The 56109-nt window shown below is 58.3% G+C and carries 55 protein-coding genes and 2 other annotated features (2 of these 57 cut by a window edge); of the genes, 32 read left to right on the forward strand and 23 right to left on the reverse strand.

The window, feature by feature from the left end; translation table 11 throughout:
• Positions 1–333: the 3' portion of a TetR family transcriptional regulator gene (locus ACKXF9_RS13020; RefSeq protein WP_097776457.1), read on the forward strand. Its footprint begins 219 nt before the window's first position; only the last 333 of its 552 coding nucleotides appear in the window; its start codon lies off the left edge, out of view; the stop codon is at positions 331–333.
• 492 nt (positions 334–825) lie between these two features.
• Here the strand turns inward: ACKXF9_RS13020 and asnB are convergent, their stop codons facing one another.
• Entirely contained in the window at positions 826–2400 is a 1575-nt protein-coding gene (asnB, locus tag ACKXF9_RS13025) for an asparagine synthase B (protein ID WP_418266483.1), read from the reverse strand.
• A gap of 66 nt (positions 2401–2466) precedes the next feature.
• Positions 2467–2729, reverse strand: a binding site (T-box leader).
• Between the two features lie 14 nt (positions 2730–2743).
• On the reverse strand, positions 2744–3229 hold the full coding sequence (locus ACKXF9_RS13030) for a Fur family transcriptional regulator (protein WP_249237186.1): 486 nt from the start codon (positions 3227–3229) through the stop codon (positions 2744–2746).
• Positions 3230–3580: 351 nt separating this feature from the next.
• Between ACKXF9_RS13030 and ACKXF9_RS13035 the strand changes: the two genes are divergently transcribed.
• Positions 3581–4240, forward strand: coding sequence for a GntR family transcriptional regulator (locus ACKXF9_RS13035; RefSeq protein ID WP_249237185.1), 660 nt, complete (start codon positions 3581–3583; stop codon positions 4238–4240).
• A 157-nt stretch (positions 4241–4397) separates the two neighbouring features.
• On the opposite strand, the gene ACKXF9_RS13040 is transcribed toward ACKXF9_RS13035, so the two are convergent.
• From ACKXF9_RS13040 to rpmG, 8 genes are all read right to left on the reverse strand, one after another.
• Entirely contained in the window at positions 4398–5534 is a 1137-nt protein-coding gene (locus tag ACKXF9_RS13040) for an aldo/keto reductase (protein WP_418266484.1), read from the reverse strand.
• Between the two features lie 455 nt (positions 5535–5989).
• Entirely contained in the window at positions 5990–6364 is a 375-nt protein-coding gene (gene rplL, locus ACKXF9_RS13045; protein ID WP_005944525.1) for a 50S ribosomal protein L7/L12, read from the reverse strand.
• Positions 6365–6436: 72 nt separating this feature from the next.
• The gene (gene rplJ / locus ACKXF9_RS13050) at positions 6437–6952 is read right to left on the reverse strand and encodes a 50S ribosomal protein L10 (protein ID WP_249237183.1); all 516 of its coding nucleotides are present in this window, start codon (positions 6950–6952) and stop codon (positions 6437–6439) included.
• 277 nt (positions 6953–7229) lie between these two features.
• Positions 7230–7922 (reverse strand): 50S ribosomal protein L1, encoded by a 693-nt coding sequence (gene rplA, locus ACKXF9_RS13055; protein ID WP_005944523.1) that lies wholly within the window; start codon positions 7920–7922, stop codon positions 7230–7232.
• Positions 7923–7979: 57 nt separating this feature from the next.
• Entirely contained in the window at positions 7980–8405 is a 426-nt protein-coding gene (gene rplK / locus ACKXF9_RS13060) for a 50S ribosomal protein L11 (protein WP_118551709.1), read from the reverse strand.
• 136 nt (positions 8406–8541) lie between these two features.
• Positions 8542–9075: a transcription termination/antitermination protein NusG gene (gene nusG / locus ACKXF9_RS13065; RefSeq protein ID WP_249237182.1), complete on the reverse strand. Its 534-nt coding sequence runs from the start codon at positions 9073–9075 to the stop codon at positions 8542–8544.
• 30 nt (positions 9076–9105) lie between these two features.
• Positions 9106–9357: a preprotein translocase subunit SecE gene (gene secE, locus ACKXF9_RS13070; RefSeq protein WP_339396134.1), complete on the reverse strand. Its 252-nt coding sequence runs from the start codon at positions 9355–9357 to the stop codon at positions 9106–9108.
• 16 nt (positions 9358–9373) lie between these two features.
• A complete protein-coding gene (rpmG, locus tag ACKXF9_RS13075) occupies positions 9374–9523 on the reverse strand; it encodes a 50S ribosomal protein L33 (RefSeq protein WP_005920501.1) in 150 nt (49 codons plus the stop codon).
• Positions 9524–9831: 308 nt separating this feature from the next.
• Here rpmG and ACKXF9_RS13080 point away from each other — a divergent pair, with 308 nt between their 5' ends.
• From ACKXF9_RS13080 to dusB, 5 genes are all read left to right on the forward strand, one after another.
• Positions 9832–10923, forward strand: coding sequence for a D-alanine--D-alanine ligase family protein (locus tag ACKXF9_RS13080; protein WP_339396135.1), 1092 nt, complete (start codon positions 9832–9834; stop codon positions 10921–10923).
• On the forward strand, positions 10916–11743 hold the full coding sequence (murI, locus tag ACKXF9_RS13085) for a glutamate racemase (protein WP_418266485.1): 828 nt from the start codon (positions 10916–10918) through the stop codon (positions 11741–11743). The genes ACKXF9_RS13080 and murI overlap by 8 nt, the downstream gene beginning before the upstream one ends.
• Before the next feature lie 14 nt (positions 11744–11757).
• Positions 11758–12234, forward strand: coding sequence for a DUF1934 domain-containing protein (locus tag ACKXF9_RS13090; RefSeq protein ID WP_418266486.1), 477 nt, complete (start codon positions 11758–11760; stop codon positions 12232–12234).
• Between the two features lie 33 nt (positions 12235–12267).
• Positions 12268–14082, forward strand: coding sequence for an arginine--tRNA ligase (gene argS, locus ACKXF9_RS13095; protein WP_418266487.1), 1815 nt, complete (start codon positions 12268–12270; stop codon positions 14080–14082).
• A 232-nt stretch (positions 14083–14314) separates the two neighbouring features.
• On the forward strand, positions 14315–15334 hold the full coding sequence (dusB, locus tag ACKXF9_RS13100; RefSeq protein WP_223389101.1) for a tRNA dihydrouridine synthase DusB: 1020 nt from the start codon (positions 14315–14317) through the stop codon (positions 15332–15334).
• 8 nt (positions 15335–15342) lie between these two features.
• Here dusB and yfbR read toward each other — a convergent pair whose 3' ends face one another.
• A complete protein-coding gene (gene yfbR / locus ACKXF9_RS13105) occupies positions 15343–15933 on the reverse strand; it encodes a 5'-deoxynucleotidase (protein WP_005944511.1) in 591 nt (196 codons plus the stop codon).
• 131 nt (positions 15934–16064) lie between these two features.
• On the opposite strand from yfbR, the gene ACKXF9_RS13110 reads away from it, so the two are divergent.
• From ACKXF9_RS13110 to ACKXF9_RS13125, 4 genes are all read left to right on the forward strand, one after another.
• Entirely contained in the window at positions 16065–18452 is a 2388-nt protein-coding gene (locus tag ACKXF9_RS13110) for a YfhO family protein (RefSeq protein WP_418266488.1), read from the forward strand.
• A gap of 446 nt (positions 18453–18898) precedes the next feature.
• The gene (locus tag ACKXF9_RS13115) at positions 18899–19984 is read left to right on the forward strand and encodes an ABC transporter substrate-binding protein (protein ID WP_418266489.1); all 1086 of its coding nucleotides are present in this window, start codon (positions 18899–18901) and stop codon (positions 19982–19984) included.
• A 177-nt stretch (positions 19985–20161) separates the two neighbouring features.
• The gene (locus tag ACKXF9_RS13120; RefSeq protein ID WP_339396142.1) at positions 20162–21106 is read left to right on the forward strand and encodes an ABC transporter permease; all 945 of its coding nucleotides are present in this window, start codon (positions 20162–20164) and stop codon (positions 21104–21106) included.
• Positions 21107–21113: 7 nt separating this feature from the next.
• A complete protein-coding gene (locus ACKXF9_RS13125; protein ID WP_165852891.1) occupies positions 21114–21926 on the forward strand; it encodes an ATP-binding cassette domain-containing protein in 813 nt (270 codons plus the stop codon).
• A gap of 148 nt (positions 21927–22074) precedes the next feature.
• Here the strand turns inward: ACKXF9_RS13125 and ACKXF9_RS13130 are convergent, their stop codons facing one another.
• From ACKXF9_RS13130 to ACKXF9_RS13165, 8 genes are all read right to left on the reverse strand, one after another.
• Entirely contained in the window at positions 22075–22308 is a 234-nt protein-coding gene (locus tag ACKXF9_RS13130; protein WP_005944505.1) for a hypothetical protein, read from the reverse strand.
• An 88-nt stretch (positions 22309–22396) separates the two neighbouring features.
• Positions 22397–23212, reverse strand: a complete 816-nt coding sequence (locus ACKXF9_RS13135) for a TatD family hydrolase (protein ID WP_418266490.1) — start codon at positions 23210–23212, stop codon at positions 22397–22399.
• A complete protein-coding gene (locus ACKXF9_RS13140) occupies positions 23209–24171 on the reverse strand; it encodes a DMT family transporter (RefSeq protein ID WP_418266491.1) in 963 nt (320 codons plus the stop codon). The genes ACKXF9_RS13135 and ACKXF9_RS13140 overlap by 4 nt, the downstream gene beginning before the upstream one ends.
• A 6-nt stretch (positions 24172–24177) precedes the next feature.
• Positions 24178–26175, reverse strand: a complete 1998-nt coding sequence (gene metG / locus ACKXF9_RS13145) for a methionine--tRNA ligase (protein WP_418266492.1) — start codon at positions 26173–26175, stop codon at positions 24178–24180.
• A gap of 69 nt (positions 26176–26244) precedes the next feature.
• Positions 26245–26486 (reverse strand) — a binding site (T-box leader).
• Between the two features lie 45 nt (positions 26487–26531).
• Entirely contained in the window at positions 26532–26834 is a 303-nt protein-coding gene (locus ACKXF9_RS13150; protein ID WP_291014973.1) for a Dabb family protein, read from the reverse strand.
• A gap of 74 nt (positions 26835–26908) precedes the next feature.
• Positions 26909–27130, reverse strand: coding sequence for a hypothetical protein (locus ACKXF9_RS13155; protein ID WP_418266493.1), 222 nt, complete (start codon positions 27128–27130; stop codon positions 26909–26911).
• A 9-nt stretch (positions 27131–27139) separates the two neighbouring features.
• A complete protein-coding gene (locus tag ACKXF9_RS13160; protein WP_418266494.1) occupies positions 27140–27451 on the reverse strand; it encodes a hypothetical protein in 312 nt (103 codons plus the stop codon).
• A 19-nt stretch (positions 27452–27470) separates the two neighbouring features.
• Entirely contained in the window at positions 27471–27788 is a 318-nt protein-coding gene (locus ACKXF9_RS13165; RefSeq protein ID WP_418266495.1) for a hypothetical protein, read from the reverse strand.
• A gap of 1144 nt (positions 27789–28932) precedes the next feature.
• Between ACKXF9_RS13165 and ACKXF9_RS13170 the strand changes: the two genes are divergently transcribed.
• From ACKXF9_RS13170 to ACKXF9_RS13210, 9 genes are all read left to right on the forward strand, one after another.
• Positions 28933–29397, forward strand: a complete 465-nt coding sequence (locus tag ACKXF9_RS13170) for a DUF2798 domain-containing protein (protein WP_418266496.1) — start codon at positions 28933–28935, stop codon at positions 29395–29397.
• Positions 29398–29901: 504 nt separating this feature from the next.
• Positions 29902–30585: a F0F1 ATP synthase subunit A gene (locus ACKXF9_RS13175; RefSeq protein WP_154259084.1), complete on the forward strand. Its 684-nt coding sequence runs from the start codon at positions 29902–29904 to the stop codon at positions 30583–30585.
• Between the two features lie 39 nt (positions 30586–30624).
• Positions 30625–30852: an ATP synthase F0 subunit C gene (gene atpE / locus ACKXF9_RS13180; protein ID WP_005944490.1), complete on the forward strand. Its 228-nt coding sequence runs from the start codon at positions 30625–30627 to the stop codon at positions 30850–30852.
• Positions 30853–30867: 15 nt separating this feature from the next.
• Entirely contained in the window at positions 30868–31359 is a 492-nt protein-coding gene (locus tag ACKXF9_RS13185) for an ATP synthase F0 subunit B (RefSeq protein WP_005944489.1), read from the forward strand.
• A complete protein-coding gene (atpA, locus tag ACKXF9_RS13190) occupies positions 31349–33103 on the forward strand; it encodes a F0F1 ATP synthase subunit alpha (RefSeq protein WP_418266497.1) in 1755 nt (584 codons plus the stop codon). The genes ACKXF9_RS13185 and atpA overlap by 11 nt, the downstream gene beginning before the upstream one ends.
• A complete protein-coding gene (gene atpG / locus ACKXF9_RS13195; RefSeq protein ID WP_339396150.1) occupies positions 33090–33968 on the forward strand; it encodes an ATP synthase F1 subunit gamma in 879 nt (292 codons plus the stop codon). The genes atpA and atpG overlap by 14 nt, the downstream gene beginning before the upstream one ends.
• Positions 33969–34193: 225 nt before the next feature.
• The gene (gene atpD / locus ACKXF9_RS13200) at positions 34194–35606 is read left to right on the forward strand and encodes a F0F1 ATP synthase subunit beta (RefSeq protein ID WP_348582981.1); all 1413 of its coding nucleotides are present in this window, start codon (positions 34194–34196) and stop codon (positions 35604–35606) included.
• Positions 35606–36013, forward strand: a complete 408-nt coding sequence (atpC, locus tag ACKXF9_RS13205; protein WP_249237160.1) for an ATP synthase F1 subunit epsilon — start codon at positions 35606–35608, stop codon at positions 36011–36013. Before atpD ends, atpC begins: the two co-directional genes overlap by 1 nt.
• 172 nt (positions 36014–36185) lie before the next feature.
• The gene (locus ACKXF9_RS13210; RefSeq protein ID WP_097776480.1) at positions 36186–37034 is read left to right on the forward strand and encodes a sugar phosphate isomerase/epimerase family protein; all 849 of its coding nucleotides are present in this window, start codon (positions 36186–36188) and stop codon (positions 37032–37034) included.
• A 162-nt stretch (positions 37035–37196) separates the two neighbouring features.
• Here ACKXF9_RS13210 and ACKXF9_RS13215 read toward each other — a convergent pair whose 3' ends face one another.
• Genes ACKXF9_RS13215 through ACKXF9_RS13225 form a run of 3 tightly spaced genes read right to left on the reverse strand, consistent with a single transcriptional unit; the run spans position 37197 to position 39074 of the window.
• Positions 37197–38009 (reverse strand): hypothetical protein, encoded by an 813-nt coding sequence (locus ACKXF9_RS13215; protein ID WP_418266498.1) that lies wholly within the window; start codon positions 38007–38009, stop codon positions 37197–37199.
• The gene (locus ACKXF9_RS13220; RefSeq protein ID WP_120120290.1) at positions 38003–38704 is read right to left on the reverse strand and encodes an ABC transporter ATP-binding protein; all 702 of its coding nucleotides are present in this window, start codon (positions 38702–38704) and stop codon (positions 38003–38005) included. Before ACKXF9_RS13220 ends, ACKXF9_RS13215 begins: the two co-directional genes overlap by 7 nt.
• Positions 38697–39074: a GntR family transcriptional regulator gene (locus ACKXF9_RS13225; protein WP_120020920.1), complete on the reverse strand. Its 378-nt coding sequence runs from the start codon at positions 39072–39074 to the stop codon at positions 38697–38699. Before ACKXF9_RS13225 ends, ACKXF9_RS13220 begins: the two co-directional genes overlap by 8 nt.
• Positions 39075–39334: 260 nt before the next feature.
• Between ACKXF9_RS13225 and fucO the strand changes: the two genes are divergently transcribed.
• From fucO to ACKXF9_RS13240, 3 genes are all read left to right on the forward strand, one after another.
• Positions 39335–40483, forward strand: a complete 1149-nt coding sequence (fucO, locus tag ACKXF9_RS13230; protein WP_097781577.1) for a lactaldehyde reductase — start codon at positions 39335–39337, stop codon at positions 40481–40483.
• A gap of 237 nt (positions 40484–40720) precedes the next feature.
• Positions 40721–42028: a putative ABC transporter permease gene (locus tag ACKXF9_RS13235; protein WP_418266499.1), complete on the forward strand. Its 1308-nt coding sequence runs from the start codon at positions 40721–40723 to the stop codon at positions 42026–42028.
• 239 nt (positions 42029–42267) lie between these two features.
• Positions 42268–43230: a calcium/sodium antiporter gene (locus tag ACKXF9_RS13240; RefSeq protein ID WP_418266500.1), complete on the forward strand. Its 963-nt coding sequence runs from the start codon at positions 42268–42270 to the stop codon at positions 43228–43230.
• Between the two features lie 83 nt (positions 43231–43313).
• On the opposite strand, the gene hisS is transcribed toward ACKXF9_RS13240, so the two are convergent.
• Positions 43314–44555 carry a histidine--tRNA ligase gene (gene hisS, locus ACKXF9_RS13245; RefSeq protein ID WP_249237154.1) on the reverse strand — a complete coding sequence of 414 codons (1242 nt, stop codon included), beginning with the start codon at positions 44553–44555 and terminating at the stop codon, positions 43314–43316.
• A 308-nt stretch (positions 44556–44863) separates the two neighbouring features.
• Between hisS and ACKXF9_RS13250 the strand changes: the two genes are divergently transcribed.
• The 9 genes from ACKXF9_RS13250 to ACKXF9_RS13290 form a co-directional block, all read left to right on the forward strand.
• A complete protein-coding gene (locus ACKXF9_RS13250) occupies positions 44864–46081 on the forward strand; it encodes an MFS transporter (RefSeq protein WP_418266501.1) in 1218 nt (405 codons plus the stop codon).
• A 296-nt stretch (positions 46082–46377) separates the two neighbouring features.
• Complete coding sequence (locus ACKXF9_RS13255) at positions 46378–47079, forward strand: iron-sulfur cluster assembly scaffold protein (protein ID WP_339395882.1); 702 nt, start codon at positions 46378–46380, stop codon at positions 47077–47079.
• A gap of 17 nt (positions 47080–47096) precedes the next feature.
• Positions 47097–48095 (forward strand): GGGtGRT protein, encoded by a 999-nt coding sequence (locus ACKXF9_RS13260; RefSeq protein ID WP_005935035.1) that lies wholly within the window; start codon positions 47097–47099, stop codon positions 48093–48095.
• Positions 48096–48205: 110 nt separating this feature from the next.
• Positions 48206–50122, forward strand: coding sequence for a flavocytochrome c (locus ACKXF9_RS13265; RefSeq protein WP_418266502.1), 1917 nt, complete (start codon positions 48206–48208; stop codon positions 50120–50122).
• Positions 50119–50517: a NusG domain II-containing protein gene (locus tag ACKXF9_RS13270; protein WP_418266503.1), complete on the forward strand. Its 399-nt coding sequence runs from the start codon at positions 50119–50121 to the stop codon at positions 50515–50517. Before ACKXF9_RS13265 ends, ACKXF9_RS13270 begins: the two co-directional genes overlap by 4 nt.
• A 280-nt stretch (positions 50518–50797) precedes the next feature.
• A complete protein-coding gene (locus ACKXF9_RS13275; RefSeq protein WP_339395885.1) occupies positions 50798–52573 on the forward strand; it encodes an HlyD family efflux transporter periplasmic adaptor subunit in 1776 nt (591 codons plus the stop codon).
• A gap of 14 nt (positions 52574–52587) precedes the next feature.
• On the forward strand, positions 52588–53337 hold the full coding sequence (locus ACKXF9_RS13280; protein ID WP_418266504.1) for an ABC transporter ATP-binding protein: 750 nt from the start codon (positions 52588–52590) through the stop codon (positions 53335–53337).
• Positions 53334–54539 (forward strand): ABC transporter permease, encoded by a 1206-nt coding sequence (locus ACKXF9_RS13285; RefSeq protein ID WP_418266505.1) that lies wholly within the window; start codon positions 53334–53336, stop codon positions 54537–54539. Before ACKXF9_RS13280 ends, ACKXF9_RS13285 begins: the two co-directional genes overlap by 4 nt.
• A gap of 158 nt (positions 54540–54697) precedes the next feature.
• Positions 54698–56109 carry the 5' portion of an S-layer homology domain-containing protein gene (locus tag ACKXF9_RS13290; RefSeq protein ID WP_418266506.1) on the forward strand. Its footprint extends 691 nt past the window's final position, so 1412 of the gene's 2103 nt are visible here — the first part of the coding sequence; the start codon lies at positions 54698–54700; the stop codon falls past the right edge of the window.

A 56109-nucleotide genomic window follows, 5' to 3' on the forward strand; every position in this document is an offset into this window, starting at 1 on the left:
CCGCAGCTGACCGCCCGTGATGTAAGCGAGCGCACCGAGTGGCTGACCCGGGAAATGTTCCGGGCGTTTACCCGGAATCAGACCGAGATCGGCATTCTGTTTTCCGGCTCCCGTCAGGGGCTGTTCATCAACCGCGTGGAAGCTGCAATGAGCAAATGCATCTCGGAGAGCGACCCCTCATTTGATGCCGATGTGGTACGTAAGATCGTGCTTTCCTTCTGCGTGCAGGGCTGCTACTACACCTTCACCAGCTACTGCGGCCAGATGGACGAAAAGCGGCTGGTGGCTCTGCTTGCGTCCATTGCCCGGGCGGCGCAAAAAATCAGGATGTAACAAATCAGAATGCCCGCCGCGTGCGCTTTGGGCATGAATAGCGGAAAATAATTTTAATAGAGCAATGCCGGGCGGTCTGCGGACCGCCCGGCATTGCATTTTCACAGATGGAGCTTTGACGGCAAGAGGCGGATGCCGCGCCTGCTTCCTATGGAAGCGGCGGCGCGGCGGATAGCGGGCTCGCCCTCTCAGTCAATGCCGATCGGCCTTGACAGCTCTCCCAGAGGGAGAGCTTTTGGCAGTCCACGCAAACTTCATCTCTTTGCCAAGGCCTCTCCCTTTGAGGAAAGACTTCCCCCGCGCCGGGGGAAGATGTCACCGCAGGGGACAAAAGGGGGAGTGTGGCATCGCGCAGCGGTGACGGAGAGGGTTCCCTCTCGTGAAAAAGTAGATCGGGAAAATCCGCAGATTTTCCCGATCTACAAATTATAGAATATTCTTTCCGCTATTCATGCGCAAAGCAAAGCGGAGCGCATTCAAAATGGTCTGGCGTTACACACCGGAAGCACCGTAGTTTGCCAGCACGCGGGCAGAGGGGTCGTTGACGTTGCAGTTGGGCCATGCCTTGTTGGGCATCCAGAAGCCTACGATGGTGCGGCTCTGGTCGTGGTAGTACTTCTCAAAAATTTCGCGGTAGAACAGGCTTTCCTTGGTGAACGGCATGCAGTGGGCCGAATAGTTCGCCCGGCGCAGCTGGAACTCCTCGTCGGTGTAAAGGCTCTCGGCATACTCCTTGATATCATCCACCATGCTGTGACCCACGGCATCCGAGAAGGCGGCCTTCTCGCGCCACAGGATCTCCGGCGGCAGCCAGTCGCCCTCAAAGGCCTTGCGCAGCAGGTACTTGCCCTTGCCGTAGCTGTTCAGTTTCTTTTCCGGGTCGATGGCCATGACGTAGCGCACAAAATCCAGATCCCCAAAGGGCACGCGGGCCTCGATGCTGTTGGAGGAGATGCAGCGGTCGGCCCGCAGCACGTCGTACATGTACAGCTCCCGGATGCGCTTCTGGCTTTCCTGCTGGAAGGCGTCGGCGGTGGGGGCGTAGTCGGTGTACTTGTAGCCGAACAGCTCATCGGAGATCTCACCGGTCAGCAGCACCCGGACGTCGGTCTGCTCGTGGATGGCCTTGCACAGCAGGTACATGCCCATGCTGGCGCGGATGGTGGTGATGTCCCAGGTGCCCAGCAGGCGGATGACCTCTTCCAGACTGTTGATGACCATGTCCCGGTTGATGATGATCTCGTGGTGCTCGCTGCCCAGATATTCAGCGGTCTGGCGCGCATACTTCAGGTCAATGGCGTCGGTGTCCATGCCGATGGCAAAGGTGCGGATGGGCTTGTTCAGCTTCTTGGCGGCAATGGAGCACACCAGCGAGGAATCCAGACCGCCGGAAAGCAGGAAGCCCACCGGGGCATCTGCGTCCAGACGCTTCTCCACGCCTGCGATCAGCTTTTCGCGGATGTTCCGCAGCACGGTGTCCATATCGTCCTGCATGGGGGCGGGGACATCGGCGATGTCCTCATAGCGGACGAAGCGGCCATCGCAGTAGTAGCTGCCGATGGGGAAGGGACGGATGTCGTCGCACCAGCCAATGAGGTTCTGCATTTCGGAGGCGAAGGCGATCTGATGGCTGGACTTGGAGTAGCCGTAGAACAGCGGACGGATGCCGATGGGGTCGCGGGCGGCGATGAGCCGGTCCTTGCGGGAATCGTACATGATGAGCGCGAACTCGGAATCCATGTGGCGGAACATATCCAGACCATACTCATAGTACAGCGGCAGCAGGATCTCGCAGTCGCAGTCCGACTGGAACTTGTAGCCCCGGCGCTTCAGGACTTCTTTTTCAAAGCGGAAGCCGTACAGCTCGCCGTTGCACACCACGCAGTCGGCACCGCGGTAGAACGGCTGCATGCCTTCCGGCGTCAGGCCCATGATGGCAAGGCGGCCAAAGCCCATCAGACCGAAAGGTCCTTCCACCACACGCTGGTCGTCCGGGCCGCGCATGACCGTGCGCAGCAGGTATTCCTTGAATTTGGCGGCACTCAGATCGTGCCCGGTATAGCCCATAACACAACACATATTTCTTACCCCTCTTTTTTCAATAAAAAAATACGGCAGCTCATTCATCCCAATTGCTAGGACGAATATGCTGCCGTATCCGTGGTGCCACCTAAATTACCGGCATAAAACCATGCCAGTCACTTTTGTGCGCTCTCCCCGTTGAAAGCACTGCCGCGATAACGAGCGGCGCACGTCTGCCCCTACTGCTGCACAAACAGGTTCAGGGGGAAGCTCACGGGTGTTCGTTCGGGCTTCGTCCTCTGCGCGGCTCCCAGCTGCCCGCACTCTCTGAAAGAGGACATTGAAACCTTACTTTTCCCGGTCAACGCTTTTTCTTGCCTGCATTGTATCACGGCTTTTTGTCCGTGTCAACACAGCAGGCGCATTTTTGTGCGGTTTGATCAGCAGAGTCGGACTGTTCTGCTTTTTGGGCACAGTGACGGCACAAACCATACAAAACGCTGCCCTCGCACTGCAGGGTAAAGCCGTGCTCTGCCATCAGATGGGCGCGCACCTCGTCCATGAAGTGGCAGTCCAGATGATAGATGCGTCCGCACTGCACGCATTTGAGGTGCAGATGCTCCCGGCAGTGGCGGCCCTCGTCCACGTATTGGAACACGGCTTTTTCGCCCTTGTCGGCTACATACTTCATGATGCGCTGCTCCCCGGCCAGCTTGTCCAGATAGCGATACACCGTGGTGGGGTTGGGGCTTGCGCCCTGCGCTTCCAGATGCTCCAGAATGTTGGAAGCACTCACCGCGTGCTGCCGGTTGTTGATGAGATAATCTAAAATCAGTTGACGGGTCTTGGTATTGTAGCCGTCGCTTCGTGCCATAAGAGAGATCCACACCCTTTTCGATATTTTATTCATTGTAGCATATTTTTGTGTTGGATGCAAAAGAACCGGGCCAAAAGAAGCAGCATTGGCTACAAGCACAAAAACCGTTGTTGATTTTAGCAAAAAATAAGACATAAAAATTAGCAAAAACGGAAAACGCACCAAAGTTCGAAAAAAAGTATTGTAATAATTGCCCTGTTATGAAATAATAGGACTGGAATACTACTTGGATTGCAGCAAGAATACAAGAGTGCTTTTAAAGAAGAAAAAAGCATGCGCTCCAAAGTATTATAGGAGAAGAAACCTTTTTCATTGCAAAGGAAAAAGGGAATAGGAGTTGTGCAAAATATGAAAGAAACGGAGTCGCAGACCAAACTGAGCCTGAAGCTGCAGGCGTACCAGTACCTCAAGACCAGGATCCTGAACTGCGAGTACCGGCCCAATGAATTCCTGAACGAGCAGAAGCTTTGTGCGGAAATGGGCAACATCAGCCGCACCCCCATGCGGGATGCTCTGGGCCGCTTGGAGCAGGAGGGGCTCATCACCATCCTGCCCAAAAAGGGCCTGATGGTATCCGGCATCACCGAAGAGGACGTGCACAGCATGTTTGAAATGCGTTTGCTGGTGGAGCCGTATGCCCTGCGTACTTATGGCAGCAGCATCCCGCGGGAGCAGCTGGAGGCGTTTGCTGAGCTGATGCATCACCCGGACCGCATCACCGACTTCTGCGAGTCGGACGATGCGTTCCATGAACTGCTCATGAGCACCCTGCCCAATAAGTACCTGCGCTCGGCTTACGACCGCATCACCGGCCTGAACACCCGGTTCCGTATCATGACCGGCAAGGTGAGCATGATCAATCAGGAGCAGACCTGTGACGAGCATCTGGAAATTCTGGATGCTGCGCTGGCGGACAACTGGGATCTGGCTGCGGATTCTCTGCAGCATCACCTGGAGCTGGCCCGCGATAAGGCGGAGGGCGTCATCAAGGTCATCCGGCTGTGGTAAAAACTGCATAAAAAAAGACCGTTGCACGAAAAAACGTGTGACGGTCTTTTTGTTATGAGACTCCCCCAGTCGCCTGCGGCGACAGCCCCCTCAGAGATGGGGCCTTAAAGCCTCCCTCTTTGAGGGAGGTGGCATCGCGCAGCGATGACGGAAGGAGTTACAGTGCATCCAGCTCCTTTTGCAGCTGTGCCAGCGAATCGCGGATGGGCAGCTTTTGCGGGCAGACTGACTCACATTTGCCGCAGCGCACGCAATGCAGGGCCTTTTCGCTGTCCGGAAAGTGCTCGGCCCACTGGGTCCTGACGGCATCCTTCTGCCCGAACATGCCCAGCTTGTTCCAGATGCTGAAATTGTCCGGGATGTCCACCCCCATGGGGCAGGGCATACAGTACCGGCAGCCGGTGCAGCCGACCCTGATGCGGCGGTGCAGCTCGTCGGCAACGCTTTCCACAGCGGCATTTTCGGCAGGGGAGAGCGGCTGGAAAGAGCCAAAGGTAGCCAGATTGTCGGTCAGCTGCTCCTCGGCGCTCATGCCGGACAGGATAACATGCACATTGTTGTGGCTGCCCACCCAGCGCAGCGCCCAGGAGGCATCGGAGGCATCCGGACGCAGGGCGTGCAGCGGTGCGGCGGCGTCTGCAGGCAGAGACGCCAGCGTGCCGCCCTTGACGGGCTCCATGATGATAAGAGGCACGCCGCATTCTTCGGTCAGCTGATAGCCCCGGTCACCGGAGATCTCCTCGGCACGGTCGTCCCGGTCCAGATAGTTGTACTGCAGCTGGCAGAAATCCCACGGCTGGTCGCGCAGAATGTACTCAAACCCGGCAGAGTTGTCATGACAGGAAAATCCAAAGTTCCGGATGCGTCCTGCAGCCTTCTGCTGCCACAGCCAGTCCACAAGGCCCATGGCTTTTGCCTTTTCGTACCGTGCTCTGTGCAGGGAGTGCAGCAGATAGAAGTCGATGTATTCAACGCCAAGCCGCTGGAACTGCTCTTCAAAAATTCGCTTGGCATCGTCCAGATTTTTGCAGCTCCACAGCGGCATTTTGGTGGCAAGATAAAAGCTGCTGCGGTCCCACTTGGCAATGACCCGGCCCACGAAGGGCTCACTCTGGCCGTTGTGATAGGGATAGGCGGTATCGAAGTAGTTGACACCGGCGGCCTTGGCGGTGTTCAGCAGCGCTTCGGCGCGCTCTTCATCAATGGCGCCGTCGGCCTTGGTGGGAAAGCGCATACAGCCGTAGCCCAAAAGGGAAGTGCGGATATCGTTTTTGCTCCAGTTGCGGTATTCCATAGCTCTCTTTTGCGGCAGAGGGGGTAAAGGCTCTGCCGCTCCTCCTGTTGAGGATAGTATAACATAGTTTTTGAATGCAGAAAAGATACGACGATGACGATTTAGAATGCCCTCCGCTTCGCTCTGGGCATAAATAGCGGAAATCATATTTTTAGATATTTGCAGCTCCGAAACGACTGCGGTCGTTTCGGAGCTGCTTTTTCACCATAGAGTCGTAGCGTCAAATGCATTTTCCTACCGCACAGATGCCGCTTGCCTTTACCGCCCCTCCTGTGAAAAAGTGTTCAGAAAATGTCCGCAGACATTTTCTGAACACAAATTAAAAATAATAATTCATCTAAACATGCCTAGAGCGCAGCGGAGGGCATTCCAATCATCAAACAAAAAAGGTGCCCGCACCTTTCGGTACGGGCACCTCATTGTTCAAGAATGAACGACTCTCAGAAGAGGTTCAATTACTTGACCTCGACCTTAGCGCCAGCCTCGGTCAGCTTCTTCTGGATGTCCTCAGCCTCAGCCTTGGAGACCTTCTCCTTGACAGCCTTGGGAGCGCCATCGACGATAGCCTTAGCTTCCTTCAGGCCCAGACCGGTGATCTCCTTCACCAGCTTGATGACCTGCATCTTGGTAGCGCCAGCCTCAGCCAGGATGACGTCGAACTCGGTCTTCTCTTCCTCAGCGGCAGCAGCAGCGCCAGCAGCAGCGGGAGCAGCAGCAGCAACAGCGGAAACACCGAACTCTTCGCAGTAAGCGTCGATCAGTTCCTTCAGCTCCAGAACGGACAGCTCCTTAACGGAGTCGATGATGGCAGTAATCTTCTCAGAAGCCATAGTAGTAACCCTCCAATATCAATGGTTTTGTTTGTTGATTTCAGAATTGTTTAAGCAGCGGTCACGCGGCCATCAGGCAGCGGGCTCCTCCTGCTTGTCGGCATAAGCCTGCATTGCAACGGCCAGACCAGACAGAGTGCTGGTGAGGGCGCCTGCGAACATGGACAGCATGCCTTCGCGGTTGGGCAGCTTTGCGATTGCGTTGGTCTCAGCTGCATTCATGACCTTGCCTTCCATGAAGCCAGCCTTCACGACGAACTTCTTGGACTTATCGCCATCCTGATACTTGCACAGGATGCGGGCAGCGGACATGGGATCCTCTTCGTGAGCAAAAGCGATAGCGGTATCGCCCTTGAACTGCTCAGCCAGGCCCTCCAGAGAGGTACCCTTGACAGCCAGACGCAGCATGGTGTTCTTCACGACCATGTAATCGACGCCTGCCTCACGCAGCTCCTTACGGAGCTTGGTGTCGTTCTCGACGTTAATGCCGCCGTAAGCGACGACGCAGCCGGAAACCGCACTCTCAAACTTTGCCTTCAGATCAGCGACATAAGCCTGCTTTTCAGAAAGAATTTTTGCACTGGGCATTCGGTTTCACCTCGTTTCAAAAACTTGTATCGAAAACCGGAGCAAGTATGAAAAAAGCCTCTTTCCCGCACTTGGTCGAGAAAGAGGCATAAAACAACTTTACGCACGTTTCTCGGCAGGCGGCATAGCCTTACACTGGACTCCAGTACCTGCTGTCTCAAAAACAGCATGATTATTTTACCGCAAACGTGCGGAGTTGTCAAGTCTTTTTTGAAATTTCCTGACAAAATTTTTCTGCCGTCCATACAAACGGCAGAAAAACGATCAGAACTTCAAATCAGACACCGTACTTCAGGGTGTTCAGACGGATGCCAGGGCCCATGGTGGTGGCGATGGTAGCGCTCTTGAAGTAGGTACCCTTTGCTGCAGCGGGCTTTGCCTTGGCAATAGCCTCCATCACAGTGTCCAGGTTGGCGTACAGCTTCTCTGCACCGAAAGAAGCCTTGCCCACGGGCACATGGATGATGTTCTGCTTGTCCAGACGGTACTCGATCTTACCAGCCTTGGCCTCGGAAACAGCCTTGCCCAGGTCAGGAGCAACGGTGCCGGCCTTGGGGTTCGGCATCAGGCCGCGGGGGCCCAGGACCTTACCGAGACGGCCAACGCGGCCCATCATATCGGGAGTGGTCACGACGACGTCGAAATCCATGAAGCCGCCGGCGATCTTTGCGATCAGCTCGTCATCACCGACGATATCAGCGCCAGCAGCCTCAGCAGCAGCAGCAGCGGGGCCCTTGGCGATTGCGCAGACGCGGACGGTCTTGCCGGTGCCGTTGGGCAGAACGACAGCGCCGCGGACCTGCTGGTCAGCGTGACGGCCGTCAACGCCCAGACGGACGTGCAGCTCAACAGTCTCGTCGAACTTGGCAGAAGCGGTCTTGCAAGCCAGCTCCAGAGCCTCGTTCACATCATATGCCTTAGTAGAATCGACCAGCTTTGCAGCGTCGACATAGTGCTTGCCATGTTTCATTGTATATCCTCCTGTGTGGTCATGCGGGCAGTGTTATGCCCTCCCACTGTTTATGTCTCAGCCCTCGACGGTGATGCCCATGGAACGGCAGGTGCCGCGGACCATGCTGCATGCAGCTTCCAGAGAAGCAGCGTTCAGGTCGGGCATCTTGGTCTTTGCGATCTCTTCCACCTGAGCGGCGGTCAGAGAAGCGACCTTCTCCTTGTTGGGCTTGCCGGAAGCGGTGTTGATGCCAGCGGCCTTCTTGATCAGAACGGCTGCCGGAGGAGTCTTGGTGATGAAGCTGAAGGAGCGGTCAGCGTAAACAGTGATGACGACGGGGATCACATAACCCATCTGGTTCTTGGTACGCTCGTTGAACTCCTTGGTGAAGGCCATGATGTTGACGCCCTTCTGACCCAGAGCAGGGCCAACAGGGGGAGCCGGAGTTGCCTTGCCGGCCTCGATCTGCAGCTTAATGTAGCCAGTAACTTTCTGTGCCATGATAAATGCACCTCCAAAAATCTGTGGTGAGTTGCGGTACGGTGTCTCCGTACCTCCCACGAGCATGTGCCCAGTGCACACGCTCTATAAGAACCGCACTGCGGTCTTACCTTGGTAAACGTTCCTTGCCGGTTGATTACGGCAGCTCGACCTGACCAAGCTCCACTTCTGCGGGAGTTTCGCGGCCGAACATGTTGACCTTGAGCTTCACTTTGAAGTTCTCGGTATCGATGGCCTCCACAAGGCCCATAAAGCCTTCCAGAGGACCGGCGGTGATCTGCACGGTGTCGCCGACAGCAAAGTCGACAGCCAGAGGTGCAGCCTTTTCTACGCCCATCTTCTCCACTTCTTCAGGGGAGAGGGGAACGGGCTTGGATGCGGGACCGACAAAACCGGTGCAGCCGCGCGTATTGCGCACCACATACCAGGTATCGTCGTTCATCACCATCTTGACCAGAACGTAGCCGGGGAACAGCTTGTGCTCCACCATCTTCTGCTTGCCGTTCTTGTCAATTTCGGGAACCATCTCGACGGGAACCTTGATATCGCAGATCAGATCCTGCAGATGGCGGTTCTCCACCATGGTCTGCAGGTCGTTTGCGACCTTGTTCTCATAGCCGGAATAGGTATGCACGACATACCAAAGTGCCTCATTGGATTGTTCTTCCATTTTGGTTGACCCTCCGTTTCAAGATGATTCTCAGGCGCCGATGATCAGGCCCAGGATGCCGCCGAAGATGGCATCCAGCAGGATCATCACGACCGCTGCGACGGCGACAGTGATGAGCACGACGATGGTGTTGGTCTTGACGTCCGCCTTGGACGGCCACACCACCTTCTTCAGCTCGCTCTTGGTGTCGCGGAAGAATTTGGAGACGCGTGCGCCAAAATTCTTCACAGCGGCCTTTGCTCTGGCCACAAAGCCCGGCTTGTTCTCGGTTTTGTCTGCCATGATGCGTCCGCCTTTCTTACTTGGTTTCGCGATGAACGGTGTGCTTCTTGCAGAAACGGCAATACTTCTTCATCTCGAGACGATCGGGGTTGTTCTTCTTGTTCTTCGTGGTGTTGTAGTTGCGCTGCTTGCACTCGGTGCAGGCCAGAGTGATTTTAACGGTCATTTGTTGACACCTCCATTATAACGGTCGTTTTGAACCTCCCTCGGGTTGCGGGTGGCATCTGTAAAACAGGCGCACTTAATAACCCCGCAAAAGAGGTGATATCATTGTATCACGCCGTTTTCCATCCGTCAAGCGGAAATTTGCGATTTTCAGAAAGTTTTCCTTAAAAAATCTCTCCAGACAGCGGCAGGCCTTTTGGCATTGTGCTTGCATCACGCGCATAGATATTGTATAATAAGCCAGAACGGCATTTTACCGGTTAGAACGCGCCCTGCTTCATGGGGCTTTATAAATAGGAGAGAGATATCATGCAGTCTGAAAAAATGTGCGTCGTCCTGCTGTTTGGCGGTATGTCCAGCGAGCACGAGGTCAGCCGCGTTTCGGTGGGCAACTTCGTCAACAACATCGATCGCGAAAAATATGAGACGCTTGCCGTGGGCATCACCAAGGAGGGCCGCTGGCTGTACACCGAGGCCACTGCAGCCCAGATGGCCGATGGCAGCTGGGAAGAGCTGGCAGGCAATATGCCCTGCGTCATCAGCCCGGACCGCGCCGACCATGGCATGATCCTGTTCACCCCGGAAGGCCATGTGGAAAAGGTGCATGTGGATGTGGTCATCCCGGTGCTCCATGGCCTGTGGGGCGAGGACGGCACGGTGCAGGGCCTGCTGGAGCTGGCCGGCATCCCTTACGTGGGCTGCGGCGTGCTGGCAAGCGCAGTGTGCATGGACAAAGCCGTGGCCAACGCTCTGTTTGAAGCCAACGGCGTGCCCCACACCAAGTGGGTGGCCGCGAACCGCTGGGAGATCGAATCCGATCTGGAAGGTGTGTGCGACGGTGTGGAGCAGAAGCTGGGCTGGCCGGTGTTCGTCAAGCCCGCCAATGCCGGTTCCAGTGTGGGCATCTCCAAGGTGTCCAGCCGCGAGGAGCTGAAGAAGGCCATCGACCTTGCACTGGAAAACGACCGCAAGGTGGTGTTTGAAGCCTTTGTGGACGGTCAGGAAGTGGAGTGCGCCGTCATCGGTTCCGACCCTGCCGTGGCGACCCGTCCCGGCGAGATCCTTGCCGGTGCCGAGTTCTACACCTATGATGACAAGTACAAGAACGGCGTGAGCCAGACCGTCATCCCGGCCCACCTGCCGGAGGCAAAGCTGGACGAGGTAAAGACCTACGCCGCCATGGCCTACACCGCCCTGAACTGCGAGGGGCTGGCCCGCTGCGACTTCTTTGTGGAGCACGGCACCGGACGGGTGCTCATCAACGAGATCAACACCTTCCCCGGCTTCACGTCCATCAGCATGTATCCCAAGCTGATGGAGCACGAGGGCCTGCCGGTGCCGCAGCTCATCGACCGGCTGATCGCACTGGCTCTGGAAAGAAAGGAAAAGCAGCATGGATAATCGCCCCATCGGCGTGTTCGACAGCGGTCTGGGCGGGCTGACCGGCGTGCGGGAGCTGCGCAAGCGTCTGCCCCACGAGGAGATCATCTATTTTGGTGATACCGGCCGCGTGCCCTACGGCAGCCGCAGCCCGGAGACAATCCTGCAGTACACCCGTCAGGACGTTGCGTTCCTGCTTTCGAAAGATGTAAAATGCATCATGGCGGCCTGCGGCACGGTGTCCAGCACCTACCCGGCTGCAGAGGCGGCCCGGCTGCCGGTGCCGTATCTGGGCGTGGTGGATGCCGCTGCCCGGGAAGCGGCCTTTTCTACCCGCAACCGCCGCATCGGCGTCATTGGCACGGCGGCGACCATCCGCTCCCGCAGCTATGAAAAGCTGCTGCGACAGCTGGTGCCCGGTGTGGAGATCACCGCCCGGGCCTGTCCGCTGTTCGTTCCGCTGGTGGAAGCCGGTTATGTGGACCACAGCGAGGAGAGCCGGCAGCAGGTGACGAAGCTGGTCATTGCGCAGTACCTGACCGAGGTGCGGGATGCCGGGGTGGACACCCTCATTCTGGGCTGCACCCATTATCCGCTGCTCAAGACCATGATCGGTGAGTTCATGGGACAGAAGGTGACGCTGGTGGACCCCGCCAAGACTGCCGCCCATCATCTGGAACGGATGCTCTCGGAACGCGGCCTGAAAGCGGCGCAGGAGCATGAGGGACAGGCACATTTCTATGTCAGCGATGTGCCGGACAGCTTTGTGCAGACGGCAGACCTGTTTCTGGGCGAGTACAAGGGCGGCCCGGTGGAACAGATCGCCATTGACAAATATTGATAAGGGAAAGCAATGTGAGCAAACCGTTAAAGGAAGATTATATCATCCGCATCAAGAGCCGCATCGAGCAGCATGTGGAAGAACCTGCGGAGGAAGAAGAAAAGGAAGAGTTTGTGGAGCTGATGACCCGGGGCCAGTTTGTGCAGAAGGGTAGCAGCTACTACATTACCTATAAAGAAACGGAGACCACCGGCTACGAGGGCTGCACCACCACCCTGAAGATCGCCGCCGACGGAAGCCGGGTGGCCATGCTGCGCTTTGGCAAGGGCGGCGGAGCCGGTACCCAGCTGCTCATCGAAAAGGGCAAGCGCAACCTCTGCCATTACGAGACCGGCTACGGCTCCATGACGCTGGGCGTGACCGCCGACGAGATCGAGTGCGGCCTGACCGAGAAGGGCGGCACCGCAAAGTTCGGCTACCTGCTGGATGCCAACAGCGCCGAGCTTGTGAGCCGCAACCGCCTTGAAGTGACCGTGACCCACGTAAACTGAGATATTTCCCAGACTGTGAAAGGAACCAGACCGATGACTGAATTTGAAAAGATCTACCAGAACTATAACCCCCGTCAGGCTGCGCTGGACGAGGCACGCACTCTGCTGACCGCTGCCGCCAAGGCCGCCATGGCCGATGGTGCTCTGCCGGAAGCTGAGCTGCCCGCCTTCATCGTGGAGACCCCCGCCGATACCAAGAACGGCGATATCGCCTCCAACATCGCCATGGCCGGTGCACGCAGCTGGCGCAAGGCTCCCAAGATGATCGCGGATGCGCTGCTGGCACATCTGCCCTCCATCGAGAACAGTGTGTTTGCCAAGGTGGAAGTGGCTGGCCCCGGCTTCATCAACCTGTTTTTGGCTCCGTCCTTCTGGGCCAGTGTGGTGCTGGGTGCCTGCTCCAACAAGGAGTATGGCCGCACCGATCACGGAAAGGGCGCCAAGTACAATGTGGAATTCGTTTCCGCCAACCCCACCGGCCCCATGCACATGGGCAACGCCCGCGGCGGCGCTCTGGGCGACTGTCTGTCCGCTGTGCTGGACTGGTCCGGCTATGATGTGACCCGTGAGTTCTATATCAACGATGCCGGCAACCAGATCCAGAAGTTCGGCAAGAGCCTTGCCGTGCGCTACCTGCAGAAGTACTGCGGCGAGGAAGCCTATCCGCTGCCCGCCGAGTGCTATCAGGGCGGCGACATCAAGGTGCTGGCCGGTGAGTTTGCCGAGCTGAACGGCGACAAGTACGTTGCCGCTTGCAAGGGGATGGACGAGGAGACTCTGTTCGAGAGCGAGGCTTTTGCCGCCCTGAAGGACGCACTGGTGGCCTACGCTCTGCCCAAGAACATTGCTGCCCTCAAGCGCGATCTGGGCAAGTACCGCATCGACTACGATGTGTGGTTCCATGAGAGCACCCTGCACGAGTCCGGCGCGGTGAAGGCCGTGGTGGATAAGCTGCTGGAGCTGGGCGCATGCTATAAGGCAGAGGACGGTGCCATCATGTACCGCAGCGCCCAGTACGCTGCCAAGTACGGCACGGTGAACAAGAAAAAGACCGAGGACGGAACCGAGGAGGAAGCCAAGGACGAAGTGCTCGTCCGTGCCAACGGCATCCCCACCTACTTTGCCGCCGATATCGCCTACCACTACAACAAGCTGGCCACCCGTGGCTTTGCCAAGGCTATCGATGTCTGGGGTGCAGACCATCACGGCCATGTGGCCCGCATGAAGGGTGCCATGGATGCCATCGGCTTGAACGGCGAAGATCTGGACGTTGTGCTGATGCAGATGGTCAACCTGATGCGCGACGGCCAGCCTGTGCGGATGTCCAAGCGCACCGGCAATGCCATCACCCTGACCGACCTGCTGGAAGAGGTGCCCATCGACAGCGCACGCTTCCTGTTCAATATGCACGACGCAGGCAGCGGCATCGATTTTGACCTCGATCAGGCTGTCAAGACCGACAACGATAACCCCGTGTACTATGTGCAGTATGCCCATGCCCGCATCTGCTCCATCCTGAAAAAGATGGAGAGCGAGGGCGTGCAGTTTGCCGGTGCCGAGAAGGTGGATGCCACCCTGCTCACCGAGCCTTCCGAGATGGATCTGATCCGGATGCTGGCAGCCTTCCCGCAGGAGATCGTCATGGCGGCCGAGAAGTACGATCCCAGCCGCATCAACCGCTTTGTCATTGATCTGGCCAGCGCCTTCCACCGCTTCTACGGCAGCTGCCGCATTCAGGGCGCAGACCCCGCTGTGCAGCAGGCACGTCTGGCCCTGTGCATCGGCGTCAAGAATGTCATCTTCAATGTGCTGACCATGTTCAAGATCAACGTGCCCGAGAAGATGTAACATAAAACCATGGGGGCTGTTGCACAGCATTTGGCGCAACAGCCCCTTTTTACGGTGTATGGATGGAAAGCAACTGCCTCTTTCCGTCACGCCCCTCCCGTGAAAATGCGTTTGGAGCGCTCCGCAGAGCGCGACAAACGCGAAATAAAAATAATCTTTCCTCTGAACATGCGCAGAGCAACGCGGAGCGCATTCAAAATCGTTTACCCCAAAACAGATACAAGGAGATCCCATGGAACCTTTGAAGATCGGCAATATCATCCTGCCCCACCGGGCGGTGTTCGGCCCGATGGCGGGCTTTACGGATGCACCCTGCCGCCGCCTGATGGCCCAGCACGGTGCAGGCTTTACTGTGAGCGAAATGGTGTCCAGCCGGGCGCTGGTGTACGGCGACCACAAGACGGTGAGCCTGCTCAAGGCCGAACCCAACGGTGCACCCTATGGCGTGCAGATCTTTGGCGAAGTGCCCGAGATCATGGGCGAAGCCACCGCCGCCATCGAACAGTACGAGTTCGACTTTGTGGATATCAACATGGGCTGCCCGGCCCCCAAGATCGTGTCCGGCGGCGCAGGCAGCAAGCTGATGCTGGACCCGGACCGCTGTGGGCGCATCGTGGAGCAGGTTGTGGCAAATACAAAACGGCCTGTCACCGTGAAAATGCGCAAGGGCTGGGATGCCGACCACATCACTGCAGTGGAGTGCGCCAAGGCCTGTGAGCAGGCCGGCGCAGCCCTCATTGCGGTGCACGCCCGTACCCGGGAGCAGATGTACACCCCCGGCATCGACCCGGAGATCATTGCCCGGGTGAAGGATGCCGTCAGAGTGCCGGTGCTGGGCAACGGCGACATCCACTCGGCAGAGGATGCGGTGGAGATGATGCAGGCCACCGGCTGTGACGGCGTGATGATCGCCCGGGGCGCGCTGGGCGACCCGTGGCTCTTTGAGCGGGTGAACGCCGCCATTGAAGGCCTGCCCGCACCCAAGGCACCCAACCTGCAGGCCCGCATGAATGCGCTGCGCCGTCAGGTGGAGGAAATGGTGGAGCAGAAGGGCGAGTTCGTCGCCATGCCGCAGGCCCGCTCTCAGACCATGCACTATATGAAGGGGCTGAAAGGTGCGGCCAATCTGCGCCGCTGCTGCTGCACTCTGACCCATCTGGAAGATCTGGACGAGCTGATCGATGCTGTTTTTGAAGAGCAGCGCAAAGCGGGCATCGACCCGGACGACGTGCGCGAGGTGCCGTTTCCGTAAGGAAAATATTACTGCTGCCGGGTCAGCTCATCCAGATTCTGGGTGTAACAGGGCAGACAGTGCTCTATGAACCAGTCGGCTTCCGGGCAGTGCATGGCCTGCAGGGCCGCTTTCTGCTGGGCCAGCGCCGCGTCAAACTCGTGGTTGCCGCTGCGCTGCTCCTCCGTGCATTTGATGAGGGCGCTCAGCCGGTCGGCGGCCTTCAGCAGGCGCTTTTCCTCGGCGGTGAGCAGTTCCCCGGAGATGAACGGGGACAGCTCTTCGCTCAACTCGTCCGGCAGAAGGCCGGTCATGCAGCGCACGCTCTCGGTTTCCAACGCCTTGTAGGCATCCCGCAGGGTGGGGCTGCTGTACTTGACCGGTGTGGGCATGTCGCCGGTAATGATCTCCGGCGCGTCGTGGTACAGCGCCGCCACTGCTACCGTTTTGGGGCGGCAGGGCGTGCCGGTGTACCGCCGTGCGATCAGGCAAAGCATGTGGGCCAGCAGAGCGGTATCGCAGGTGTGCTCGCTGAGAGATTCGGCCCGGGTGGAGTGCATCAGGCTCCAGCGGGTAATGTATTTCATGCGCGCCAGCAGGGCGCTGAACGGGTACAGCATGGCAGCTTCCTCCTTTTTTCTCCAACATACCTGTCCGGCAGAGCGTTGTCAAGCCCTTTTTTCTGCGCAGTGTTCGTGCTATACTAGAACAAACCAACTTTCTGCCGCTTTGGCAGAGAAAAGAGGAAACCATGGAGCGGTCTGGTACTGCCCGGCAGCCGCAGCTGCTGGGACAAAAAAAGGATAAATTCTGGCTGACGGTGGGCCTGTGTGCCCTCACGGCGGCCCTGTTCTTTCTGCCGTTTTATATCATCGACGGCGGCTTTTTCCACTATGCAGGCGATTTCAACAGCCAGCAGATCAGCTTCTACCGCTATATGAACGGCTTTATCAAGGGCGCAGGCTACCCGGACAGTGCGTTCACCTCGGTGCACAATACCTTCTCATGGGCTACCGACCTTGGCAGCGGCGTGATGAACGCCTATTCGTTCTACCTGTACGGTTCGCCGTTCTTCTGGTTCTCGCTGCTCTTCCCGCAGGGGTGGCTGCCCTACCTCATAGTGCCGCTGCTGGTGTTCAAGTTTGCCGTGGCGGGCGGCGGTGCGTACCTGTATCTGCGCCGCTACGTCAAAAATATCGACTACGCCGTGCTGGGAGCCTGCCTGTATACCTTCTCCGGCTTTACGGTATACAATGTGTTCTTCAACCACTTTGTAGATGTGGTGGCGCTGTTCCCGTATCTGCTGTGGTCGCTGGACGAGGCCCTTTACAACGACCGCCGCAGCTGGTTTGCGTTCTGGGTGGCGGTGAACCTTGTCAACAACTACTTCTTCTTCATCGGTCAGGTGGTATTTCTGGCCATCTACTTCATCTGCAAGCTCAGCACAAGGGACTTCCGTCTCACTGCAAAAAAGTTTGGCCTGCTTGCATTTGAAAGCCTGCTGGGCGTTGCCATGGGCAGCATCCTGCTGGTGCCTGCGGTGCTCTCCATTTTGCAGAACCCGCGCACCATCGACCTTTCCTCCGGCTGGGGCTTTCTGACCTACAGCAAGGTGCAGCAGTACCTTGCAATTCTCGTCAGCTGGATCATGCCGCCGGATTCTCCCTACCTCACCTCCATCTGGTCGGAGGGCGTGATCAAGTGGACCAGCATGTCGGCCTATCTGCCGCTGTGCAGTCTGGCCGGTGCCGTGGCCTACTGGAAAGCAAAGTGCGGCGACAGTAAAAAGCGCATCGTGGGCACCTGCGCTGTGTTCGCACTGGTGCCCATCCTGAACAGTGCGTTCTACGCCCTCAATTCCAGCTACTATGCGCGCTGGTACTATATGCCGGTGCTGGTGCTGGCCGCAATGACCGTGAACGCGCTGGAAGACCACAACACCGATCTGGACAGCCCGGCCCGCGGCATCAGCTGGCTGATGATCGCCACGGTGGCCTTTGCGGTGGTGCCGGTGCAGGACAGCGACACCGGCAGCTGGTCGTTCGGCGTGCTCAAGAACCCCGGTCAGTACTGTGCGGTGCTGGGCTTTGGCCTGCTGGGCCTGCTGTTGTACCGCTATCTCTGCCAGAAGTGGCGGGGCGACAGCCGCTTTGCCCAGCGCCTGACGGCGGCAGTGCTGGCGTTTGCCTTCCTGTTCAGCGTGGTGCACATCGGCATTGGCAAGTTCGGCCAGTGGTATACCGACAGCGACCTTGTGAAGCAGGACACCAACGCCCTGCTGTTGAAAAACGACCTGCCCGAAGGCGATTACCGCGTGGATACGTACAAGATCCACGACAACATCGGCATGTGGCTGGATAAGAGCTGCCTGCAGTATTTTGGCAGCACGGCGGCCCCCAGCATCCTCAGCTTCTACCCGGCGCTGGGGGTCAAGCGGGATGTGCGCAGTGAGCCGGAGCTTTCCAATTATGCACTGCGGGGCCTTTTGAGTGTGGAGTACCTTATCACCACGCCGGAAAAGCAGACCGACTTTGAAAACGAAGCCGACGACGGTTGGGAATATGCCTTTGCAAAGGACGGCTATGCGGTCTACCGCAACACGAACTACGTGCCCATGGGCTTTGCCTATGACTATTACCTCACCCAGACCGAGTACGAAGAAACAGCCAAGGCCACCCGCGCAAACCTCCTGATGCGTGCACTGGTGCTTACCGACGAGGATGCTGCAGTCTACGGCAAGTACCTCACCCATCTGCCGGAAGGCAGACGGGAGGAGCTGTACTATGAGTCCTACGTGCAGGACTGCCGCGAGCGCCGTGCCACGGCTGCCAGTGTGTTCCAGATGAACAATTCGGGCTTCCACGCCGAGATCACGCTGGAAAAAGAGAACCTCGTGTTCTTCTCCGTGCCTTACGATGACGGCTTTACGGCCTATGTCAACGGGCAGGAGGCCGACATTGTGGAGGTGGACGAGGGATTGATGGCTGTGCTGTGCCCGGCAGGTGAAAACAGCATCGATTTTGTCTACCAGCCCGACGGCATCCGGCTGAGCCGTGCGCTGACTTTGGGCGGCATTGTGGTATGGCTGGCGTACACGGCGTACTTCGTCTGGCGCAAGCGCCGCACAAAGCGGGCCTGATGCACGGAAGAATGACTTTGTGCTGTAGAAAAAAGAAATTTTTGAAATTTCCTCTTGACTTTATGCCAATAAAGTGTATAATGCAATCAAACCGATGAGGCGGAAGAGAACCTGCACAGCGCATCTTCAGTGAGCCCGGACAGTGAAAACGGGCGAGAGCGGGGCAGAGCTTCGTGGGCCGCCGAGGGCCGGGCAAATGGGCAGCAAGCCTTAGTAGCTTTGGACGGAAGTCTCCGTTACAGGACAGGGGAGTGTTGGCTCTCCGTGAGAGGCTCTGCAGTTTGCAAAGCAGGGCAAGCAAGGTGGCACCGCAGAATCGAACTTTACCGATCCTGTCCTTGTGGATAACACACAGGGACAGGGTCGTTTTTATTTGTAAGACCCGTCCCGCAAGGGGAGCGGGTCTTTTACTTTTGCCGCCCGCTCCGGGAAAGGAGTTTACTGTTATGAAAAACGTTACCATGATCTCCCGCCGCAGCTTCCTCAAGGCCGCTATGGCTGCTTCCGCCGTTTCTGCACTGGCATTCACCGGCTGCGGCGACTCCGCTTCCAGCACCGTGGCTGCATCTTCCACCGCTTCTTCCGCAGCAGCCGAGGGCGGCCAGACCTTCAAGGTGGGCATCGTCAACTATGTGGATCATGCTTCCCTCAACCAGATCGTGGAATCTGTGGAGAGCCGTCTGGATGAGCTGGGGGCAGAGAAGGGCGTTACCTTCGACTACGCCGACTACTACGCAAATGCACAGGCTGACCAGTCCAACCTGAACCAGATCGGTGCCGACCTCGTAGGGGACGGCGTGGATGTGATCGTGGCTGTGGCTACCCCCACCGCCGCAACCATGCTGGCTGCTGTGGAGGATACCGATATCCCCGTTGTCTACTCTGCCGTTACCGATCCCGCCGCTGCAGGCTTTGACGGCGAGGAGAACATCACCGGCACCTCCGATGCACTGAACACCGAGGCCATCATGAAGCTGATCACTGCCGTCAACCCGGACATTGACACCATCGGCCTGCTGTACGACCTGAGTCAGGATGCCTCCACCCAAGCCATTGCAGACGCAAAGGCCTTCTGCGACGCCAACGGCATCAAGTACATTGAGAAGAACGGTACCACCACCGCCGAGGTGCAGATGGCTGCCGAGGCCCTGATCGCTTCCGGCGTCAAGGCCGTGTTCACCCCCACCGACAACACCGTAATGACCGCAGAGCTGTCCATCTACGAGACCTTCATCGAGGCAGGCGTCCAGCACTACACCGGTGCTGACAGCTTTGCACTGAACGGTGCGTTCGTAGGCTACGGCGTGGATTACGTCCAGCTGGGCGAAGCCACTGCCGATATGGTGGCAGAACTGCTGTGCGAGGGCAAGACCACTGCAGATCTGCCGTACCAGACCTTTGACAACGGCATCGTCACCATCAACACCGAGACCTGCGAAGCACTGGGTCTGGACCTCGACACCGTGAAGGAGGCCTTCAAGCCCTACTGCACCGAGATCGTGGAAGTGACCACGGCAGAGAACTTCTCTTAAAAAAGTACCCTCTCAGTCAAAACCTGACGGTTTTGCCAGCTCCCCCGAAAGGAGGAGCTTTTGGCGGTTCTGAGGAAAGGTTCTGTTTATAAAACCCTCCCGTGAAAATGGCATACCGGAGCGTCCGCAGACGCCATTTCAAATCGTCCACTCAAAAAACATAAAAGGAGCACACACATGCTGGCGAGTATCTTTTCGCTCAACGTCCTACAGACGGCGCTGGAACTGGGCTGTATCTATGCCCTGGTGGCGCTGGCACTGTTCCTGAGCTATTCCATCCTGAACATTGCAGACCTGTCCACCGACGGCTGCTTCACATTGGGCTGCGCGGTAGCCTGTCAGGTGGCTTTGACCGGCCACCCCATTCTGGCACTTGTTGCAGCTATGGCGGCAGGTGTGTGCTCCGGCTTTGTCACGGCCTTTTTGCAGACCCGGCTTGGCGTGGAGAGCATCATGGCAGGCATCATCGTCAACACCGGCCTTTACACCATCAATCTGGCCGTGATGGGCTTTTCCTCCACCATGTCGCTGGTCAAGACCGACACTGTTTTCTCGCTGGCAAAGGGCTCACTGAGCTTCCTTGGCGGCTGGTATAAGCTGGCCATCGCGCTGGCCATGATCCTGCTTGCCGGTGCGGCGATGCTGGGCTTCCTCGGCACCCGGCTGGGCCTGTCCATCCGCGCCACCGGTGACAACGCTGCCATGGTGCGCGCTTCCAGCATCAACCCGGCCTTCACCATCACGGTGGGTCTGTGCGTTTCCGGCGCATTGTGCGCCCTCTCCGGCGGCCTGCTGGCGCAGTATCAGAAGAGCTGCGATATCAATGTGGGCACCGGCATGGTGACTATCGCACTGGCCTCCCTCATCATCGGCGAGACATTGCTCGGCAAGCGCACCATGCCGCGCCGCATCATCGGCGTGGTGTTCGGCAGCTGCCTGTACCGTTTTATCGTGGCTGTGGCCCTGCGCTTCAATGTGCCAGCCGCCGCCATGAAGCTGGTGTCTGCCATCATCGTGGCCATCGCCATTTCGATGCCGGCCATCAAGGAAAAAATCGCCTTTGAGCAGCGCAAGCATGGGGCCTGCCGCCGCCGCGTGACTACCGGCAAGGAGGGAAAGTAAGATGGAAATGCTTCAGCTGAACGATCTGCACAAGACCTTCAACCCCGGCACGGTCAATGAAAAAGTGGCCCTGAACGGCGTCAGCCTGCACATGGAAGCCGGGGACTTTGCCACCATCGTGGGCTCCAACGGCGCGGGCAAATCCACCCTGTTCAACGCCATCACCGGCGGCTTCATTGCCGACGAGGGCAGCATCCTGCTGGGTGGACAGGATATCACCTTTGAGCCGGAGCACCAGCGCAGCAAGGTCATCGGCCACCTGTTTCAGGACCCGCTCAAGGGCACCGCACCCAACATGACCATTGAGGAAAACCTTGCGCTGGCCTATCTGCGTGCCGGCACTGCGCCCCACGCCATCTTCTCCCGCATCTCCCGCAAGGACAAGGAAGTGTTCCGCGAAAAGCTGGCGCTGCTGGATATGGGCCTTGAGGACCGGATGAAGCAGCCGGTGGGACTGCTCTCCGGCGGTCAGCGGCAGGCGCTGACCCTGCTCATGGCAACGTTGGTCACCCCCAAGCTGCTGCTGCTGGACGAGCACACCGCAGCGCTGGACCCCGCCACCGCCGAAAAGGTGCTGGAGCTGACCAAGAGCATCGTGGCCGAAAAGAAAATCACCTGCCTGATGGTCACCCACAACATGCACCAGGCATTGGAGCTGGGCAACCGCACCCTGATGATGGATTCCGGCCGCATCGTCTTTGACGTGAAGGGCGAGGAACGCAGCCGGATGACCGTGGACGGCCTGCTTGAAAAGTTCCGCGAGAATGCCGGCAAGAATCTGGACAATGACCGCATCCTGCTGAGTAAAGTGGAAAAGTGACCCGAATGGCAAAGCACAGCCCCGACAGACCATGCAGTCTGCCGGGGCTGTATTTTTGAGGGGGCACACCGCAGGGGAAAAGCGGCTTCCCCTGAAACAGCAAATCCCCCCTGCGCAGATACACAGAGGGGATTTTGAATATCAGAAATTACTGAACGTATTCAACCGTGTACTCGAAGCCGTACTCTTCCTGCAGCTTCTTCACCTCGGCCTCGCAGTCCTCGATGAAGGTGGGGGCGTAGACGGAAGCGCCGTTGTGGGCCTTCTTGTAGTCCTCAACGATCTGCTGCAGCTTTGCCCAGCCCTCGTTGGCCTTGTTCTGGTCGATGCTGTCGGGGAAGTTGATGATGAACTCGCGGTGTTTCGGAATACGTGCTTTCATGGTAGGTTCTCCTTATAACAGTTTGGATTTTGATTGTTGATTTATACAGAAGCACAGGGGAAAACCTGTGCAACTTGCGAAAAACGGATCACAGCCCGTATACCCGGCGGGCATTTTCGGCTGTGGTGCGGAACACCTCTTCGGCAGAGATGCCCCGCAGCTGGGCGATATACTCGCCCACATAGCGGATGAGGGAGCTGTCACAGCGGGTGCCGCGCACCGGCTCCGGTGCCATGTAGGGGCAGTCAGTCTCCAGCACGATGCTTTCCAGCGGCAGGGCGCTGATGGCCTTTGCCGCCCGCTTGGCACCCTTGAAGGTGCACGCCCCGCCGAAACCGATGAACAGTCCCTGCTTTGCCAGCCACACCGCATCGTCGGCACTGCCGGAATAGCAGTGGACGATGCCCTTGGGCTGGTATTTTTTGAGCAGGGCGTAAACATCGGCGTGCGCATTGCGGTCGTGCACGATGATGGGCTTGTCCAGTTCCAGCGCCAGCCGGATGTGTGCCTCAAACATGGCCAGCTGGGCATCCTTGGGCACAGGCCAGTGGTAGTCCAGCCCGCACTCCCCCACAGCCACCACCTTGGTGTCCTCGTAATACGGGGCCAGAGCACGCATCTCGGCGGCCCAGTCGCCGCCATAGACCGAGACCGTAGGAGCCGGGCCTTCCTCGCCGCAGTCGGCGGCGGGCAGCAGGCTTTCCGGGTGGATGCCAACGGCGGCCACCACCCACGGGTAGCGGTGCGCCAGCTCCAGCACCCGGGGTGCATCCCCGGAGTGGGTGGCCTGTTCACATACGCCCACCACGCCCTTGCCGGGCAGGCTGTCCAGCAGGGGATAGCGGTCGGCGTCAAAGGCGCGGGCGCTGTAGTGCGCGTGGGTGTCAAAAATGGGGCCGGTCATTTGCCCTCCTTTTTGGCGGGGGCCTTGTTCACCAGCCAGATGCCCACACACACGAACACCAGCGCCGCCAGATACTGCCAGCGGAACAGCGGTTCGCCGTTGAGCACGGCGCTCAGCAGTACATTGACCACCGGGTTCACAAAGCCAAAGATGGCAATGCGGCTGACCGGGTTGTTCTTCATCAGCAGGGCCCACAGCACATAGCCTGCCCCGCAGATGAAGGCCAGATACAGCATGACCACCACCGCCAATGCGCTCTGCACATGGAGACTGCCGCCCATGACCGCGCCCAGCACAAACAGTGCCAGACCGCCCACGAACAGGTTGATGAAGCAGACGGCAAAGCTGTCTGCTTTTTTGGTCACGGATTTGTTCCACGGGCCGGACAGGGTAAAGATGACGGTGGCCGTCATCATGCAGAACACGCCCCAGCCGCTGCCGCTGCCGTGGTTGCCCAGCGTGCCGATGAGCACGCCCGCAAAGCCGACGACACAGCCCAGCGTTTTGGCAGGGGTCATGCGGTCGGCGTTGCCGTAGATGAAGTGGGCAAAGATAACGCCCAGAAAACTCTGGGTGCTGTTCAGGATGCCGCCAAAGGCACCGGTGAGCATGGCAACAGCGATATAATAGAAGGCGTACTGAAATGTGGTCTGCCACAGGCCCAGCGCACAGCACTCCGCTGCCACTTTGCCGCGGGGGAACTTGGGCAGGCGGCTCTGCAGCAGAACACTGCCCAGAAGCACCAGAAAGCTGCCCAGCATGAATCGCACACCGGCAAAGCAGAAAATGGACGCGGTGTTGCTGGTCTCAATGGAGAACAGCCGGTAGCCCAGCTTGATGAAGGGAAAGGCCGAGCCCCACAGCACATTGCAGAAGATGGCCAGCAGCACGGCGAACACCGGCGTGCCGAAAATTTTATCCAGCCATTCCGCGCGGGAAAGCGTTTTGTTTTCCTGCATGGCGGCTCAGTGGATGCGGCTGCCTACGGGGGTGTCGTCACCGTAGAAAGCGATGGAGCAGCCGCCGTCGGCGGTATCAGCAGCAAAGATCATGCCCTCGCTGACGTACTTGCCCTTCATCATCGGGCGGGGAGCCAGATTGCACACGATGCCGATCTTTTTGCCAATCAGATCTTCCGGCTTGAACCACTTTGCAATGCCGGAAAGGATGCAGCGCTCCCGCTCGCCGTCGAACACGGTCAGGTGCAGCAGCTTCTTGCTCTCCTTCAGGTTCTCGCAGGCGCGCACCTCAGCCACGCGCAGCTCCACCTTGCAGAAGGTGTCAAAATCGATCTCTTCCTCGTGGGTAAAGTCCACGGTGCTCTCCTCGGCAGGGGCGGCAGCCTTCTTCTCTGCTTCTGCCTTGGCCTTGTTGGCAGCTTCGGCAGCGGCCTTGCGCTTCTCGTCCTCTTCCTTCAGATGGGCGATCTCCTTTGCCACGTCGATGCGGGGGAACAGTGCTTCGCCCTTGTGCACGGTGTAGGTCTCCTGTGCGCCGTAGGTGGTCTTACTCAGATCCAGAGCGGAAGCGTCCAGACCCAGCTGCTCCATCATCTTGGGGGCAGTGGTGGGCAGGTAGGCGTTCAGCAGGATGCCGCACACGCGCAGTGCCTCGCACAGGTGGTACAGCACGCTCTCCAGACGGGCCTTGTTGGCCTCGTCCTTGGCCAGTGCCCAGGGAGCGGTCTCGTCGATGTACTTGTTGGCACGCTGGATCACCGCAAAGATCTCCATCAGAGCCTGCGGGATGGTCAGGTTGTCCATGTCGGCCGTGACCTTGGCGGCCAGCTCGTTGACCATGGTCTCCAGCTCGGTGTCGATGGCCTCGGTACCGGCCACATTGTGCACGGTGCCGCCGAAATACTTCTCGCACATGGCGACCGTGCGGCTGAGCAGGTTGCCCAGATCGTTCGCAAGGTCACTGTTGATACGGTTGATCAGAGCTTCGTTGGTGAACATGCCATCGTTGCCGAAGGGAATCTCACGCAGCAGGAAGTAGCGGATGGAGTCCACGCCGTAGCGGTCGCACAGGATCACAGGGTCCACCACATTGCCCACGGACTTGGACATCTTGCCGCCGTTCATCAGCAGCCAGCCGTGGCCGAACACCCGCTTGGGCAGGGGCAGATCCAGAGCCATCAGCATGGCAGGCCACAGGATGGTGTGGAAGCGCAGGATCTCCTTGCCCACCATGTGCAGGTCGGCGGGCCAGAACTTGTCGTAGTCGTGATATTTTTCGTTGCCGTAGCCCAGCGCGGAGATATAGTTGCTCAGGGCGTCCACCCACACATACATGGTGTGCTTGGGGTCGAAGGGCACCGGAATGCCCCACTTGACCGAGGTACGGGACACGCAGGTATCCTGCAGGCCCTGCTTGATGAAGGCAATCATCTCGTTCTTGCGGCTCTCGGGCTGGATGAACTGGGGGTTCTCCTCGTAGAGCTTCAGCAGGCGGTCAGCATACTTGCTGGTCTTGAAGAAGTAGGCTTCCTCGTGGGCGTCGTAGACCTCACGGCCGCAGTCCGGGCACTTGCCGTCCACCAGCTGGCTGTCGGTCCAGAAGCTCTCGCAGGGCTTGCAGTAGTGGCCGATGTACTCGCCCTTGTAGATGTCGCCCTGCTCATACAGCTTGGTAAAGATCTTCTGGCAGGACTCCATATGGTAGTCGTCGGTGGTGCGGATGAAACGGTCGTAGCTGACGTCCAGCAGCTTCCACAGATCCTTGACGGTGGCTACGATCTTGTCCACATACTCCTTGGGGGTCACACCGGCATCGGCAGCCTTGTCCTGGATCTTCTGGCCGTGCTCGTCGGTGCCGGTCAGGAACATGACGTCATAGCCCTGCATCCGCTTGAAGCGTGCCAGTGCGTCGCAGGCGACGGTGGTATAGCTGTGGCCGATGTGCAGCTTGTCGCTGGGGTAGTAGATGGGAGTGGTGATGTAGAATGTCTTGTGCTCACTCATAGGTTGATACTCTTCCTTTCCTGATTTGGCGGGGGACGAAAAAAGCCCTCATCCTGCCGGACTGAGCCGGACAAGGACGAGAGCCTGAAACTTTCGTGGTACCACCTTGCTTCGCCGCACCCTTGCGGGCGCAGCCTTTTGCCGGGCAAAAAAGCACGGCGCAGCGCGGTAACGGGCGCACCCGTCGCAGGCTCAATCTTCACCTGCGCAGCTCCGAGACCATCTTCGGCATCGCGCGGCCTGCCCGGTTCCATCCTTCGGGCTTTCTGTCAGGCGCAGACGGTGCGTACTCTTCTCTTCACAGCCAATTTACATTGTTATGTCTATAATACGCAAAAACGGTGGGTTTGTCAACATTAAATCTCGTAATCCAGACAGAACCGCGCCTTGGTGTAGGGCCGCACCTTGCTGTCGGCCACAGCCACATGGGCGGGATGGACGGAGTAGCCCTTGAGGGCCTCGGCGCTTTCAAAGGTGGTGTCCAGCATCAGGTCGGCGGTGGAAGAGGGGAGACCGTTGATGTTGACATGCACTTCCACAAGGCCGGGGATCTTGCCTGCCAGACCTTCCAGCCCTTCCTTGATGCCTGCCTTGACGGCGGCTTTTTCGGCGTCGGACAGCTCGTCCTTCAGCTGCCACAGGATCACATGCTTGACCATAATAAAATACCTCCTGCGTTTTTTCTCATTGTAGCAGGGTGAGAAAAAATCCGCAAGAGGAAAGCTGCAAAGTATTATTGGGGTGCGAACAGCAGAACCACCAGAAGCACGGCACAGAGCACCGAAACTACGATGCCTTCCAGCCGGGTCAGTCGGATGTACTCTTCCGTGGGTTCGGGTGCCTGCGTATACCGCCCACGGTCATGCAGGGCAATGGCATCCTCCGGCTGCAGCGCCATAAAAATGCCGAACCCGATGCCGAAAAGTGCGGTTAAGATCGCACAGATGACTTCCATAGCAACCCCTCACTTTTTGGTTTTGTCGTCCCTGCTCAGGGCATAGCACAGATACGAGATCAGCAGGGCAACGCACAACACGAGCGCTGCCACCATCAAAATGGAGTGCAGCGGTTCGACCTTTGGCAGAAAAATGTTGACCAGCAAGAACGCGCCGCCGATGGTCGAAGCAATGCCGTAAAATTTGCGGAAGTGCTTCTTTTCGTCCTCACTGCTCCATCCGGTGCCGGTGCCATTGTACAGATCCCGGATGCCGCGGTACAAAAACAGCACACCCAGCGCGGCGTTCAGCCAATCCCAGCCCGAAAGATTCAAATTCATGGTGACCCCTTTCCGGCTGTCAATCCGCACTATGGTTCCAGCTTTCGTAAGCGACAAGATAAAGAAGGTCTCCCACGATGGCGATGCCGAAGATGATACGGTAAATCAGCGATGTAACAGGTGTGAAGGCTAAGATCAGAAAGGCGATGCTGTTGAGCATGTAAAACACGCCGTTCTTTTTCTGCCAGAAGGCGCGGTACTCCGGGTCGCGGTGATACTGGTTGAACGGCAGATCGATGAACGGGTCTTTGCCTTGAAGATCCCGAATGCCGGAGATGAACCAGATAACGGTCAGCACAAGGTTGAACAGAGTGGAAAACGAAAAGAACGACTCCATGGAATACACCTCCCATCTTTTTCCACAATTATAACATAGAGGGGTGAAAACACAAGGACGGTATTCAACCTTCCTGCGTAAAATTTGCACAAATCGGGCGTTGACTGTTGGTGAAAACAGCACAAAATAAAACCAGCCGGACGAGGCGGTTGCAAGCCCTCGTCCGGCTGGATCCTTACTTCTTCGGAGTCATAAGCCTCTTCTCCTTGGGGTTCCTCATTTTCGGAGTAAACGTTTCATAGGGTGACTCTCCTTAGAAACTACTGGAAACTGAGAATCTATTTCAAGGGGACGAATTTACTTAGTACATTGGACTGACCCTTCTCTTAACTGATGGAGTGCGGCACCGAGATTCTGAAGATGAATTTCATATTACCACATTCTTTCGAGTTAGATTTGCCAGGGACAAGTTACTTAGTACATTGGTAGAACTCCTTTTTGCTATTCAAATAATGCTCTCCGTACAAAAGATACCTTCATAGGAATCATCTCCGGCGGATCTATTTGAATCGCTGGGGTTTTAGTTGATCGACAGGTTGTCGTGTAATCGCATTTTTGATGCTCAAGACTGGCTCATTTTTGTTGTGTTTTTATACGGGGGAAACATCCCGTTTGTGGTGAGCCTCTGTTTTGCTTCTCAGCGAATCCCGACAGCCTGTCCAAACTGTGCGGGTTCCATATCGACCATCGGTCTCGCTCCTTTCTGCTTCAAGTCAGCGGGAGTAGCTCTCTCTTGAGCTTCTGCTGTACTTCTCTGGTTTCTGGCTTTATTATACATATTCCTGATTGATTTGTCTATTCGCAGAGTGCACAAGGATAAAAACATAAAATTGTGCAGTTCTTGAAAAATGGCAGATGGAACGTACAAAATGCCCCTTTCTGTGCGGCCTGTCCGGACGATCGTACTCTTTGGAGAGGGCTGCCGGGGAAGTCACAGCAAAGCTGCCCAGAAGTTCCGGGTCGTTTGTGGAGGATTTTGCGCAAAACGGGAGAAAGTGTCCACAGGGTATTATGCGTCAGATGGATTTGTGCTAAAATAGTGCCAATGAATGGTAGTCGCCGCCGCCCCGCGAGATGAAAGTTTCGCGGGGCGGCTTTTTTGCGGCAAAAATTTACACACAAAAGAAACGGAGACACAATCAAAATGCCTAAAACTTTACCGGAACGTATCTTCTTTACCATTGTCATGGCTGCCATTATGGTCTATGGCATGATCGTTTACAATGTGGCGCTGAACACAGGCGGTGTCACCAATACTACCTTTGTCATGGCTCTGCACGAAATGCCGATCATGGTTCCCATTGCCTGCGTGCTGGAATTTTTCGTGGTGGAGAAACTGGCCACCGGATTGGCGTTTATGTTCATGCGGCCCACCGATCGTCCGCAGTTCATCACCTATGCCATCTCGCTGATGATCGTCTGCATCATGTGCCCGGTGATGAGCCTGATCGCAACGGTGCTGTTTAAAGAGCCCAGCTTTGGCACCTGGGTGCATACCTGGGGCTGCAATATGCCCATGGCCCTGTGCTGGCAGCTGCTGTACTGCGGTCCGCTTACCCGTGCCATCTTCCGGCTGGTGTTCCGCCGGGGCGAAAAGCAGACGGACTGACAGATTTTAGATATGCAGTTATAATAAATATGTATAGGAGCGGGTGTAATACCGGACGAGACACCTATACGAATTTTATATATCGGGCATATAAAGCATGTACAATGGGGCATTTTTGATGGAAATATTTCCCGGAATGCCCTGAAAAAGCCATTGGAACCTAAGAATTGGCTAAGAAATTTGTGGAAAAAGTACATGCGAAGAGCGTTTTGTTGGACAAGATGCACAACTTTTTTTATATATCAATGCAGTAGAACCACCTAAAATGTAGAATGTGCACAAAGCCACTTGCCAATTTTCGTCAATCGTACTATCATACACAACGAAAAAAGACGAAGTGATCCGTGCAGGAGGGAGGGCGTGACCGGACAAAGCCGAACGCCTTCCTTGCTTTTTTCACAAAGCTGCGCCTTTTCTTCGAGCGATAAGAAGGACGCTGCGCCGCCGGGGCGGTGCGGCGGTCTTACCCCCGGAACCCTATTCTTCAGGAAGGAGGAAAAACAATTGAATAATCTGACCAAAGCATTGATGGAAGAGCTGACCGTCGAATACGTCAAGGTCGGCCCGCTGCAGATCCCGGAATCCGTGGTCATCAGCTGGGTGATCCTGGCCATCGTCACCATCGGCTCGATCCTGCTTACCAGAAACCTGAAGGTGGACCACATCAGCAAGCGTCAGGCCGTGCTGGAAATGGCCTACCTCGCAGGCACCAATTTCTTTGAAGGTCTGCTGGGCGAAAAGGGCAGGCGCTATGTGCCTTACCTGATGACCGTGGCCATCTACATCGCCTTCAGCAACCTGATCGGCGTGTTCGGCGTCAAGCCCCCCACAAAGGATCTGGATGTGACCGCAGCGCTGGCGCTGATGAGCATCGTCCTGATCGAGGGTGCCGGCATCCGGGCACGCGGCGGCGTGGGCTTCCTCAAGAGTCTGTCTGCCCCCACGCCGGTCATGACCCCTATGAACATCCTCGAGATCGCCATCCGCCCCACCAGCCTCTGCATGCGACTGTTCGGCAACGTGCTGGGTGCATTCGTCATCATGGAGCTGATCAAGCTCGTGGTGCCCGTGTTCGTCCCGGCGGTGTTCAGCCTGTATTTTGACCTGTTCGACGGTCTGATCCAGACCTACGTGTTCGTGTTCCTGACTTCACTGTTCATGAAAGAGACCATGGGCGGAGAAGACTGATCCATTGATATTTACTGAATTTAAAAGGAGATTATTACTATGAATGGTTTGATTGCTCTGGGCGCTGGCATTGCAGCGCTGACCGGCATTGGCGGCGGTATCGGCATCGGCATCGCAACGGGTAAGGCAACGGAGGCAATCTCCCGTCAGCCCGAGGCATCCGGCAAGATCCAGACCAACCTGCTGCTGGGCGCTGCTCTGGCAGAAGGTACTGCAATTTTCGGCTTCGTCGTTGCACTGCTGATCATCCTGTTCCTGGGTCAGTAACGGAGGCGCAGACGAATGCTGAAGTTGGATATTAACCTGCTGTGGACCGTCGTGAACGTCCTCGTCATGTATGCGGTGCTGCGCAAGTTCCTGTTCAAGCCTGTTCAGGACGTGATCGCAAAGCGCCAGCAGATGGTGGACGCAAACCTGGCCGATGCGGAGACCTCCAAGAAGGAAGCCGCAGAGACCATGAACGCCGCACAGGAAAAACTGCGCAATGTGGACAATGAGGCCGCTGCCCGCCGCGAAGCCTACGAAAAGCAGGCTGAGGTCGAAAAGCAGCAGCTGCTGGCAGATGCCCGCAAGCAGGCAGACGCCATCGTGGCCGCCGGCAAGGCGAGCGCCGAGGCCGAACGCCAGAGCAAGCTGCGGGAAGCCGATGCCCAGACCACGGCACTGGCCCGTGCGATGTGCGAGAAGCTGCTGGCCCGCAATCTGACCGCCCAGGACGACGCACGTCTGCTGGACGATCTGCTGGAGAAAGCAGGTGCAGGCAATGGCAACTGAATTCAGTCGTGAATTTTTTGCGGACAACCGCATCGTCAAGGCCGAGCTGCGCAGCGCCCGCAAGCCCCGGGAAGAGGAGCTGAACCGGGTCCGCGCCGAGGTCCGCAAGCTGTATGACGCCACCGATGTCATCCTGAACGTGACGGTGGACGAGAGCCTGCTGTCCGGCTATGTCCTGCAGGTGGGCGACCGTGTGTTCGATAACTCCGGCCGTCATCAGCTGGACAAGATGATGGAGGGCAAGCCCTCGCTGGCTACCCTCAAGACCCGCATTGAGGACTACAAGCCCGCCGAGACCTCTGCCGAGGGCGGCGTGGTCATCTCCTCTGCCGACGGCATCGTGCACGTCGAGGGCATGAACCGCGCCGTGTACGGCGAGATCGTCACCTTCGACAACGGTGCCAAGGGCATGGTGGAGAGCGTGGACCCCGAACAGCTGGGCATCATGCTGTTCGACGGAGCTGAGACCGTCGGCGTGGGCACCATGGTGACCCGCAGCGGCAAGCGTGCCGGTATCCCGGTGGGCGATGCCTTCCTGGGCCGTGTCATCAGCCCGCTGGGCGAGCCCATCGATGGCAAGGGCCCCATTGAAGCTGTGGGCTACAACCCCATCGAAAAGCAGGCCCCCGGTATTCTGGAGCGTCAGAGCGTGGATACCCCGCTCCACACCGGCATCCTCGCCATCGATTCCATGTTCCCCATCGGCCGCGGCCAGCGTGAGCTGATCATCGGCGACCGCCAGACCGGCAAGACCTCCATCGCCACGGATGCCATCCTGAACCAGAAGAACACCGGTGTGCTGTGCATTTATGTGGCCATCGGCCAGAAGGCTTCTTCCATTGCCCGCGTGGCAGGCGATCTGCAGAAGCACGGTGCCATGAGCTACACCACCATCGTGGCGGCTACTGCTTCGGACTCTGCTCCCCTGCAGTACATCGCACCCTATGCCGGTACCGCACTGGCCGAGTACTTCATGAGTCAGGGCAAGAGCGTGCTGATCGTTTACGACGATCTGTCCAAGCATGCAGTGGCCTACCGTGCCATTTCTCTGCTGCTGCGCCGCTCTCCGGGCCGTGAGGCTTACCCCGGCGACGTGTTCTATCTGCACTCCCGTCTGCTGGAGCGCTCCTGCCGGATGCGCGACGATCTGGGCGGCGGTTCCATCACCGCACTGCCCATCGTTGAGACGCAGGCAGGCGACGTTTCGGCCTACATCCCCACCAATGTCATTTCCATCACCGATGGTCAGATCTTCCTCGAGAGCGCCCTGTTCAATGCAGGCAACCGCCCGGCCGTCAATGTGGGCCTGTCGGTGTCCCGTGTGGGCGGCGCTGCCCAGACCAAGGCCATGAAGAAGGCCAACGCCAACCTGCGTATCGAGCTGGCACAGTACAAGGATATGGAGTCCTTTGCGCAGTTCAGCTCGGATCTGGACGCGGAAACCCGCCGCCAGCTGGATCACGGCAAGGCTCTGATGGAAATGCTCAAGCAGCCGCTGTATCAGCCCAAGTCCGACGCCGAGCAGGTGGTCACGCTGGTGCTGGCTTCCCACGGTGTGCTGGACGAACTGCCCACTGCCGAGCTGCGCACCAAAACTTCCGCATTTGTGCGTCAGTTCCGCGCGGATGTGTCCGGTACGATGGATAAGATCACCGCCACCGGCAAGCTGGAACCTGAAATGGTCGATGCCATCCTGAACGCCTGGAAAGCTTATGCGGGAGGCGACAGCCATGCCGTCCAGTAAGCTGCTGAAGGAGCGCATCGAGAGCATTCAGGACACCATGAAGATCACGAACGCCATGTACCTGATCTCCTCGTCCAAGCTGCGCAAGGCACGTAAGAACTACCAGAATGTATCGCCCTACTTCAACCGTATGCGCGATACCATTTCCCGCGTGGTGCCCCACCTGCCGGAAGAGCCGGTGCATCCGTTCTTCCACGAACGCAACATCGCAAACCCCAAGCGCGCTTACATCGTGCTGACGGCAGATAAGGGCATGGCAGGCGCTTACAACCAGAACATCATCAAGTTCCTCAAGGAAAATGCGGATGAGAATGACCGGTTCTATGTGATCGGCCAGACCGGCTACCGCGCGCTGTACCACAAGGACCCGCGGCTGGTGGAGGATTTCCACTACGGCGCCACGGAGCCCACGTTGCAGCGCGCCCGCGATATCACGATGGACGCCATCGATGATTTCAAGACCGGCAAGCTGGATGAGATCTATCTCATCTATACCCGCATCGAGAATGCATTGACCAGCGAGCCCACCATGGTGCGTCTGCTTCCGCTGGACCGCGCCCATCTGCAGCCTGCCCCCAAGGGTCTGGGCGATCCGAAGGGCGATGTGGAGATGTTCCCGTCTGCATGGACGGTGTTTGAACAAATCGCGCCCATTTATATGCACGGCATGATCTTTGGTGCCATGACCGAGAGCTTCTGCGCAGAGCAGAGCGCCCGTATGACCGCCATGGATTCCGCCACCAAGAACGCCAACGATATGATCCGGGAGCTGCAGCTGGAATACAACCGCACCCGTCAGGGCTCCATTACACAGGAGATCACCGAGATCATCGGCGGTGCGGCTGCCGTGCAGGACCGGGAATAAGATACCTGCCCTTCCGGACGGCTTTGCGCAAAGGGAAAGCCTTTGGCAGACCCGGAGTTCTTGCGTGGACTGCCAAGGTCTCCCACTTTGAGGAAAGACTCTCCCCGGCCGGGGAGAGATGTCGCAATAGCGACAGAGTGGGGAATGTGGCAGCGCGCAGGCGCTGACGGAGAGGGCAAGGATGCTAACGTGTTTGCAATATACAGATTATAAGAGGCAATCCAAATGATACAGGGAACTATTATTCGCGTAGCCGGCCCTGTGGTGGACGTGCAGTTCACCGCAGGCAAGCTGCCTGCCCTGCAGGAAGCGCTTACCGTGACCGCCGAGGGCACCGAGCGCACGATGGAAGTGACACAGCATGTCAACGAGACTACTGTGCGCTGCATCATGCTTTCCGCCAGCGAGGGTCTGGGCAAGGGCATGACCGTGCAGGCCACCGGCCACGGCCTGACCGCACCGGTGGGTGAAGCCACGCTGGGCCGCATGTTCGACCCGCTGGGCAGACCCATCGACGGCAAGGGCTCTGTGGATGATGTGCCGCATTGGCCCATCCACCGCAAGGCCCCCGGCTTTGCAGAGCAGAAGCCCGCGACCGAGATCCTGGAAACTGGCATCAAGGTCATCGACCTGCTGGCCCCCTATGCAAAGGGCGGCAAGATCGGTCTGTTCGGCGGTGCAGGCGTCGGCAAGACCGTGCTGATCCAGGAACTGATCCACAACGTGGCCACCGAGCACGGCGGCTACTCCATCTTCACCGGCGTCGGCGAGCGCTCCCGCGAGGGCTGCGACCTTTGGGGCGAGATGAACGAATCCGGTGTTCTGAGCAAGACCGCACTGGTCTTTGGTCAGATGAATGAGCCCCCAGGAGCACGTATGCGTGTTGCTGAGACCGGCCTGACCATGGCAGAGTACTTCCGTGAGGAGACTCACAAGGACGTGCTGCTGTTCATTGATAACATCTTCCGTTTCGTGCAGGCAGGCTCCGAGGTGTCCGCTCTGATGGGCCGTATGCCTTCTGCTGTGGGCTACCAGCCCACTCTGGCCAACGAGCTGGGCGCTCTGCAGGAGCGCATCACCTCCACCAAGGAAGGCTCCATCACCTCTGTGCAGGCCGTCTACGTCCCCGCCGACGACCTGACCGACCCGGCCCCCGCCACCACCTTTGCACATCTGGACGCCACCACCGTGCTGTCCCGTAAGATCGTGGAGCAGGGCATTTACCCGGCCGTGGACCCGCTGGCATCTACCTCCCGCATTCTGGAAGCAGATATCGTGGGCGAGGAGCACTACCGCGTGGCCCGCAAGGTGCAGTCCATTCTGCAGCGCTATCAGGAGCTGCAGGACATCATTGCCATTCTGGGCATGGATGAGCTGGACGAGAACGACAAGCTCACCGTTGCCCGCGCCCGCAAGCTGCAGAAGTTCCTCTCCCAGCCCTTTGCTGTGGCCGAGAACTTTACCGGCCTGAAGGGCAAGTATGTGCCGCTGCAGGATACCGTGCGCGGCTTTGCCGCCATTGTGGACGGCGAGGCCGATGATCTGCCGGAGTGGGCTTTCTTCAACGTTGGTACGCTGGAAGATGCCCGCCAGAAGGCAGCGGAAAAGCTGGCTGAGGAAAAGGGCGGTGCCGTCTGATGAACAAGTTCATGCTGAGCATCACTGCGTCCAGCGGTGAGTACTATCAGGGCGATTGCGAAGACCTTGTGCTGCCCATCAGCGATGGCGTGTACGGCATACAGGCCGGACACAGCCCGGTGCTGGTGGCCATCCACATGGGCATCCTGCACTTTGAGGTGAACGGTGAAAGCCAGGACATCCTGGTAGGCGACGGCATTGCCGAGGTGACGCCTGCCTACGTGATGGTGCTGGTGGACAGCGCCGAGCGTCCGGAGGATATCGACAAGAACCGTGCCGAGGCTGCCCGCATCCGTGCCGAGGAGCGTTTGCAGCATCAGCAGAGCATGCATGAATATTATCAGAGCAAGATCGCGCTCGACCGTGCGATGCAGCGCCTGCAGGCCGCTGCAAAGTACCGGCGCTGAGAAAGAGCCGCATCTGTTGGGACCAGATCTGAAAAAAGAGCATCATTTGTATCCGTTGAGGGTGCAAAGTGATGCTCTTTTTTTGTTTCAGGCTGTTCCATGGAACGCAGCTTTCGTGTATAATAAGGTCAATGCAACCCCGCGTGTTGTGCGGGAAAGGAGGAGGTTTTCCATGATCCAATTCGGCCTGCGTCTGCATGACGCGGAAAAGCTGCCCGTTGAACAGGTGCTGCCGCTGGTGCGCCAGAAAGGCTTTACCTGCGCCCATGTGGCCCTGAGCAAATCCTTCAAGGAGCTGCCCTGCACCCCCAGCGCCCTGACCCCCGGCTATGCGCTGTACCTGCGGCATCTGTTTGAGAAAAACGGCATCGACATTGCCGTGCTGGGCAACTATCTCAATCTGGCTCACCCGGATGCGGATGCCCTGCACGCCATTCAGGAAAAATACTATGCTCATATCCGCTTTGCAAGCCTGCTGGGCTGCGGAATGGTGGGCACCGAGACCGGTGCGCCCAACGCGGAGTACAAATTCTGTCCGGAGTGCCGCAGCGACGAAGCCCTTGCTACTTTTATCCGGAACTTCAAGCCGGTGGTGCGCTGTGCCGAGCAGTACGGCGTGACCATTGCCATTGAGCCGGTGGTCAAGCACATCGTGTACGATGCCAGACGCGCCCGCACCGTGCTGGACGAGATCGGCAGCCCGAATCTGCAGATCCTGTTCGACCCCGTCAACCTGCTGAACATGGAAAATGTGGACCGCCGCGAGGAAGTGTTCGCCGAGGCCATCGAGCTTCTGGGCAAGGACATTGCCATGATCCACTTCAAGGATTTCCTGCGCAAGGATGCGGGCGGCCAGCTGGCTGCTACGGGTGCAGGGCAGGGAGGCATGGAGGACTACCGCACCATCCTGCGGTTTGCAAAGCAGGAAAAGCCCTATATCTTTGCAACGCTGGAGAATACCACCCCGGAAAACGCGGTGGAATGCCTGAACTACCTGAAAAAGCAGTACGACGAGTGCTGAACACTCTATAACAAGAAAAACATCTGCAAACTTTGCCCGGAATGGGGCAGCTTGCAGATGTTTTTTTGTATCAGATGAAGTTTATGGTTCGGCCTTTTACAAATTGCAATTAAGAAATAGTTCCGCTGAAAATGTCCAGAGCGAAAGCGGAGGACATTAAAATCATTCCAGATCCAGCTTGTGCTCCATCAGCCAGCGGGTCAGCAGAAAGTACCCTGCGGCAAAGGCAATGCTGACCGCCAGCCCGAACAGGGTGGTGAAAGCACTGGGCGCAGCGATGGAAACATCCACACCGCCAAGGGTGGAATAGGAAACAGCCTGCAGCATGTCGGCACTGCTGACACCGGAGCTCAGCCAGTTCTGCAGGAAGGACAGCAGGAAAAATGCCAGAATACCGGCCGGTACCATGTGCTTTTTGAACTGGTGGCCGATCATGCAAGCGGCATAGATGCACAGGATGCTGGACACCAGTGCCACCAGCCCGTTCAGCGTTTCAAAGATCAGCCAGAGCCACCCGGAGCTGCCGGTCATGCGGAAGATCTCTCGGAAGATCTCTACCACTTTCTGCCACAGCTCCGGCAGCTGCTGCAGGGCCGCGCTGTTCAGAGACAGAGCCAGCAGCATCACCGCAAAGGAGAAGATACCCACGATGCTGCTGCAAAGCATCCACACCACGCTGGAGATCAGCTTGGAAAGGATGAGCTGGCTTTCCGTCACCGGCAGGGTGTGCATCAGGTAGCCTTCGCGGCCCAGCAGATTGCGGGTGAAGCGGGTCACAATGGTCATCACGGACACCACTGCCACCGCAACGGCTACGACCATGTAGGCGAACAGCAGCAGAGATGCAAAGTTGTCTCCGGAAGAGCTGCGCAGGGAAAAGCCGCTCAGCACTGCCAGCGCAACAAGGGCCAGATACAGCCCGCCGTAGGTGCGGCCGGTGGCCTTGAATTCATATTTTAACAGCTGTTTCAGCATTTGAATACCTCCCGGAAATATGCATCCACGCTCATGCCCTCGGTCTCGCGCAGCTCTTCGGCATTGCGGTGGGCGAACACCCGGCCATCCTTCAAAAAGACGGCTTCGTCCAGAATGGGCTCGATATCGCCGATGAGGTGGGTGGATAGAATGACGGTCGCATCCCGGCTGTAGTTGTTCAGGATGGTGCTCAGGATGTAGTCCCGGGCGGCAGGGTCCACGCCGCCAATGGGCTCATCCAGCAGGTAGAGCTTTGCGGCGCGGCTCATGGCCAGGATCAGCTGCACCTTTTCCTTGCTGCCCTTGGACAGGGTTTTGAGCCGCGCCTTCGGTTCCAGTTCCAGCCGGGCCAGCATTTCGTTCGCCTTGGCGGGGTCAAAATCGGCATAGAATTCGCGGAACATTTCCACCAGCTGCTCCACACGCATCCAGTCCGGCAGCCAGTCGGCGTCCGGCAGATAGGACACGATGGCTTTGGTGTCCGGCCCGGGGGTCATGCCGGCGATCCGGATGCTGCCTGCACTGGGCTGCAGCAGACCGTTCGCCAGCTTGATGAGGGTGGTCTTGCCGCTGCCGTTGGGGCCAAGCAGCCCCACGATGCGGCCAAAGCCGATGTGCAGGTCTACATTTTCCAGTGCGGTCTTATCCTTTTGATAGCACTTGGTCAGTGCTTCACAGCTCAAAAGCTCACTCATTGCGGTCCTCCTTTGCGTCCCAGTGTTCCAAAAGCGCGGCCGCCTGTGCGGGACTGTAGCCGATGCCGCGCATCTTTTCCAGAAAATCCGACGCCAGCGTCCGGGCGGTGTCGGCACGAAGCTGTTCGATCAATGCAGTGTCCTCCGTAACATAGCGGCCTGCGGTGCGTTCGGTGTGCACCAGACCTTCCGTCTCCAGCTGGGCAAGGGCCCGCTGCATCGTGTTTGGGTTCACCCCGGCGGCTGCGGCCAGATCCCGTACCGAATCCAGATGCCCGCCCGGCGGGTAGGTGCCGGCCAGGATCCGGGCCTTGAGCCGTTCCACAAGCTGGGCATAGATCGGGCGGCTGGCATCAAACTGTTCGCCCATGATATCATCTCCTTGTCTTGCTGTATTAAGCGCTTGATACAATAATACACGATTTGCGCTGCTTGTCAAGGGGAAAAAGAAAAAACATTATAAAACTGCGGTAAATTGGAAAAAGTACCCATAAAACACTGCACATAGATAAAAAATTACAATAAATTCAAACAATTTCACATTGCAAAGCTTTTGACAATGTGCTATTCTGAAAAACAGAGAGCTCCGCCCGAAAAGCGGCGGAAAAGAGATTTGGAGGAAAAATAACTATGGCTGACCGCATCGTTCTGAATACCATCTCCTACCATGGCCACGGTGCCATTGAGAACATCGTTCCCGAACTGACCGCCCGCGGCTACAAGAAGGCATTCGTCTGCTCCGACCCCGACCTGATCAAGTTCGGCGTCACCAAGAAGGTCACCGATCTGCTGGATGCTGCAAACTTTGCCTACGCTGTTTACAGCGAGATCAAGCCCAACCCCACCATCGCCAACGTGCAGGACGGCGTGGCCGCTTTCAAGGCCGCCGAGGCTGACTGCATCGTGACCATCGGCGGCGGCTCCTCCATGGATACCGCAAAGGCCATCGGCATCATCATCAATAACCCCGAGTTTGCGGATGTCCGCTCTCTGGAAGGTGTTGCTCCCACCAAGAAGCACGCGGTGTTCACCATCGCTGTTCCCACCACCGCCGGCACTGCTGCCGAGGTCACCATCAACTACGTCATCACCGATGTGGAGAAGAAGCGCAAGTTCGTCTGCGTGGATACCAACGATATCCCCGAGATCGCTGTGGTTGACCCCGATATGATGTCCTCCATGCCCAAGGGCCTGACCGCCGCCACCGGCATGGACGCTCTGACCCACGCCATCGAGGGCTACATCACCAAGGGCCACTGCGTCATCTCCGATATGTTCCATCTGGAAGCCATCAAGCTCATCAGCCAGAGCCTGCGCGGCGCAGTGCAGAACACCCCGGAAGGCCGCGAGGGCATGGCTCTGGGCCAGTACATCGCCGGCATGGGCTTCTCCAACGTGGGTCTGGGCATCGTCCACTCCATGGCACACGGCCTGTCCGCTCTGTATGACACCCCGCACGGTGTGGCCTGCGCCATCCTGCTGCCGGTGGGTCTGGAGTACAACAAGAGCGTCGCCGGTGAGCGCTACCGCGCAGTCGGCAAGGCCATGGGCGTTGTGGGCATCGACGAGATGAACGATGTGGAAGCCGCTGACGCCACCATCGCCGCCGTCAAGCAGCTGAGCGCAGACGTGGGCATCCCCGCAAATCTGCACGGCATCCTGAAGGAAGAGGATATCCAGTTCCTCGCCGAGTCCGCATTTGCAGACGCCTGCCGTCCCGGCAACCCCCGCGACACCAGTGTGGAGGAGATCGTGGAGCTGTATAAGAGCCAGCTGTGATTCCGCTCTGTAAATTCAAACTGTAATTTTGGGCCCTGCTGTCCTTCGGGATGGCAGGGCCTTTTTCTAAGATGTATCTGAAAACAAAGCAACAGGCTGGATCTTCGTCTTTTCAGAGATGCCCGGAGAGCCTGCCGCGTCGCAGAGTGACAAAATTTCTGCACGGCTCTTGTACACAGCGCCCAAAACGGGTACAATCAATGCAGTAAGAAAAAAACTGGAAGCGAAAGGAACCTTATGACGCTGAACTTCTATACTTTGAGTGTTATTTATCTTGTATATTCCTTTCTGGGCTGGGTGGCGGAGACGGTAGTCGCGACCATCCGGGGCGGAAGGTTTGCCAACCGCGGTGCGGCGGCAGGCCCGTTCTGCTTTATCTACGGTACCACCGGCGTGCTGCTGGCCGTGAGTTTCGGCGACCTGCGCACTGAGCCGGTCTACCTGTTCTTTGCCTGCATGATGGCGGCAACGGTGATGGAATGGATCACCGCCAAGCTGTTGGAACGCCTGCACCGCCGCAAGTGGTGGGACTATTCCGGCAAAAAATTCAATCTGAACGGCTATGTGTGCCTGCAGTATTCGCTGCTGTGGGGTGCACTGGGCACGGCAAGTGTGCTGTGGGGCAATGATGTGCTGCTGCGGCTGTGTGCGCATATCCCGGTCTGGCTGCTGCGTCCGGCAGTATGGGTCTCGCTGACGGTGGCGGTGCTGGACCAGATCGGTTCGGCGGTGCTGGTGCAGCAGTATGCGGCCCGGCACCCGGTGCTGGAGCAGCTCAATCAGAGACTGGGGGAGCGGTCGGATACGCTGCGCCGCAGGATCGCGCTTTACATTGAAAAACGCATCCAGCACGCCTACCCGGCTGCGGCCCGGCAGGAGCAGACTGCGCTCCGGAAGGGGGAAAAGAACTTCCTCAGCGTGTCCGACCTGCTGTGGCTGTTCGTGATCGGCGCGTTTCTGGGCGACATGGTGGAGACGGTGTTCTGCCGCGTGACCGCCGGGGTCTGGATGAGCCGCTCCAGTCTGGTCTGGGGGCCGTTCAGCGTGGTGTGGGGTCTGGCGCTGGTGCTGGCAACGGTGCTGCTGCGTCAGGAAAAGGACCGGAGCGACCGCTACCTGTTCGCCTTCGGCACCGTCATGGGCGGTGTGTACGAATACGTGTGCAGCGCCGTCACCGAGCTGCTGTTCGGCACCGTGTTCTGGGACTACAGCAAGTTCAAGTTCAATCTGGGCGGGCGCATCAACCTGCTGTACTGCTTTTTCTGGGGCATTGCGGCGGTGATATGGATGCGCTACGGCTATCCGCTGGTGCTCAGAGGCATGGAGAAGGTGCGCAGCCGCGTCCGCCCATGGATGACCGTCCTGCTGGCAGTGTTCATGGCGGTGAACATGCTCACCAGTGCGCTGGCGCTGGCCCGGTACGATGCCCGCACCAGCGGTGAAGGCCCCAAAAACAGCATCGATACGCTGCTGGACGACCATTTTGATGACGTCCGTATGGAGCGCATCTATCCCAACGCGAAGAAAGTGGCCAAGGCTGGATGAAATTTCAACGTTCCTCTTGCACTTTGGTGCAAAAATCGGTATAATACTTTCCGGATAAAAGGGAGTAGAGGGCGCACGTTCGCAAAACGATGCGCCGTGCTGCAGCGGCATCCCCGCAGAAATGCCCGCTGCGGTGCCGGATGCTTGAGACTTTTATTACGCTTTCCCGTTTCTGGGCAGGCTGTAATAGAGGTCTCTTTTTTATGGCTGCTCTGCCGGAAACAAAAGGAGAAAAAACTATGCTTATCCCTGTTTTGCTGTTCATCGTGGGCCTGCTGTGCCTCATCAAGGGCGGTGACTGGTTTGTGGATGGTGCCACGGGCATTGCCCGCCGCTTCCATGTGCCGGAGCTGCTCATCGGTGCTACGGTGGTGTCCATTGGCACCACCCTGCCGGAGGTCATGGTCTCCACCACCTCGGCCTTCACCGGCCACGGCGAGATCGCCTATGGCAATGCCATCGGCTCGATCATCTGTAATGCATCCCTCATTGCGGCTATCACCATTGCGGTGAAGCCGGGCAAGGTAGACCCCAAGAGCCTGCGCACGCCGGTGCTGTTCTTCTTTGCGGCAGCAGCCTTTTACGCGGGCGTGGCCTATACCACCGGCTACTACTCCCGCCCGGTGGGCCTTGTGCTGCTGGCCGTGTTCGCGGCCTACATCGTCTGCAACGTGATGGCGATGAAGAACGCCCCCGCCCCGGAAGAAGCGGAGGAGACCGATGAAAATGGGTCCCTTGCCAGGGAGCTGGGTCTGCTGGCCGTGGGCGCGGTGCTCATTGCCGTGGGCGCGAACCTGCTGGTGGATAACGGCACCCTGATCGCGCAGGCACTGGGCGTGCCGGAGTCGGTGATTGCGCTCACCTTTGTGGCGCTGGGCACCTCGCTGCCGGAGCTGGTAACGGCCATCACCTCGCTGGCCAAGGGCCACGGTGCGCTGTCTCTGGGCAATGTCATCGGCGCGAACGTGTTCAATCTGGTGCTGGTGAGCGGCGTTTCCGCAGTGGTGGCACCCTTTACCATCCCGCAGAACTCCATGCTGTTCGGACACAACGCTTCGCTGGTGCTGGAGTTCCCGGTGATGTTTGCCGTGATGCTGCTGCTGACGGTGCCGGCCCTCATCAAAGGCAGGCTCAGCCGCCCGCAGGGCATCGCTCTGCTGTGCATCTACGCGGCCTTCTGCGTGGTACAGTTCACCATCTAAGCATACAAGACGCAAGCAAAACGCAAAAAAGTCCCGGTGCAGTTCGGTTTTACTGCACCGGGACTTTTTACGCTTCAGAAGAATTACTGCTGTGCAAAGATCTTGATCTCATCCTTATCCATAAAGGCGGCACCCACAAAACCGGCGGCTTCCAGCTGGCCCAGCTGTTTGCCCAGCTTCTTGCCCTGAGGCAGAACGGTCACGTTGTAGCTGTCACGCAGGGAAGCGGCCTTTGCCAGCACGGCAGGGAAATCGGCATCCTTCGTGTACAGCAGGACGATCTTCTGCTTGGCACCGGGGATCTGATAGCCCTGCTCCAGCAGGATGCCGCACACCCGCTCAAAACCGATGGAAAAGCCCACGGCAGGTACCTGCGTGCCAAGGAACTTGCCCACCATGTTGTCGTAGCGGCCGCCGCCTGCAACGGCACCGCTGAACTGCGGGCAGGTGATCTCGAACACCATGCCGGTGTAGTAGCCCTGACCGCGCACCAGACTGGGGCAGTAGGCTACCTGATAGCGGCCTGCAGCCATGGCGTTTGCGGTGGCCAGAACATACTTGAGGTCGTCGGCGATGGCCGGATCTGCGCAGCGGGCCGCTACGGCGTCCAGCGTTACCTCACCGGCGGCGATGAAATCGGCCAGAGCCTGAATGGCGGCTTCCGGCAGCTGCTTCTCGGTCAGCTCAGCCTTGACGCCCTCGGCACCGATCTTGTCCATCTTATCGAAGGTGATGCAGACGGAATCCAGCGTATCTGCGGCAAAGCCCATGCTTTCCAGCATGCCGCGCAGGATGCGGCGGTCGTTGATGTTGACGGTGAAGCCGGTAAAGCCGATGTTCAGCAGAGCGCGGGTGGTCACGTCGATCAGCTCCACCTCGGCGTTGGGGGAAGAATCGCCCAGAATGTCGATGTCGCACTGCACGAACTCCCGCAGACGGCCCTTCTGGGGACGCTCGGCGCGGAAGACGCGGTCGGTCTGGATCACCTTGAAGGGGCTGGGCAGCTTATCCTTGTTGGCGGCATAGTAGCGGCTCAAAGGCAGGGTCAGGTCATAGCGCAGGCCCATGTCGGACAGCTGCTTGGGATCGCCGGTGTTCAGGGCAGCGGTGAGCTTATCGCCGCGCTTGAGCACCTTGAAGATCAGGTTCAGGTTGTCGCCGCCGTCGGATTTGTCCAGATTTTCCATATCCTCCAGCATGGGGGTGGAAATGCGCTCGAAGCCGGACGCACGGTAGGTCTCCAGAATTTTGCCCTGAATGTAATCGCGCAGGGTCTGCTCTGCGGGCAGCAGGTCGCGCATGCCCTTCAATGCCTGTGTTTTCATAACTGCAATTCCTCTCTATAGCCTGCTCGCCCTCTCAGGCCGCTCCGCGTCCAGCTCTCCCAAAGGGAGAGCCCTTGGCAAAACCGTAAACTTTGTGTGGACTGCCAAAGCCTCCCACTTTGAGGAAAGACTCTCCCCGGTTGGGGAGAGATGTCGCAATAGCGACAGAGTGGAGAATGTGGCATCGCGTAGCGATGACGGAGAGGGCGAGGCCGTTTTATTTTTACATTATTCATTATAAAGGAATCTGCCGTTTTGTCAATTGAAATGGGCACACTGTAAAGGAAAAACCATTCGGAGGGCAGGCAATGAAACAGCAATTTGCAGCAAAACACCCGTGGACCATCCTTGCGGCGGGCGCAGCCATTCAGGTGCTCACGGGCATCCCGGCGGCGTGGGGCGTATTTCAACAGCCGGTGATGGAGGAGTACGGCCTGAGCGAGCAGGGGGCGGGCTATGCCTTTGGCATCCTCATTGCGGCGTTCGGCGTAGGGTGTGTCATCGGCGGCTTTCTGCAGGACAGCCGCGGCCCGCGGTGTGCGGCTCTGTGGGGAACAGCACTGCTGTGCGGCGGATTTTTTGCGGCGGCCATGCTGCCGGGCGGCAGTGCAGGCAGCTTTTTTCTGGCATTCAGCATCCCGGCAGGGCTGGGCACGGCGTTTCTGTACCCGTCCATCCAGTCCTGTGCACAGAAGTGGTATGCCGGACGCAAGGGCCTTGCCACCGGTGTCATCGGCGGGGCGGTGGGTCTTTCCGGTGCGTTCCTCACCGTATTCGTGCGCACGGCGGTCAGGGGCTTTGGAATCGTGCAGGGCATCCGGGGTGCGTTCTGGGCACTGGGAGCCGTCACGCTGCCCATCTGCCTTGTGGGCAGCCTGCTCTTGCAGGACCCGCCGCAGGACGCCGAAAAACAGCAGAAAAACGACAGAAATGCCATTGACCTCTCGCCATGGCAGATGCTGCGCACACGGCAGTACTGGCTGTGTGCAGGGGCCGTGTGCTTTTCCACCCCGGCGGTGCTGCTGTTCAGCCCCATCATCCTAAAGCTGGGCGTGGAGCGGGGGCTGGACGAGAACGCTGCTCTGTGGAGCGTGGTGCTGGGCAGCGTGGGCAGTGCGGCGGGCCGCCTGCTGATGCCCATGCTCAGCGACCGCATCGGCCGCAGGCCCACGGACATGCTGCTGTTTGCGGTGTCGCTGGGGCTTTCAGCGGGATTTGCGTTTGCGCAGGGCTGGTGGGTGGTGGCCTGCTATGCGGGGCTCACCTTCTGCTACTCCGGCCTTGCGGCGGTGCTGCCTGCTCTCTCCACGGACCTGTTCGGCTTCCCCCACGCAGGGGTGAACTACGGTTTTCTGGCGCTGGGGCAGAGCGTGGGAAGTCTGGCATTTCCGGCTGCGGCAAATCTGTGGGGGCTGGAAGCCGGGCGGCACTGGCTGGCTGTGGGCGGTGCGGCGGCAGGTTTTGCTGCCATGTGGGCGCTGAAATTTGCCGGACAGCAGTCCCGCAGGCAGGACACAGGAGCGTGAAATTTGTCTCCTTGACAAAGTTGACAAAAAATTGACGAATGAAATGACAAAAGCATCTGAATTGACGGTTAGCAGCAGACAACCGCAAATAGTTTTGATGTTTTTCCCGGAAATGTATTGCAAAATCCGTCCGCTTTCTCTATAATAAAATCATGCGTGGTAGTACCGGTGCAGGCGCTGAAAGAGAGCAGCGTGCCCGGTTCGGATGCAAGCAGTACAGAGCAGCGGCTGTGCCGGCAGGGCGCGGCGACGGTTTTGTGCTACAAAGCGACATTTGTCAAAAGGAGAGTATGATTATGACCTATTCGCAGCAAGTACAGAATATGTGCCCGATCACCAAAGGTCCTAAGCATGGTCCGGCTCCCATCCCCGAAGAGGGCGCATGGGTCAAGGCCTATGAGATCAAGGACATCAGCGGCTACACCCACGGTGTGGGCTGGTGTGCACCTCAGCAGGGTACCTGCAAGCTGTCTCTGAACATCAAGAACGGCGTCATCGAAGAGGCTCTGGTGGAGACCATCGGCTGCTCCGGCATGACCCACTCTGCTGCTATGGCAGGCGAGATCCTGCCCGGCAAGACCATTCTGGAAGCTCTGAACACCGACCTGGTGTGCGACGCCATCAACGTTGCAATGCGTGAGCTGTTCCTGCAGATCGTCTACGGCCGCAGCCAGACCGCTTTCTCTGAGGATGGTCTGCCCATCGGCGCAGGTCTGGACGACCTGGGCAAGGGCCTGCGCTCCATGACCGGCACCATCTTCTCCACCAAGGAGAAGGGCGTCCGCTATCTGGAGCTGACCGAGGGCTACATCAACAAGCTGGCTGTGGATGCCAACGGTGAGGTCATCGGCTATCAGTTCGTCAAGCTGGGCAAGATGATGGAGGATATCCGTCACGGCAAGACCCCCAACGAGGCTTACGAGAAGAACGTGGGTACTTACGGCCGCTTCAGCGCAGATCAGGGTGCTGTGAAGTACATTGACCCGCGTGAGGAATAAGAGAGGAGGAACAACTCATGGCAACTTTTGAATCTATGGATCGCCGCATGCCGAAAATCGAGGCATGCCTGAAGGCTAACGGCCTGGAGTCTCTGGACGCTTGCAACGAGATGCTCCTCGCTAAGGGCATCGACTGCGACAAGATCGTGCGCGGCGTTCAGCCCATCTGCTTTGATAACGCTGTCTGGGCATACACCCTGGGCACCGCTATTGCCGTCAAGCGCGGCCTGACCGATGCTGCCGAGTGCGCTGCTGCCATCGGCGAAGGTCTGGAAGCTTTCACCATCCCCGGTTCTGTCGCTGAGCAGCGTCAGGTCGGTCTGGGCCACGGCAATCTGGGCGCTCGTCTGCTGAGCGAGGACACCACCTGCTTCGCTTTCCTGGCAGGCCACGAGTCCTTTGCAGCTGCTGAGGGTGCTATCGGCATCGCCCGCACCGCAAATAAGGTCCGCAAGACCCCCCTGCGCGTCATCCTGAACGGCCTGGGCAAGGATGCAGCTTACATCATTTCCCGTATCAACGGCTTCACCTATGTTCAGACTGAGTACGACATCCCCACTCAGACCCTGACCGTCGTCAAGGAGATCCCCTTCTCCGAGGGCGAGCGCGCAGCCGTCAAGTGCTATGGTGCAAACGACGTTATGGAAGGCGTTGCCATCATGAAGAAGGAGGACGTTCAGTGCTCCATCACCGGCAACTCCACCAACCCCGTCCGCTTCCAGCATCTGGTTGCCGGCACCTACAAGAAGTGGGCCATCGAGAACGGCAAGAAGTACTTCTCTGTCGCTTCCGGCGGCGGCACGGGCCGTACCCTGCATCCCGATAACGTGGCTGCAGGCCCCGCAAGCTACGGCCTGACCGACTCTCTGGGTCGTGTGCACGGCGATGCTCAGTTTGCAGGTTCTTCTTCTGTGCCTGCACACGTTGAGATGATGGGCCTGATCGGCATGGGCAACAACCCGATGGTTGGTGCTACCGTTGCATGCGCTGTTGCTGCAGCTCAGGCTAACGCCTAAGTTTTTCCTAAGTTTCAGCGAGGGGAAACTGCTTTCCGAATGAGCAGTTTCCCCTTTTTTGCTGATAGATGTCCGAACACAAGCAACCCGAATATGAGAAGGAAGAAACAATGAAAAAGAATCAGATCCGCAAGAGCGTGGCTGCGCTGGCTATGGCGGCTGTTGTGGGCGTCAGCCTGCTGGGCTACGGCTGCGGCAGCAAGTCTGCTTCCACCGCAGGCGGCGTGTCCGGCGATTTCACCGGCACTGCCAAGGGCATGGGCGGCGACGTTACCGTTACCCTGACGCTGGAAGACGGCAAGATCACCGGCTGCACCGCTGAGGGCAAGGATGAGACCCCCGGCATCGGTACGCTGGCACTGGAGCAGCTGCCCGCTCAGATCGCTGAGACCGGCAGCATCGCCGTGGACGGCGTGTCCACCGCGACCATCACCTCCAACGCCATCAAGGAGGCAGCAGCCGCTGCCCTGACTGCCGCCGGCCTGAACGCCGATGACTATAAGATCGAGGTTAAGGCCGACGAGACCAAGGCCGAGGATTCCACCATTGACGCTGACGTTGTCATCGTGGGTGCAGGCGGCGCAGGCATGACCGCTGCCATCACCGCTGCTGCCGAGGGCAAGAGCGTTGTGATCGTGGAGAGCCAGCCCATGGTGGGCGGCAACTCTGTGCGCGCTACCGGCGGCATGAACGCCGGCAAGACCGTGTATCAGGATGAGAACGAGTTCGGCGAGTCTGCCGGTGTCGAAAAGACCCTGAAGACCGCTGCTGAAAAGTACGCTGACAACGAGACCATCACCGCTCTGGCAAAGACCGTCTCCGAGCAGTGGGCAGAGTACCAGAAGAACCCCACCGGCTACTTCGACTCTGTTGAGCTGATGGAGCTGGATACCATGGTCGGCGGCAAGGGCATCAACGACCCCGCTCTGGTGGAGACCCTGTGCGCTAACAGCGCTGACGCCATCGACTGGCTGGACGAGCACGGCATCACCCTGCACAGCGTTTCCAGCTTTGGCGGCGCATCCGTCAAGCGCATCCATCGCCCTGTGGACGCAGAGGGCAAGACCCTTTCCGTCGGTTCCTACATGATCCCCCTGCTGGAGGAAAACTGTGAGAAGGCTGGCGTTCAGATCCTGCTGAACACCACCGCCAACGAGATCCTGACCGATGCGAGCGGCGCTGCTGTGGGCATCAAGGCCACCGGTTCTACCGGCGAGACCGTCACTGTGAACGCCAAGGCTGTGGTGCTGACCACCGGTGGCTTCGGCGCAAATCTGGACATGGTTGTCGAGTACAAGCCTGAGCTGAAGGGCTTCATGACCACCAATGCTGCCGGCGCTCAGGGCCAGGGCATTGAGATGGCCACCGCCATCGGTGCCGGCACTGTGGATATGGACCAGATCCAGATCCACCCCACCGTTGAGGCCAACACCGCTGCCCTGATCACCGAGGGTCTGCGCGGCGACGGCGCTGTGCTGATCAACGCCGAGGGCAAGCGCTTCATCGACGAAGTGGGCACCCGTGACGTGGTCTCTGCTGCTGAGATCGCTCAGACCGGCAGCTACAGCTGGCTGGTGGTCGATCAGGCCATGGTAGATGCTTCCAGCGTCATTCAGGGCTACATCAAGAAGGGCTATACCGTGACCGGCGAGACCTACGAGGAGCTGGGCAAGGCAATGGGCGTTGATGAGGCTGCATTTGCCGAGACCATGAAGACCTGGAACGGCTATGTTGAGGCCAAGAACGACCCCGACTTTGGCCGCACCAGCTTTGCAAACAAGCTGGATACCGCTCCGTACTACGCCATCAAGGTCACCGCTGGCGTGCACCACACCATGGGCGGCCTGACCATCAACACCAACACTGAGGTGCTGAAGGCTGACGGTACCGTTATCCCCGGCCTGTTCGCAGCAGGTGAGGTGACTGGCGGCGTTCACGGCGCAAACCGTCTGGGCGGCAATGCTGTTGCAGACTTCACCGTGTTTGGCCGCATTGCAGGTAAGGCTGCCAGCGATTACGCTGCATGAGCAACCGCAAAACGGCTGAAACAGCTTCCGGTTCCAGAAAACGGAAGCCGTGGAGGAAGAACCTGATCTTTGCACTGGTGGTCCTTGTGCTGGCGGCAGCGCTGTATTTCGGCGTGCGCGCAGCCCACAGCGGCAAAGGCGGTGGTCTGCAGGCAGTCGTCGATTTCGGCGACGGCATCACCGAGACCCTGCCGCTGGATACGGATCACGATTACCTGTATGATGTGGGCGATTATGTCGTGCATTTGCAGGTGAAAGACGGTGCAGTCGCATTTTTGGACAGTCAGTGCCCGGACCATGTGTGCGAGGAATTCGGCTGGCTGGACAAGGATGGCGCATGGGCTGCCTGCATCCCTGCCGGGGTGTATGTGGTCGTAGAGAACACCGCAGAATAAAGATCATGCTCAAAAAGGGGCAGTGCTTCGGGAGACCGGGGCGCTGCCTCTTTTGCTTTGTACAGGATGCAGGAGGAAAAAGGGTGTGAAAGTTCCATAAAAGTTTGGCGCAAAACCTCAAAACAAAATTTAGACGCTTGTGTATTGGGCGAAAATGCGATAAACTAACAATGTCACCCTTTTGTACAGTGCAGAAGGGAAAAGACAGAACGGACAGAAATTACAGGGCGCCCTGCATAAGGCAGAGGTGCTCTGAAAGATACAGGAGGAAACAGCAAGCATGATCTTTAAAAAGAAGCAGGATGCTGCGGCACAGCAGGCGGCTGCCGGTGAGGCAAGACCCGCAGGAAAAGACAAAGTGGCTGCATTTTTTCGCAAAAACTGGAAGTGGATGGTGCCGGTGGCGTGTGTGGCCGTGCTGGGCGGATGGTTCATCCTGCGTCCGGACAGGGCACAGGACGCCAATGTGGATGTGAATTATGTGCAGACCACGCCGGAAAAGCGGGATCTGTCCAACTCCCTCAGCGGCACCGGTACGCTGAACCCGGCCAATACATACAATGTCAAATCGCTGGTGGCAGGCAAGGTGCTCACCAGCACCATTGAGGAAGGCGACATTGTGGAGGAAGGCACTGTGCTGTACACGGTGGATGCCTCCGATGCCACCACCAAGGCCGAGCAGGCCTCCATCACCCTGCAGCAGGCACAGCGCAGCTACGATAAGACCGTGGACCGCCAGTATGTGCGTGCCGAGGTGGCAGGCGTTGTGGCTACATTGAAGGTGGCCAAGGGTGACGAAGTGACCAGCGGCCAGGAAGTGGCTGTCATCCGCGACAGCTCCAAGATGGTGCTGCATCTGGAGTTCCCTGCGGCAGACGCCGCCGCATTCTCGGTGGGCCAGAGCGCTGAGGTGACGCTGGACGGCACCTTTGAGACCCTGACCGGCACCGTGACCGCTGTGACCGGCACGGATACGCTGAGTACCGGCAACCTGCTCACCCGCACCGTGACCATCACCGTGCGCAATGCAGGCGGCCTGACCACGGCTCAGGCGGCAACGGCCACCATCAACGGTGTCAGCTGCATTGCAGCCAAATGCTTTGAATATCAGGCAGAGCGCACCCTGACCACCCTTGCAGCCGGTACGGTCACTGCCATCAATGTGCAGGAGGGCGGTGCCGTGAACAAGGACGACATCGTGCTGCAGATCAGCGGTGAGGACCTGACCGAAGCGATCCAGTCCGCTGCGGAGACCCTGCGCAGCGCAGAGCTGAACATGGATAACCTGCAGGAGGCCATGAACAACTACACCGTCACCTCGCCCATCAGCGGCACCATCATTGAGAAGAACGCCAAGGCCGGTGATGCACTGACCGCAGGTGCAGACCTGTGCACCATCTATGACCTGAGCTATCTGGTCATGGTCATCAATGTGGATGAGCTGCAGGTCAGCGATGTTTCGGTGGGCCAGAGCGTGCAGGTGACGGCAGATGCAGTGCCGGATAAGACCTACACCGGTACCGTGACCCGCGTTTCCATGAAGGGCTCTTCCAACGGCGGCACCACCACCTACCCGGTAACGGTGCGCATCGACGAGACCGAGGGCCTGCGCCCCGGCATGAATGCCAACGCGGAAATCGTGATTGCGGAGGCCAAAAACGCTTTGGCGGTGCCCAATGCGGCCATCGTGCGCGGCGGCTATGTGCTGGTGACCAAGGATTCGCCCAGCGCCGCCAATGCAGACCCCGATATGACCGCACCGGAAGGCTATGTGTACGTTCCGGTCAAGATCGGCGTGAGTGACGACGACTATACCCAGATCATCAGCGGCGTCACCGGCAACGACACCGTGGCCTATGACCCCAGCTCTGTGAGTACCGATTACTATTACGATGACGGCGGCTATGGTGATGCCATGGACAAAACTGAAGCTGACACAGAGAACGACACGGACACTGCAGACGGCAGCACAGCAGAGGAGCCGATGGAAGAATCTGCCGATGCGGGTGACACTGCAGACCCGGCAGATGCAAACGGCGTGATCATCACAGGCTGATACAGGAGGAATGCATGAGCGCTCTGATCGAGTTTGATGAGGTGTGCAAGTATTACCAGATGGGCGATACCACGGTAAAAGCAGCAGACCACATCACCATGAAAATCGAAAAAGGCGAGTTCGTAGCCATCGTCGGCCAGTCCGGCTCCGGCAAGTCCACCTGCATGAACATCATCGGCTGTCTGGACGTGCCGACCCATGGCACTTACCGGCTCAACGGCAGGGATGTGGGCAAGATGAGCCGCAACGAGCTGGCTGCGATCCGTAACGAAATGCTGGGCTTTATCTTCCAGCAGTATAATCTTTTGCCGAGGCTCAACCTGATGGAGAACGTGGAGGTGCCGCTGGTGTATGCGGGCATCGGCCGCACCGAGCGCCACGCCCGGGCCAAAGAGGTGCTGGAGCAGGTGGGCCTGGGTGATAAGCTCAGGAACCGCCCCAACCAGCTTTCCGGCGGTCAGCAGCAGCGTGTTTCCATTGCCCGGGCGCTGGTGCGGAACCCGGCGGTCATTCTGGCCGACGAGCCTACCGGCGCACTGGACAGTCACACCGGCCGCGAAGTGCTGGGAATGCTGCAGCAGATGCACGATGAGGGCCACACCGTGGTGCTCATCACCCATGATAATTCCATTGCGGTGCAGGCAGACCGCATCATCCGTCTGGAAGACGGGCGGGTGGTCTACGATGGCGACTCCCATGCGCCGGAGGCCATCGTGCAGCCCACACTGCTGCCGGATCTGCCGGATGAGGAGGAAAAAGCATGATCGTTGAGACCTTCCGTCAGGCTATCCAGAACGTGTGGAGCAATAAGCTGCGCACCTTTCTTACCATGCTGGGCATCATCATCGGTGTCATGGCAGTCATCGTTATCGTGGGTCTGGGCAACGGCATGACCAAGAGCATGCGCGACAGCTTTTCGGCACTGGGCACCAACACCCTTTCGGTGCAGGTGTGGGGCAACGGCTCCCGTACCGTTCCGGTGGAGGAAATGTACAAGCTGCCCACGAAGTACCCGGAGCTGATCCAGTCCATCTCGCCGCAGATCGATTTCAGCGGCAGCGGCACGCTGAAGATCGGCACCAACAGCTACCGCTGGTCCACCATCAGCGGCGTGGACGAGAACTATTCCGCTATGAAGAACTACCAGATCGCGCAGGGACGCGGTCTGCAGTACATGGACATCAAGGGCAACAAGCAGGTGTGCGTCATCGGCGATTATCTGAACCGCGTGGCCTTTGGCGGCAACGGCCTGGGCCAGACGCTCAAGATCGGAGCCAACAAGTTCCGCATCGTGGGCGTGCTGGCGGCAAAGGTGAGCGACCCGGACATGCAGCAGGGCAGCGATGACGACTGCGTTTATCTGCCCTATACCACAGCCATGCGCCTGTCCAGCCAGAGCATGGTGAGCAACTATGCCGCGGTCATGGAGGATGAGAACCGCGCCAACGAAGCAAAGTCTGCGGTGGAAAGCGAACTGCAGCATCAGCTTGGTTCGGATAACGGCTACTACGTCTACAGCGCCAGCGAGTGGCTGGAAGAAATGAACAAGATGATCAACATGGTCATCGTGATCCTGACTGGCATCGCCAGTATTTCGCTGCTGGTGGGCGGCATCGGCATCATGAACATCATGCTGGTGTCGGTGACTGAGCGCACCCGCGAGATCGGCATCCGCAAGGCGCTGGGCGCCAAGGAGCGCACCATTCTGTCGCAGTTCGTGGTGGAAGCAGCCACCACCTCGGCGCTGGGCGGCGTACTGGGCATTGCACTGGGCTACATCGTATCCATGGTGGCGAACCGGCTGCTGCCCATGTTCACCAGCGGCACCACGGTCACGGTCAGTCCGTCCTTCAACTCCGTCGCGGTGGCTTTCGGTATTTCGGTGGGCATCGGCGTGCTGTTCGGCTATCTGCCGGCAAAGCGTGCGGCCCGTCTCAATCCCATCGAGGCTCTGCGCTATGATTAAAAAGCCGTTTTCGTCCGCATGGCATACCGCCGCATCGACCCGGCGCACCCTGCTTGCGAAAAACAGCTTTTAAGCTCCTCTCAGCCGGCTTTGCGCCGGACTGCTTACGGCAGCTGCTTCAGAGCGGCAGCCAAACATCAAGGAAGGGGAATACACCTATGAAAAAACGTTTTCTCGCATGTCTGCTTGCAGCATGCATGGCTGTGTCCATGCTGGTACTGCCGGCATCGGCGGCCAGCCTGAACAACTCGGCCATCCAGACGGCCATCACGCTGGGCGCTATGGATACCAGCCAGACCGGCAGTCTGGATGCTGCCGTCACCCGCGGTGCATTTGCCAGGATGCTGGTCTCCTTTTCGGCCTACCGCGAAAGCGCAGCCCAGCAGGGCAACATCGGCACCCTGTATAAGGATGTGCCCGGCACCTCCCAGTGGGCACCTTATGTGCGCATTGCGGTGCAGCAGGGCTGGATGAACGGTTACACCGACGGCACCTTCCGTCCGGACAACGCAGTTACGCTGGAAGAGGCCTGCACGGCAGCGCTCAAGTTGCTGGGCTATAAAATGACCGAACTGAATGGCGTGTTCCCGATGGCGCAGCTGACCAAAGCACAGGAATTGGGTCTGCGCAACCAGCTGAACCGCAATCAGGGCGAGACCATGAACTATGGGGATTGTGCTCTGCTGCTGTATAACACCCTCACGGCAAACACAGCCGCCGGCGGCGCCTATGGCACCAGCCTGGGCTTTACGGTGGCGAACGGTCAGGTGGACACCTCTACCGTGATGCTCAAGAGCCTGAAGGGACCCTTTGTGGCAGCGGAAGGCACCCAGCTGCCGTTTGCACCGGTCAGTGTTTACCGCAACGATAAGGTCTCGGCTTCTGCCGAGCTGAACTGTTACGATGTGTATTATTACAGCGAAAGTCTGCAGACTGTATGGATCTACACCCGCAAAGCAGCAGGCCGCATCACTGCCGTTTCGCCCAGCGCCAGCGCACCCACGGCCGTTACCGTGGCAGGCGTCAGCTATCAGCTGGGCAGCACGGCAGTTGCCTCCAAGGTATCCAGCCTGAACGGCGGCGGTGTGGGCGAAGTGGTCACCCTGCTGCTGGGCATGAACAACGAAGCGGCAGACGTGATCACCGGTGCAGAAGCCGATGAGGTGTTCTACGGTGTGGTACAGGGCGCAGCCCGCAGCCTTGTGGAAGACAACGGCGCGGATGTGCTGCAGCGCGTGTCGGTCATGTGCACCGATGGCGTTCAGCGCACTGTGAATGTGGACAAAAGCCTGAACTATCCCACGGGCTGGCTGGTGGAGATCCGCGTAACGCCGGAAGGCGAGTCCGTGAGCGGCATCGAGAACAAGGTCGTTACCGGCAAGGTCAGTGCGGATGCGGCAACGCTGGGCAAGTACACTCTGGCAGACGATGTGCAGATTCTGGATACGACTTCGGAGGGTGTGGCTGGGACGATTCGTCCCAGCCGCCTAGCGGGGACAGACCTGAATCTTCTGAATGTCCGCTACTATACGCTGAATGAGAAAGGCGAGATCGACCGCCTGATCCTGAA

Source organism: Faecalibacterium sp. 9 (assembly GCF_048320955.1).
Classification (GTDB): Bacteria; Bacillota; Clostridia; order Oscillospirales; family Ruminococcaceae; genus Faecalibacterium; species Faecalibacterium wellingii.

Excerpts from the sequence above, each read along its gene's own strand:
- hisS (WP_249237154.1), bottom strand. The coding sequence starts at position 44,555 with ATGAAAACACAGGCATTGAAGGGCATGCGCGACCTGCTGCCCGCAGAG.
- ACKXF9_RS13250 (WP_418266501.1), top strand. The coding sequence starts at position 44,864 with ATGAAACAGCAATTTGCAGCAAAACACCCGTGGACCATCCTTGCGGCG.
- ACKXF9_RS13270 (WP_418266503.1), top strand. The coding sequence starts at position 50,119 with ATGAGCAACCGCAAAACGGCTGAAACAGCTTCCGGTTCCAGAAAACGG.
- ACKXF9_RS13265 (WP_418266502.1), top strand. The coding sequence starts at position 48,206 with ATGAAAAAGAATCAGATCCGCAAGAGCGTGGCTGCGCTGGCTATGGCG.
- rplL (WP_005944525.1), bottom strand. The coding sequence starts at position 6,364 with ATGGCTTCTGAGAAGATTACTGCCATCATCGACTCCGTTAAGGAGCTG.
- atpE (WP_005944490.1), top strand. The coding sequence starts at position 30,625 with ATGAATGGTTTGATTGCTCTGGGCGCTGGCATTGCAGCGCTGACCGGC.
- atpG (WP_339396150.1), top strand. The coding sequence starts at position 33,090 with ATGCCGTCCAGTAAGCTGCTGAAGGAGCGCATCGAGAGCATTCAGGAC.
- ACKXF9_RS13280 (WP_418266504.1), top strand. The coding sequence starts at position 52,588 with ATGAGCGCTCTGATCGAGTTTGATGAGGTGTGCAAGTATTACCAGATG.
- ACKXF9_RS13165 (WP_418266495.1), bottom strand. The coding sequence starts at position 27,788 with ATGGAGTCGTTCTTTTCGTTTTCCACTCTGTTCAACCTTGTGCTGACC.
- ACKXF9_RS13030 (WP_249237186.1), bottom strand. The coding sequence starts at position 3,229 with ATGGCACGAAGCGACGGCTACAATACCAAGACCCGTCAACTGATTTTA.
- ACKXF9_RS13215 (WP_418266498.1), bottom strand. The coding sequence starts at position 38,009 with ATGCTGAAACAGCTGTTAAAATATGAATTCAAGGCCACCGGCCGCACC.
- yfbR (WP_005944511.1), bottom strand. The coding sequence starts at position 15,933 with ATGCTGTACCCGTTCAGCGCCCTGCTGGCGCGCATGAAATACATTACC.
- ACKXF9_RS13185 (WP_005944489.1), top strand. The coding sequence starts at position 30,868 with ATGCTGAAGTTGGATATTAACCTGCTGTGGACCGTCGTGAACGTCCTC.
- ACKXF9_RS13210 (WP_097776480.1), top strand. The coding sequence starts at position 36,186 with ATGATCCAATTCGGCCTGCGTCTGCATGACGCGGAAAAGCTGCCCGTT.
- ACKXF9_RS13140 (WP_418266491.1), bottom strand. The coding sequence starts at position 24,171 with ATGCAGGAAAACAAAACGCTTTCCCGCGCGGAATGGCTGGATAAAATT.
- argS (WP_418266487.1), top strand. The coding sequence starts at position 12,268 with ATGACTGAATTTGAAAAGATCTACCAGAACTATAACCCCCGTCAGGCT.
- dusB (WP_223389101.1), top strand. The coding sequence starts at position 14,315 with ATGGAACCTTTGAAGATCGGCAATATCATCCTGCCCCACCGGGCGGTG.
- ACKXF9_RS13125 (WP_165852891.1), top strand. The coding sequence starts at position 21,114 with ATGCTTCAGCTGAACGATCTGCACAAGACCTTCAACCCCGGCACGGTC.
- atpA (WP_418266497.1), top strand. The coding sequence starts at position 31,349 with ATGGCAACTGAATTCAGTCGTGAATTTTTTGCGGACAACCGCATCGTC.
- ACKXF9_RS13235 (WP_418266499.1), top strand. The coding sequence starts at position 40,721 with ATGACGCTGAACTTCTATACTTTGAGTGTTATTTATCTTGTATATTCC.
- ACKXF9_RS13130 (WP_005944505.1), bottom strand. The coding sequence starts at position 22,308 with ATGAAAGCACGTATTCCGAAACACCGCGAGTTCATCATCAACTTCCCC.
- asnB (WP_418266483.1), bottom strand. The coding sequence starts at position 2,400 with ATGGGCTATACCGGGCACGATCTGAGTGCCGCCAAATTCAAGGAATAC.
- atpD (WP_348582981.1), top strand. The coding sequence starts at position 34,194 with ATGATACAGGGAACTATTATTCGCGTAGCCGGCCCTGTGGTGGACGTG.
- ACKXF9_RS13220 (WP_120120290.1), bottom strand. The coding sequence starts at position 38,704 with ATGAGTGAGCTTTTGAGCTGTGAAGCACTGACCAAGTGCTATCAAAAG.
- ACKXF9_RS13110 (WP_418266488.1), top strand. The coding sequence starts at position 16,065 with ATGGAGCGGTCTGGTACTGCCCGGCAGCCGCAGCTGCTGGGACAAAAA.
- rpmG (WP_005920501.1), bottom strand. The coding sequence starts at position 9,523 with ATGACCGTTAAAATCACTCTGGCCTGCACCGAGTGCAAGCAGCGCAAC.
- ACKXF9_RS13135 (WP_418266490.1), bottom strand. The coding sequence starts at position 23,212 with ATGACCGGCCCCATTTTTGACACCCACGCGCACTACAGCGCCCGCGCC.
- ACKXF9_RS13240 (WP_418266500.1), top strand. The coding sequence starts at position 42,268 with ATGCTTATCCCTGTTTTGCTGTTCATCGTGGGCCTGCTGTGCCTCATC.
- ACKXF9_RS13285 (WP_418266505.1), top strand. The coding sequence starts at position 53,334 with ATGATCGTTGAGACCTTCCGTCAGGCTATCCAGAACGTGTGGAGCAAT.
- ACKXF9_RS13275 (WP_339395885.1), top strand. The coding sequence starts at position 50,798 with ATGATCTTTAAAAAGAAGCAGGATGCTGCGGCACAGCAGGCGGCTGCC.
- metG (WP_418266492.1), bottom strand. The coding sequence starts at position 26,175 with ATGAGTGAGCACAAGACATTCTACATCACCACTCCCATCTACTACCCC.
- secE (WP_339396134.1), bottom strand. The coding sequence starts at position 9,357 with ATGGCAGACAAAACCGAGAACAAGCCGGGCTTTGTGGCCAGAGCAAAG.
- ACKXF9_RS13225 (WP_120020920.1), bottom strand. The coding sequence starts at position 39,074 with ATGGGCGAACAGTTTGATGCCAGCCGCCCGATCTATGCCCAGCTTGTG.
- rplK (WP_118551709.1), bottom strand. The coding sequence starts at position 8,405 with ATGGCACAGAAAGTTACTGGCTACATTAAGCTGCAGATCGAGGCCGGC.
- ACKXF9_RS13035 (WP_249237185.1), top strand. The coding sequence starts at position 3,581 with ATGAAAGAAACGGAGTCGCAGACCAAACTGAGCCTGAAGCTGCAGGCG.
- ACKXF9_RS13150 (WP_291014973.1), bottom strand. The coding sequence starts at position 26,834 with ATGGTCAAGCATGTGATCCTGTGGCAGCTGAAGGACGAGCTGTCCGAC.
- ACKXF9_RS13155 (WP_418266493.1), bottom strand. The coding sequence starts at position 27,130 with ATGGAAGTCATCTGTGCGATCTTAACCGCACTTTTCGGCATCGGGTTC.
- ACKXF9_RS13160 (WP_418266494.1), bottom strand. The coding sequence starts at position 27,451 with ATGAATTTGAATCTTTCGGGCTGGGATTGGCTGAACGCCGCGCTGGGT.
- ACKXF9_RS13260 (WP_005935035.1), top strand. The coding sequence starts at position 47,097 with ATGGCAACTTTTGAATCTATGGATCGCCGCATGCCGAAAATCGAGGCA.
- ACKXF9_RS13080 (WP_339396135.1), top strand. The coding sequence starts at position 9,832 with ATGCAGTCTGAAAAAATGTGCGTCGTCCTGCTGTTTGGCGGTATGTCC.
- rplJ (WP_249237183.1), bottom strand. The coding sequence starts at position 6,952 with ATGCCCAGTGCAAAAATTCTTTCTGAAAAGCAGGCTTATGTCGCTGAT.
- ACKXF9_RS13170 (WP_418266496.1), top strand. The coding sequence starts at position 28,933 with ATGCCTAAAACTTTACCGGAACGTATCTTCTTTACCATTGTCATGGCT.
- fucO (WP_097781577.1), top strand. The coding sequence starts at position 39,335 with ATGGCTGACCGCATCGTTCTGAATACCATCTCCTACCATGGCCACGGT.
- ACKXF9_RS13040 (WP_418266484.1), bottom strand. The coding sequence starts at position 5,534 with ATGGAATACCGCAACTGGAGCAAAAACGATATCCGCACTTCCCTTTTG.
- atpC (WP_249237160.1), top strand. The coding sequence starts at position 35,606 with ATGAACAAGTTCATGCTGAGCATCACTGCGTCCAGCGGTGAGTACTAT.
- nusG (WP_249237182.1), bottom strand. The coding sequence starts at position 9,075 with ATGGAAGAACAATCCAATGAGGCACTTTGGTATGTCGTGCATACCTAT.
- ACKXF9_RS13115 (WP_418266489.1), top strand. The coding sequence starts at position 18,899 with ATGAAAAACGTTACCATGATCTCCCGCCGCAGCTTCCTCAAGGCCGCT.
- ACKXF9_RS13120 (WP_339396142.1), top strand. The coding sequence starts at position 20,162 with ATGCTGGCGAGTATCTTTTCGCTCAACGTCCTACAGACGGCGCTGGAA.
- murI (WP_418266485.1), top strand. The coding sequence starts at position 10,916 with ATGGATAATCGCCCCATCGGCGTGTTCGACAGCGGTCTGGGCGGGCTG.
- rplA (WP_005944523.1), bottom strand. The coding sequence starts at position 7,922 with ATGAAACATGGCAAGCACTATGTCGACGCTGCAAAGCTGGTCGATTCT.
- ACKXF9_RS13255 (WP_339395882.1), top strand. The coding sequence starts at position 46,378 with ATGACCTATTCGCAGCAAGTACAGAATATGTGCCCGATCACCAAAGGT.